The sequence below is a fragment of the Enterobacter sp. UPMP2052 genome (assembly GCF_053709675.1).
In genome coordinates this window covers 114,231-171,901 of the sequence record NZ_JBSKJR010000002.1, presented here as the reverse complement: position 1 = coordinate 171,901, position 57,671 = coordinate 114,231, and the positions used below count along the sequence as shown (strand labels likewise).

The following is a 57,671-nucleotide window of genomic DNA, read 5'->3' as shown; positions in this document are numbered from 1 at the left end:
GCTTTCGGGGTGTGCAGCTGGCTGTCGTTGCGCAGTTGCCCTACTTCGGATGCGAGCTTCGCCTGGTATTTTTTCAGCCAGCCCAGACGCCAGCGAATTAATCCGGCAATCAGCAGCAGCGGCAACCCCGCCAGGAAAGCAATCATCACCGCGGGCCAGGCTTTCTCCCAGTTGACGGTAATTTTCATGCTCTTGATCTGGGTCTTCAGGCTTTCCGGGAAGGATTTAACCCACTCCCAGTCCATCGGTTTGTTGCTGTTCACCCAGAAAATCTGCTGGGTCAAAATCTCCTGCAGGTTTTTCGAAACGCTCACCAGTTGCTGCTGGTTAATTTGCAGGTTGATGGCCATCATCAGCTGATTGCCAAGCTGTTTGTTGAGCTGGTCGAGCAGCTCGCGGCGCATATCCACCACCTGCAACAGCGCATCGTGTACTTCGCCGTTAACTTCTGCGGAGTGCCCTTCTTCCACTTTGGCGACGAACGCGTCGCTCTGGAAAAGCGCGTCGCGCTGCTGGTTCACGTCAAACTGCTCCAGACGTAAATCGGCGATGCGGTTAGTCATGTCCTCCAGCTCGTCGGCGGAGGGCAGCGTCTGCTGTTGCTGGTAAAGAATACGCGAGAGCAGAAGGCTGCCTTTCAGCACCGCGATCTGCTCTTTGATGTTACGTTCGGCCTGCAGGGCGCGATCGAGCCAGTTTTTGACTCGGATATTTTGCTGCACCAGCGTGTTGCCGCTCTCGGTTGCCACAATCAGACGCTGGCTGAGCTGATGGTTAATCTCCAGCTCTTGCTTCACCAGAGGATTTTCCTGAATGCGGGCCGTTTCGTCTGGCGATACCGCCTCCTGCGCCGTTTTTTCCGTCAGCGTCAGGCGCTTGCTGTTCACCGCTTCCTGCAGCAGCTGGAGCTGGTGTTCAAGGCGGTTGATATTGGCCGTGACGTAATCCCGCTGTTTTTGCAGGGTGTCCTGCAGCACCGTGTTCCCTTCCAGGCTTTTACGCTGCTGTTCAATCTCCGCGTTGAGCAAATTCTGCTGGATGAGCAGCAGCGTTTGCTGAGTGGGACGCAGCGCCCCTTCGCCCACGGTGGTGCCGTTCAGACGGTTGCGGATCTCCTGCAACTGTTGTGAGGCGGTGTACATCGCATTTTGCACGCGCTCAGGCTGGGTTTGCAGCGAGACAAGCTGGCTGTTATAGGTCGAGAGATCGGACTGCGCCGTTTGCAGGTCGTCCAACAGCTGCGCCACGCGCGATTCAAGCTGACGCAGTGAGAGCGAGGCGAGCGTTTTGCGGGTTTCGTCATCGTTATCCACGTCGCTCAGCGCACTCAGGGCATCCATCGCTTTGCGCATGTTGTCCGGTGCCTGCGCCACTTTCTGACGCAGCTGGGTCGTTTCGGCTTTGACGCGCTCGATTTTGTCCAGCGTTTCCAGCGTCTCCGTCAGATCGCCCTGAACGAGCTTCTCCTGAGGCGATAACTCTTTTTGTTTGTTGAGGGTTTCCAGCTGCGACTGAATGTCGGCACGCGTCGGAATATCACTGGAATTGTCTGCACGAGCATGCGCGAAAGGCGCAACCGTGAAAAAAATCAGGATAGCAAAAAGTAAAGCAATAACAGCGTTTTGCGAGCGATAGGTGTGCAGCATAGTCATGAATATGATGTCTGAGGATGACCGAAAATAGTCCGGCGTGAAGGATATCACGCCCGTCAGATGCAGAATAGCGCGAACATTCTCACTCCCGCGCAGAATACGGCTGAAGGGTTCAGGCAGACAACGGTACGGAATCGTCGCGAAGCGTTGGGCAGTACTGGCACATTTCAAGCAGGATGGCGACGTAGCTGCGCGCTTCCGCTTTCAGGTCAAAAGACTGGGGCGCGAAAAGCCAGTTTTCCATCAGCCCGGAAATATAGCTGCGCATCAGGATCGCCGCGCGGCGGGTCAGTAAATTGGCGGGCAACAATTTTGCCTGCATGCATTGATTTAACGTGTATTCTATGCGGTCATAGCTCTCCAGACACAGGCTGCGCTGCGCCTGCTGGACAACGGCCATTTCGCCAACAAACTCACATTTGTGAAAAATGATCTCCATCATCAGGCGACGGCGCTCTTCAACTACCGTTGCTTCAAGGATATATACTAATATCTCTCTTAATACTGAGAGTGGATCGTCGGGGAATTTTGCCCGATACTCAGTCTCAAGATCGCTAATGCTGGACTCTGATAGCTCCCAGATTTCACCGAACAGATCTGACTTGTCTTTAAAATGCCAGTAAATCGCTCCCCGCGTGACACCCGCGGCCTGAGCAATCTGCGCCAGCGAGGTTGACGAAACACCCTGCTGTGAAAACAAACGCATTGCCACATCAAGAATGTGTTGTCGGGTTTCCAGCGCTTGTTGTTTGGTTTTTCGTGCCATACGTCAGTGAATTTACAGGAGTCAGATTTACATACATTTGTGAATGTATGTACCATAGCATGACGATAATATAAACGCAGCAATGGGTTTTTAAACTCAGGACCCTTGATCAATTTGAAATCGGACACTCGAGGTTTACATATGAACAAAAACAGAGGGTTAACGCCTCTGGCGGTCGTTCTGATGCTCTCAGGCAGCTTAGCGCTTACAGGATGTGACGACAAACAGGCAGAACAAGGAGCTCAGCAGATGCCAGAAGTGGGTGTCGTGACGCTCAAATCCGAACCTCTGCAGATGACCACCGAATTACCGGGCCGAACCAGCGCTTACCGTATTGCGGAAGTGCGTCCACAGGTAAGCGGCATCATCCTGAAACGTAACTTCACCGAAGGCGGTGACGTGAAAGCAGGTGAGTCTCTGTATCAGATTGATCCAGCAACCTATCAGGCGTCTTATGAGAGCGCAAAAGGCGATCTGGCGAAAGCAGAAGCAGCAGCCAAGATCTCTCAGCTGACGTTGAACCGCTACAAAAAGCTGCTCGGCACGCAGTACATCAGCCAACAGGATTACGACACAGCCCTTGCCGATGCGCAGCAGACGAACGCGGCCGTTGTAGCGGCCAAAGCGGCCGTTGAGACGGCACGTATCAACCTCGCCTATACCAAAGTGACCTCTCCTATCAGCGGTCGCATTGGTAAATCTTCCGTCACGGAAGGGGCGCTGGTGCAGAACGGTCAAACCAATGCGCTCGCAACGGTGCAGCAGCTTGATCCGATCTACGTTGACGTCACGCAGTCCAGCAACGATTTCCTGCGCCTGAAGCAAGAGCTGGCTAACGGCACGCTGAAACAGGAAAACGGCAAAGCCAAAGTGGAGCTGGTGTCCAATGACGGTATCAAGTTCCCGCAGGCAGGCACACTGGAATTTTCTGATGTGACCGTCGACCAGACAACCGGGTCCATCACCTTACGTGCGATTTTCCCGAACCCTGACAAAAATCTGCTGCCAGGTATGTTCGTGCGCGCCCGTCTGGAAGAAGGGACCAATCCTAATGCGCTGCTGGTACCACAGCAGGGTGTGACCCGTACGCCGCGTGGCGATGCGAGCGCGCTGGTTGTCGGTGCTGATGACAAAGTAGAAACACGCAACATCACCGCCACGCAGGCGATTGGCGACAAGTGGCTGGTAACGGATGGCCTGAAAGCGGGTGATCGCGTGATTATTACTGGTTTGCAAAAAGTACGTCCTGGCGCGCAGGTGAAAGCGCAGGAAGTCAAATCTGACGATAAACAGCAAGCCGCAGCCGGTGGCCAGTCAGAACAAACCAAGTCTTAACTTAAACAGGAGCCGTTAAGACATGCCTAATTTCTTTATCGATCGCCCCATATTTGCATGGGTGATCGCCATTATCATCATGCTAGCCGGGGGACTTGCGATCCTGAAGCTGCCTGTCGCGCAATATCCAACGATTGCGCCACCGGCGGTGACGATCTCCGCAACCTACCCAGGGGCTGATGCCAAAACGGTGCAGGACACCGTGACACAGGTTATCGAACAGAACATGAACGGTATCGATAACCTGATGTACATGTCCTCAAACAGTGACTCAACCGGTACGGTTCAGATCACCCTGACCTTCGAGTCAGGCACTGATGCCGATATCGCGCAGGTTCAGGTGCAGAACAAACTGCAGCTGGCGATGCCGCTGCTGCCGCAGGAAGTACAACAGCAGGGTGTGAGCGTCGAGAAATCGTCCAGTAGCTTCCTGATGGTTGTTGGCGTTATCAACACCAACGGCACCATGACACAGGAGGATATTTCCGACTACGTAGGCGCCAACATGAAGGACGTGATCAGCCGTACGTCCGGTGTGGGTGACGTGCAGCTGTTCGGTTCCCAGTACGCGATGCGTATCTGGATGGATCCGAACAAACTGAACAACTTCCAGCTGACGCCGGTTGACGTGATCAGCGCTATTAAAGCGCAGAACGCCCAGGTTGCAGCCGGTCAGTTAGGCGGTACGCCGCCGGTGAAAGGCCAGCAGCTTAACGCCTCGATCATTGCGCAAACGCGTCTGACCTCTGCGGATGAGTTCGGCAAAATTCTGCTGAAAGTGAATCCGGACGGTTCTCAGGTTCGCCTGCGCGACGTGGCGAAAGTGGAACTGGGCGGTGAAAACTACGACGTTATCGCCAAGTTCAACGGCAAACCGGCTTCCGGTCTGGGTATCAAACTGGCAACCGGCGCTAACGCCCTGGACACCGCGGCAGCGATCCGTGCAGAGCTGAAGAAGATGGAACCTTTCTTCCCGTCAGGTCTGAAAATCGTTTACCCGTATGACACCACGCCGTTCGTGCAAATCTCCATTCACGAAGTGGTGAAAACGCTGGTTGAAGCGATCATCCTCGTGTTCCTGGTCATGTATCTGTTCTTGCAGAACTTCCGTGCAACGCTGATCCCAACCATCGCCGTGCCGGTTGTACTGCTCGGGACCTTCGCGATCCTGGCGATATTTGGCTACTCGATAAACACCCTGACGATGTTCGGGATGGTGCTCGCCATCGGCCTGTTGGTGGATGACGCCATCGTGGTGGTCGAGAACGTCGAGCGTGTGATGGCGGAAGAAGGCCTGCCGCCGAAGGAAGCAACCCGTAAGTCGATGGGCCAGATCCAGGGCGCGCTGGTCGGTATCGCGATGGTACTGTCTGCGGTATTTATCCCGATGGCCTTCTTCGGTGGCTCCACCGGGGCGATTTATCGCCAGTTCTCGATCACCATCGTTTCCGCGATGGCCCTGTCGGTGCTGGTGGCGTTGATCCTGACGCCAGCCCTGTGTGCCACCATGCTGAAACCGGTCCAGAAAGGTGGACACGGCGAGCATAAAGGCTTCTTCGGCTGGTTCAACCGCATGTTTGACAAGAGCACGAACCACTACACCGACAGCGTGGGCAGCATCCTGCGCAGCACCGGTCGTTACCTACTGCTCTATATCATCATCGTGGTAGGCATGGCCTTCCTGTTCGTTCGTCTGCCAAGCTCGTTCCTGCCAGACGAAGACCAGGGCGTGTTCCTGAGTATGGCTCAGCTTCCTGCAGGTGCCTCGCAAGAGCGTACCCAGAAGGTGCTGGATGAGATGACCGACTACTTCCTGACCAAGGAAAAAGACAACGTTGAATCCGTGTTTGCGGTTAACGGCTTTGGCTTTGCGGGTCGCGGTCAGAACACCGGTATTGCCTTCGTCTCTCTGAAAGACTGGTCCGAGCGTCCGGGTAAAGAGAACAAGGTAGAAGCGATTACCGGCCGTGCGATGGGCACCTTCTCGCAGATCAAAGATGCGATGGTGTTCGCGTTCAACCTGCCGGCAATCGTTGAGCTGGGTACGGCAACCGGCTTCGACTTCCAGCTGATTGACCAGGGCGGTTTAGGCCATGAGAAACTGACTCAGGCGCGTAACCAGCTGTTTGGGGAAGTTGCGAAACACCCTGACCTGCTGACCGGCGTGCGTCCTAACGGCCTGGAAGATACGCCGCAGTACAAGATCGACGTCGATCAGGAAAAAGCGCAGGCGCTGGGTGTGTCCATCAGCGACATTAATACCACGCTGGGTGCAGCCTGGGGCGGTAGCTACGTCAACGACTTCATCGACCGCGGTCGCGTGAAGAAAGTGTACGTCATGTCGGAAGCGAAATACCGTATGCTGCCGAACGATATCAATAACTGGTACGTTCGTGGTAGCGATGGTCAGATGGTGCCGTTCTCCGCCTTCTCTACCTCGCACTGGGAATACGGTTCACCGCGTCTGGAACGCTATAACGGCCTGCCATCGATGGAAATCCTCGGTCAGGCTGCAGAAGGTAAGAGTACCGGTGAAGCGATGGCGATGATGGAGCAGCTGGCCAGCAAACTGCCAGCGGGGATCGGCTATGACTGGACCGGCATGTCCTATCAGGAACGTCTGTCCGGCAACCAGGCCCCTGCCCTGTACGCCATCTCGCTGATCGTGGTCTTCCTCTGTCTGGCGGCGCTGTATGAGAGCTGGTCGATTCCGTTCTCGGTTATGCTGGTGGTTCCGCTGGGGGTTATCGGTGCGCTGCTGGCCGCTACGTTCCGCGGGTTAACCAACGACGTTTACTTCCAGGTGGGCCTGCTGACAACCATTGGGCTGTCGGCGAAGAACGCGATACTTATCGTGGAATTCGCCAAGGATCTGATGGAGAAAGAGGGCAAAGGCCTGATTGAAGCCACGCTTGACGCCGTACGTATGCGTCTGCGTCCCATCCTGATGACCTCGCTGGCGTTCATCCTCGGGGTGCTGCCGCTGGTTATCAGCTCCGGAGCCGGTTCCGGCGCGCAGAACGCCGTAGGTACGGGTGTAATGGGCGGGATGGTGACCGCGACCGTTCTGGCGATCTTCTTCGTGCCGGTGTTCTTCGTGGTGGTACGCCGCCGCTTCAGCCGCAAGAATGAAGATGTTGAGCATAGTCACCCGGTAGAACGTCACTGATACCGGTTTCACCTGATAAAAAGGCCGCATTTGCGGCCTTTTTTCTTTCTGATTAAAATCATAAATTACGCTTATTGCAGTTCTGTATATTTTCCGCCATCGTGAAAAGGCATATCATAATTAACTGAAAATTTAACAGGCGAATTTAGAATTTTTTTATTTCTATTTCTTCGCATACATTATTAGGAACATTCCTGGTTTTTTGTGCAACAGAGAGAGAAGTCTGAATCTGGACATCTAATGGCGTTAAGCTAACTCAATGAAACATAAGGAAGCCCTGAAAAAATAAGGTTATCGGGATAAAAAAATGCCGGCCTGAACGCACATTTGCGTAGAGGATCGCAGAGGCTGTTTTTAATTGTAATTTTTCGTAATAGCGCGGTGAAATCTTGATCAGAGTGGCTTATAGTTAGAGATATCAGGAACACAGCACCCGCGTGGCTAAGTGAGTTGTATCCATCCCGACAATGTTGTTCGGTGAGTAAGAAATCACTCAAAAGGGGATGCGCTATGGACGAGTACTCGCCAAAAAGGCATGATATCGCGCAGTTGAAATTTCTCTGCGAATCCTTGTACCATGACTGTCTTGCCAATCTTGATGAAAGTAACCATGGGTGGGTTAACGACCCCACCTCGGCCATCAATTTGCAGCTTAATGAGCTGATAGAGCATATCGCCACCTTCGCACTTAATTATAAAATTAAGTACAATGAAGATAATAAGCTGATTGAGCAAATTGATGAATATCTGGATGACACTTTTATGTTGTTCAGCAGTTACGGCATTAACGCACAGGATTTGCAGAAATGGCGTAAATCAGGAAATCGGCTATTCCGTTGTTTCATCAATGCAAGTCGAGCTAATCCTGTTAGCCTTTCCTGTTAAAATTATTACAATGACTAAGGTGAATTTATGTCTGAAAAACCATTAACCAAGATCGATTATTTGATGCGCTTGCGACGTTGTCAGTCACTGGACACACTTGAACGTGTTATCGAAAAAAATAAATATGAGCTTTCTGATAACGAACTGGCTGTATTTTACTCAGCAGCGGATCATCGCCTGGCCGAGTTAACCATGAATAAGCTTTACGACAAAATACCGTCTTCCGTATGGAAATTTGTCCGTTAATTTTTGTACCTGGCTGTAGAGTGTCTACGTCAATGTTAGTGGGATTCCCTTTCGCGTTACGCCCCCCTGTGTGACACACAGGTCCCCGTGTGAAGAATCACTCACAACAATGTTGTGACTATCGTCACACCTGCCTTTTGGGAACGTTCCCTTTATGTTGAATTCCTTTTACCTTTAGGTCATCAACAAATGCTGAGAGGTTCCCATGAGTGAAGAAAAACGAAAGATGATTGCGGGCGAGCTGTATCGCCCTGGCGATGAAACGCTACGGGCCGATCGGTTGCGCGCGCGTCATCTGCTGCATCGTTATAACCACACCGCACCTGATGAGAAAGCAGAACGCACGGCCTTGCTGAAGCAACTGCTGGGGCAAAGCGAAGGCGCATATATAGAGCCGAGCTTTCGGTGTGACTATGGCTACAACATTTTTCTGGGCAACGATTTTTACGCCAACTTTGACTGCGTGATGTTAGACGTCTGCCCTGTCCATATTGGCGATAACTGTATGCTTGCGCCGGGCGTGCATATCTATACGGCCACCCACCCGCTGGATCCGACAGAGCGCAATAGCGGGGCTGAATATGGCAAACCGGTGACCATCGGCAACAACGTCTGGATTGGCGGACGCGCGGTAATCAACCCTGGCGTGACGATCGGCGATAACGCGGTGATCGCCTCCGGCGCAGTCGTGGTTAAAGACGTTCCGGCGAATGCCGTGGTGGGCGGTAACCCGGCGAAGATCATTAAGATGCTGTAAGCCTGCCAGACGTAACTGTTATGGCTTTTCACCCCATAACTGTTACTTTCCTCCCCCCGGCCGCTCCCCTAAAATGAGCAGATCCCCTGTATTTTCACGATTCATGAAGGCAAAAAATGACAGAGATACAGCGCCTGCTCACCGCCACCATCGACGATCTCAACACCCGTGAAAAGCGCGACAATCGCCCGCGCTTTAGCATCAGCTTTATCCGCAAACATCCGGGACTGTTTGTTGCCATGTACGCCGCCTGGCTGGCCACGCTGGTTGTCATGATGACCTCCACAACGCTTGCCGACTCGGTCTGGCTTCTGGTGGTGCTCTTTGTGGTGTTTAACGCGTTCTTCTTTTTTGACGTTAACCCGCGCTATCGCTATGAAGATATCGACGTGCTTGATTTCCGGGTCTGCTATAACGGCGAATGGTATAACACGCGCTATGTGCCGTCGGAGCTGATCGACAACATTCTTCATTCGCCGTCGGTCGATATCAGGCAAAAAGAGCAGCTGCAAAAAATGGTCTCGACCAAGGGACAGCTCTCTTTCTACGACGTGTTCACCCTTTCCCGCCCCGCTGCTGCACAATCAGCTGCTGTAAACGCCTGACTGCGGGTGTGAACTGCGAGGCAGAGGTATTACCGTACCCCAGCACCAGGCCGGTTTGCCCCTGCTTCGTCTCAAGGTAGTATCCGCTCAGCGCCGCCGGTGCCAGCAGGAAGGCTCTCGCCTGCTGGGCTATTTCGCTGTCGTCGATGCCCTCAATCGCCACGGTAAGATGCATGCCCCCCTCACCCGCCAGCACGCGATGTTCAACGTGCAGTTCAGCGCTTAGCGTCTCGCGAAGCTGTCGGTAGCGTTTGCGGTAGAGCCTGCGCATCGCCGCAAGATGCCGCGCATAATGCCCCTCCTCAATAAACAGCGCCAGCGTGCGCTGCTCGGCGCGATGACCGCCGCGCAGCAACGAGCCGATAGCATGTCCCGTGGCCTTTGCCAGCGCAGGCGGGAGAACCATAAAACCGATCCGCAGCGACGGAAAAAGCGTTTTACTGAACGTCCCGAGATAAACCACCGGCGCGTTTTTTATCATCCCGAGCATCGCCGGAACCGGCTCACCGGCGTAACGAAACTCGCTATCGTAATCATCCTCAATGATCCACGCCTTGTGGTGCTGCGCCAGCGCAAGCAGCGCCAGGCGTCGGCGCGCGCTAAGCACGCTCCCGTAGGGAAACTGATGGGAAGGCGAGGTAAAAATCAGCGACGGGGCAGGCGCGGGCTGTGCTTCCCAGCGCATTCCCTCGTCGTCCACCGGCATACCCACCATCCTTAAGCCGGATTTGGCAAACGCGCTTTTTGCTCCGGCATAGCCGGGGTTCTCCACCCAGGCGACGTCGCCTGGCTCGCTGAGCAGTTGGGTGCAGAGGTTAACGCCCTCCAGCGCCCCCTCGGTGATGACTATCTGGCTGGCCTCGCAGTTAATTCCGCGAGAAAGGGCCAGGTGACGGGCGATGGCCTCGCGCAACGCCGGTTCACCCGCCGGGTAGCCATAGCCCAGCAGGGCGCTGCCCTCCTCCCGCAAAACGCGATCGTACAGGCGTCGCCACAAAGGCAGCGGGAAATAATTGATAGCGGGCGTGCCGGGGGTCAGTGCCATAACCGGCGTGTCGCGGGGCGTGGGTGTCGGCAGCAGGGTCACACGTTTTGCAAGCGTGACCGCAGGCTCGGGTAAATCCCTGGCGATAGCGCGGGGAGCCAGCTGCGCCACGCGCGTTCCCTGACGGTTACGCAGCAAATACCCTTCGAGCGTGAGCTGCTCCAGGGCCGCATTGACGGTGTTGCGCGAAAGGTGAAGCTGCTGCGCAACGGTGCGCGAGCCCGGCAGGCGGCTATCGGCGCGCAGCCTGCCGCCCAATATCGCCTCCCGCAGCGTCAGATACAGGGTGCGCTGCAGCGTCTCGTCTTCACGCGTGTCGAGCGCATCCCTTAACAGGGCATGAAATTCATCGCCAGGTATATTCATTTATCTCTCCCGTGGTACCACGAAAATATAACTCAGTGGTGCTTTTTAAGGAACCAGAACTTATCTACTCTGAGGGTCTACTGACGATGACGGGGAAAACAATGAATACAATCAATGCGTTTGGACAACCGATGGGCGATGCACTGGAAGACTGGCAGCCACGCCCCCATCCTGAGCGGGTGGTACTGACGGGCCGCTATTGTCGGCTTGAACCTTTATGCGTCGGGCACGCACAGGCACTGTTTTCCGCCTATCAGCTGGCGGAAGACACGCGCAGCTGGACGTGGCTGCTGCGCGAATCCGATGCCACCGCCGACGCGTTTGCCGGTTGGGTCGAAAGCGTCTGTGCGCTCTCTGATCCCATGCATTTCACGGTGATTGATAATCAGACGCAGTCTCCGGTCGGCACGCTGGCGCTGATGCGTATCGATCCCGTCAACGGGGTTGTCGAAGTGGGTCATGTGCATTTTTCACCGCTGCTCAGCCGCACGGTAATGTCCACCGAAGCGCACGCTCTGCTGATGCGTTATGTCTTTGATACGCTGGGCTATCGACGCTACGAATGGAAGTGCAACAGCCTTAACGAGCCGTCCCGCAAAGCGGCGCTGCGTCTGGGCTTTCAGTATGAAGGACGCTTTCGTCAGGCGCTGGTCACGAAAGGTCATAACCGGGATACGGACTGGTTTTCAATCATTGATAAAGAGTGGCCCGGGCTGGCGGTCGCCTTTGAGAAATGGCTTGCCACCGACAATTTCAGCGCCGATGGCAAGCAGGTAAGATCCCTGGAAAAGTGGCGAGATGCGCGCCTCTAACGCCGTTTTTTGCGTCCCTGTACCGCTTTAAAGCGCGGGTTAGATTTGCAAATAACGTACAGACGTCCCTTGCGTTTGACGATCTGGCAGTCGGGATGGCGCTGTTTGGCGCTGCGCAGCGAGTTAAGTACCTGCATGGTTAACCTCGCTTCGCATTAAGAAAGCCGCCAAAACGCTTGCGGAAGCGTGCTGCGCTGCCGTCCGTCGAGAACGTTTTTTGCTTACCGGTATAAAACGGATGCGATTTTGAAGAGACCTCGATGGTGATATACGGATAGGTTTCACCGTCGAGTTCAATTTCGCGGTCCGTTTTAATGGTCGAACCGACCTTAAAGTATTCGTTGGCACTGGTGTCATGAAACACAACAGTGCGATAGGCAGGATGGATATTTGTTTTCATCGTGGACTCTTCATGTATTGTTATAACATAACAAAATAATATCTGAGCACTGGCGCAAAAACAACCCTCAATCACGCATCACGTTGACAGCGATCTGTCCTGCATCCCCTTTTCTGAGCTAAAATCAATCGCTTTGACGCGCTATACGGTATTATTTGACGATAACGTCTTTCTCTTCTGAAGGGCTTACTCAGCGCCCCGGAGCGGGCATATGAGGAAGGATACAACCGCATGAGAACCCGACATCTGGTCAGTCTGGTAACAGGTATACTGATTTTTTCGGTGCTGGTCCCCATTTGCCTCAGCATCTGGCTGGCGCACCGACAGGCGGAAGAGAAATTTGTGGACGCGCTCGACACTTACGCATCACGCGTCCTGCTGCGCACGGATAAAGTGGTGGACCAGGCTAAAGGCGCGCTCAACCATCTTCAGACCCTGTCCTATCCTCCGTGCAGCCCTTTGCATCTGCGTGAAATGCGGCGCGTCGCCTTCGCTTCACGTTATATTCAGGAAGTGATCTACGCTGAGAATCTGGAGCCACGCTGCTCCTCTCTGGAACAGACCAGCAGCACCGCCCCCTTTCCACCGCCAATGCGCACCACGCATGATGGCTATGACGCCTGGCTAACCACGCAAAACGATTTGGGCTTTAATCACTATATGGCGGTGATGGGAAAGGGAAATTATCTGGTGATGATCGATCCTGACTTGCTGGTCGATGTGATCCCCTTTGGCGCGGTGCGGATGGATGCGGCCCTGATTGGTCACAGTAATCATGTTGTCTTTGCCAGCAGCGACACGCTCGACCCGCAGATTCGCCATCAACTGGAAACGCTAACGCCTGCGTGTCTGCAGTTCAACGGTTCGATGTACGTTGCGAAATCGGTTCCCGACCTGGGCGTTACGGTGGTGACGTGGGCGGCGTTAAAACCGCTGGAAGCGTCCTGGCACCGGCAACTTATTTTCTGGCTTCCCTTCGGTATTCTGGTCAGCCTGCTCGCGGCGCTGTTTGTCCTGCGGATCCTGCGCCGCCTTCAGTCTCCGAAGAACCGTCTGCAGGATGCCCTTAACAGCCGCGATTTTGTGGTTCACTACCAGCCTATTGTGGACCTGGAAAGCGGAAAAGTCGTCGGTGCCGAAGCGCTGAGCCGCTGGCCCCAGCCTGACGGCAGCAGCCTGTCTCCGGATATCTTTGTGCCGCTGGCCGAGCAGACGGGTCTTATTTCACAGCTGACCCAGCAGGTTATCGAAAAGGTGTTCGAGGACATGGGCCACTGGCTTCATCTGCACCCTGATCAGCATATTTCGATTAACCTTGCGCCTGCGGATTTGACCTCAGGCAAGATCCCGCCACTGCTGCACAGCCTGCTGAACAAATGGGAGGTTCATCCCCGACAGATAGCCCTGGAACTGACCGAACGCGGCTTTGCCGACCCGAAGGTCAGCATCCCGGCCCTTGCCGAATTTCGTCATGCGGGACATGCCATCTATATTGATGATTTTGGTACCGGCTACTCCAGCCTGAGTTATTTGCAGGATCTGGACGTCGATACGCTCAAGATCGACAAATCCTTTGTCGATGCGCTGGAGTACAAAAACGTCACACCGCACATCATCGAAATGGCGAAATCGCTCAAGCTGGCGATGGTTGCGGAAGGGATTGAGACAGAAGGCCAGCTTGCGTGGCTGCATCGTCACGGCGTGCAGTATGGACAAGGCTGGTACTACAGCAAGGCGCTGCCAAAGGTGGAGTTTATTCTGTGGGCCGAACGCAATCTCGACCCGCTTCAGCCTGAGTAAGTGCGGCCACGCTGGGTGGCCGCGTCGTGCAGGTTAACGGTCGCGTTGTTGCCAGCTAAAGCTATAGCGCAGCTGGCGGTGTTGCAGGATAAATTCCGGTGACACGCTCGGGCTCCACGAATCATCGCCCCCCACGCCCATATGGAAAGCATCGAGACTCAGCCAGCAGCCCGGCTCATCGCGCAGCAAATGCTGGTGCGTTGTCTCACGAAGCTGCTTCTGGCTATGACGGCTGACGGAGAAGTGGAAACGCCCCCGCAGCGCGTGCGCGCCGAAATCCAGTTCGCGCGTGTCGCAGCGCAGGCCGTTTTCCGTCGGGAAGATGTACGGCGTCTGCATGGCGTGCAGCGGTAACGTCCAGCGCCCCTGCTGTGCCGCCAGCTTACGGTCCGGGTAGTTTTCCAGCGGTCCTGACCCCAGCCACTGTACGGTTTCAGGCGTCTGCGCAAGCTGAATGCTCAGGCCAATCCGCGCCGGCTCGGGAATATCCGCCGCAACCTGCACCTGGACCTCGCCGTGCAGGATGCCTTCATCATCAATCCGCCAGACCTTGTGACTCAGGAATAACGCCTTGCCGCGATGCTCCCAGACATGACGCGTGGTAACGACCGCCTCGCCAGCCCGTTGTTCCGCCTCGCAGTGCAGCAGGCGCGGGGTAACATCGTACATTCCCGCCGCCTTCCAGCGCTCGACCCAGGCATTCGGATCGATGCGCGTGGCTTCGCTGACGCCGATATCGTTATCCAGCGGGGCACGCGTAAAGTTATCCGTCAGCGGCGTGAGCAGCGTTTCCGCGCCACGGTTCCGCCACCCGGACAGGTGCCCTGAGACGCGATCAAACAGCCACTGCTGATGCCGGTGCGTAATTTCAAGTCGATCATCGCGCGTCACCAGAACCGGCGCACTGCCTTTGGGTTTTGACGGCGGGATGTACAGCGGAGCCGCAAGCGGCCACTGATCCCAGGCGCAGCGATGGTTTTCCCGTGACCATGGCGTCGCCCGCGGCTGGACAATCTCAACGTTAAGCCAGACCTCGCCCGGCGACGCGGCTAGCGCAGGCTGGTCGAGCGCCAGACGCTGCGTGCCCTGCGGCGCGATGCACAGCGCTATCTCGCCGGAGGCCAGCACCTCGCCATCACGCGCAATGGACCACCTCAGATGCTCATTATCGGTGTCGCGGAACAGATAATCACTTTGCACCTCAACCACCAGCGGGGAGGTGCTCGCCAGCCTGAACGTGAAGAATTGCTGGGCGCGCTGGGCCTCATACAGCGCCGGATGCGGAGTACGATCCGGAAAAACCAGCCCGTTCAGGCAAAACTGCCGGTCGTTTGGCTTATCGCCGAAATCGCCGCCGTAGGCCCAGAACGCGTTACCGTTTTCGTCTTTTTTGGTCAGCGCCTGGTCAACCCAGTCCCAGACAAACCCGCCCTGCAGGCGCGGATGGTCGCGAAACGCCTGCCAGTATTTGGCGAAGCCACCGAAGCTGTTGCCCATCGCATGGGCGTATTCGCAGAGGATCAGCGGACGCGTTTCATCCGGCATACCGATCCATTTCTTAATCGACCACTTAGGAACCGCCGGGAACGGCTGATCGCAATCAACGCGGGCGTACATCGGGCACACAATATCCGTCGCCGTCGTGTTTGCCCCGCCGCCTTCATACTGCACCGGACGCGTCGGATCGGTGGTTTTGATCCAGCGATACAGCGCATCGTGGTTGGCCCCATGCCCGGACTCATTGCCCAATGACCAGATGATGATCGACGGGTGGTTGCGATCGCGCTGCACCATGCGGGTCACGCGCTCGCTCATGGCGGGAAGCCAGCGCGGATCGTCAGCGAGGCGGCTCATCGGCACCATGCCGTGCGTTTCGATATTGGCCTCGTCGACCACGTACAGCCCATAGCGATCGCACAGGGAGTACCACAGCGGATGGTTCGGGTAGTGCGAGCAGCGTACGGCATTAAAATTGTGCTGCTTCATCAATTCAATGTCGCGGCGCATTGTGGCTTCATCCATCACCTGCCCTCGTTCAGGGTGGTGTTCATGGCGGTTCACGCCGCGGATCAACAGCGGTTTGCCGTTTAGCTTCAGCAGACCGTTGCTGATTTCAACCCGACGAAAGCCGACATCGCAGGCCTCCACCTCCAGCACCTTGCCCTCACTATCCTGGAGCGCAAGCGTCAGACGATACAGCTCGGGGGTTTCCGCGCTCCAGAGGGCGGGAGCATCGACAGGCATCGACACCGTCAGCCGCTCATCCCAGCGGCCACGTTCATCCACAATAGCGGAGCCAGGACGCTTGCAGGCGCTGGCGCACGGTTCGCCGTGGCGCCACAGCGTTAACGCCACGCTGCAATCCGCATAGCGGGCACCGGCCAATGCGACGTCAACCTTCAGCACCGCGCGGTCACACTCGGCGTTCAGATCGGTCGCCACGGTATAATCGGCAATCTGCGTCCCGGGCTTATGCAGCAGCGTCACGTCGCGGAAGATACCGCTCATGCGCCACATATCCTGGTCTTCGAGATAGCTCCCGTCGCACCAGCGTAACACCATCACCGCCAGGCGGTTTTCCCCGGGACGCAGCGCGGTGGAGAGATCAAACTCGGCCGGCAGGCGGCTGTCCTGTGAGTAGCCGATCCACTCCCCGTTGCACCACAGATGAAAAGCCGAATTCACGCCATCGAAGATGATGCGGGTTTGACCGCTTTCCAGCCAGGCGTCATCCGGAGTAAATGTGAGCGAGTAACAACCCGTAGGGTTTTCAGCCGGAACAAAGGGCGGATTGACGGCGATAGGGTAAGTGACGTTGGTGTAGATGGGCGTATCGAACCCCTGCATCTGCCAGTTAGACGGCACGGGCATCGCGACGGCATCAGGCAGTTCGTCCGTCACCCACGCCTCGGGAACCTGCTCAGGGGCCGGAAACAGTGCAAACCGCCATTCGCCGTTCAGTGACCGCCTGCCCGGCGAATGTTCGTCCTCTCTGGCGCACCGCTCATCGCGCCAGCTATGAAGCGGCGCATGGGCCGCCAGACGATTCCACTGCGTAACGCCGGGATTTTCCCAGTCCCGACGCGCCAGAAGTGCGCTGAGGGTCAGCGGCTGTATATTGGACATAATAACCTCGTTGCGAAGCGCTCACAATTTTAGTCAACATGCCCTGGCAACATGCGGGGGTAAAGCACCTGACGGCAAGGAAGCGGGCCAGATCACAAAAGATCTACCCGCGCGCGATTTTCTCGGCCAGCACGGCCAGGCTTCTTAGCTGCCGGGCCAGATCTTCACGTTCAGCCTGCAAAGGCGCGCGCGGGGCGCTGGACTGTCGGATAATCAGGGTGACGGGAAGCTGCTTCTGCCAGCGCGTTTCGCCCTGCGTCGGGGCCAGCAGCCACTCCACGCTTTGCTCGCCCGCCTCGCGGAAGGCCTGACGTATGGTGGTGAGCGGGGGCGTGAACCAGGCGCTGTCGGCCGTGTCATCAAACCCCACGATCGCGACCTGCCCGGGGACGGCAACCCCCTTTTCTGTGCAGGCGCGTATCACGCCCAGCGCCATCTGATCGTTTGCCACAAGGATGGCCTCGGGCAATTCCGCGCCCGATAACAGCTGATGGCCTTTTTCGTATCCCGAAGCAGCACTCCAGTCGCCGCAGGCTTCGCCAGCAGGCTGAAGATCCGCCTGCGCCAGCACGTCGCGCCAGCCCGCGAGACGCGCCTTCGCCGAGACGGCATCGTTGGGCCCGCTGAGCAGCGCAATCCGCCGGTGTCCGAGGGCGAGAAGATGCTCAGCCCCGAGTCGCGCCCCCTGCCCGGCATCAAAGACCAGACTGTTAACCTCTGCAGAAGGGGCAACATCAAGGAACAGAATCGGCACAGGCGAGGCTATCGACTGCAACCGTTCCGCGTACGGATCGTCGAGCGGAACGTTGACCAGCAGCGCATCCACGCGCTGCGCCAGCAACTCCTGCAGGGCGCCCTGACACTGCTCAGGGCGTTCAACCATCGAAATCAGTACGCTCGCCCCCTGCTCGCCCGCGCGGGTTTTTACCGCCGAGGCAATTTGTGACGGGGCGTGGAGGGCAAGGTCGGTGGTTATCAGCCCCAGCGTGCGGGTGCGCTTTCCGGCCAGTTGCTGCGCCCCACGGTTCGGGACGTAATGCAGCTCCGCCATGGCCCGCAGGACCTTTTCCCGCGTCCGGGCAGAGACATGCTCTGCCTCGTTAATGACGCGGGACACCGTCTGATAAGAAACCCCCGCAAGGCGGGCTACGTCATAAAGGGTGATCGCTTTCATGCACTCTGACACCGTTAAAATAGATGCCGCTATTCTGGCACATCGGCCTTATGAATACCTATGAGCGCTTCGCATTATTACACCACCCGCGCAGGCTTACCCACTCGCGGCTTCTGGCGAAACCACGGCATACAGAGCTGAATGAGCGGGCCAATGGACAATGCATATAGCACCGTGCCGATGCCAAAGGTTCCGCCCAGCGCGATGCCAATCACCAGCACCGAGACTTCAATCACCGTGCGCACCACCCGGATTGACCAGCCAAACCGCGCATGCATACCGGTCATCAGCCCGTCACGCGGGCCTGCGCCAAAGCCCGCGCCGATATACATCCCGGTTGCAAGGGCATTCACCACGATGCCAGACACCAGCAGGGCGATACGGATCGGCAGCGAGGTCAGTTCCGGGATCAGCGCCATTGAAGCATCCGCCGCCAGGCCAATACAGATCACGTTGCTGATCGTCCCAAGCCCGGGAAGCTGGCGAAGCGGGATCCACAGCAGCAAGACCGCCGCCCCGGTCAGGATAATCACCGTACCGATGGTCATTCCCAGCTGAAGCGCGACCCCGAGGTGAAACACATCCCACGGATCGACACCCAGATCCGAACGGATAAACATCGCGGTCGACAGGCCATACAGCCCCAGCCCGATATAAAGTTGAACCAGACGACGTACCATTATTTACTCTCTACAATGAATCAGGCGTTCATCATGGCGGAAAATGGCACTATGATTAATGTCCAGTTTTCAAATAGTGGACTGCATATGTCATCACGCCGCTTCGGCAGCCAGTCTTTAGTGCGCCTGTTAGGCCACTGGCAGCAACCCTCCTCACGCACCCCGCTCTGGCGACAGCTGGCTGATGCGTTACGTCTGCTCATTCTTGACGGCAGGCTGGCGCTCAATACGCGTCTGCCGGGGGAGCGCGAACTGGCGACCTCGCTTAACGTCAGCCGGACAACCATCAGCAGCGCGCTGGCGCATCTGCGGGAAGAAGGCTACCTGGAAAGCCGCCACGGCAGCGGCTCGCGCGCGATCCTGCCGGACACCCGCGCCGTTCCGACGCTTTCCACCGCAAGCGTCGCGCTCGATCTGTCAACGGCCGCCCTCAGCGCCGGGCCTGAACTTCACCAGGCCTACACCCATGCGCTGACGGCCATCGCCCAGCACCTGACCTTAACCGGATACGATCAGCTGGGGTTACCTGCCCTGCGCGAAGCTATCGCGGCACGTTACACCGCGCGGGGGCTACCCACCCGCGCGGATGAGGTGATGGTGGTCAACGGTGCGGTTAGCGGCTTTGCCCTGGTATTGCGCATGATGACCGGCCCCGGCGACCGCGTGGTGGTGGACCATCCGACGTACCCGCTGGCAATAGCCGCCATTCAGGGCGCGCTGTGCAGGCCGGTCGGCGTCTCGCTGCCTGAAACCGGCTGGGACACCGACGGTTTTGCCGCCACGCTTGCGCAAACCGCGCCGCGTCTGGCGTACCTGATGCCGGACTTCCATAACCCGACCGGACGCTGCATGGATAACGTAACGCGCCAGGCGATAGCCGATATTGCCGCCAAAACCCGCACTCCGCTGGTGGTGGACGAAACGATGGTCGATCTGTGGTTCGATGCCCCGCCGCCACCGCCGCTGGCCGCGTTCAACCCCGAGGCCACGGTCATTACGCTCGGTTCGGCAGGAAAAAGTTTCTGGGGAGGATTGCGGCTCGGGTGGATCCGCGCGTCGTCGCGAACAATTGCCACCCTCGTTCAGACCCGCGACACGCTGGATTTGGGCTCTCCCCTGCTGGAACAGCTGGCCACGGTGTGGCTTATCGAAAACAGCGAGACTTTTCTGCCCGCACGCCGGGCCATGCTGGCGAAACGCCGCGACCGCTGCGGCGAGCTGTTGCGTGATCATTTTCCGCAGTGGACCTTCAACGAAGCGGAGGGCGGGCTTTCCTACTGGGTTGAGTTGCCCGGTATGCTGGCAACACAGCTTGCCGCCCGGGCGGAGGCGCTGGGCATTAATCTGGGAACAGGTACGCGATTCGGGCTTTCAGGGGCCTTCGACCGCTATCTTCGTATGCCCTTTTCACTCGATTCGGCGGAGCTTGAGCAGGCGCTGCTGAGAATTAAGCCGCTGTGGCTGGCGCTAAACGGCACCACGCCGCCCGTGAAGCAAAGCCCGGTATAATTGATTAAGCGAAGCGGATAATAAAAACTGCTGACTGTCATGCAACAGTCAGCAGTTTTCACAGGTCAGGATTTAGTGCTGAGGAGGAATAGGGAAACCTTTCAGTGAAATAACGAAACTTTCACCTTCTTTCTTTATTTTTGCGCCGGTGTCGCACCAGTCAGACGCAATACGAAAGAACTCATCACTTTCCACATTCCAGCCAAGACGAACATGTTTTACATAGCCTGAACGCAACAGATCGCAGGCCTCTTTGTAGTCACTGGCAGTCGACGGTTGTTGTTTCATTTTCTCTTCTTCAGAAGTTTACGTAGAGCTTTGATTTCTTTAGGAGTAAAAGGAGAAACGCTCTCTTCTTCCGTATGCTGATTATCAATATCCTCTTCCGATACTCCCGCCTCTTCTACCGCTTCGAATGCCAGCAGTAGCAGTTTCTCTGTGGTCACGCTCAGGTTCTCATTATTCACTTCGGCATAGTGGCGAAGTCTTTCTTTTAGCGCTTCATCAATTTTAACGTTTAATACCGCAGTAGCCATAATGGTTACATCCCTTCGCAATAAGTTATTTATTTAATACACGAAGTTGTAAGTCTTATCCAGATATATATTTTTTGCTTATGACAGAAAAAAGACACCCGATAATAAAATGCCAGTCTATTATTACAGGTTTATGACAATATTATTTCAGGAGAATGAAAGATATATTACACGGAGAAATATAGACTTAATAATTGTGGGGATTAATTTCGTTTCCAGGGTCAACGCGACAGGGAGGAAAGAGTGAGAATGTCTGGAGAGCAGAAATGGGTGGGGGCCCTGCCAGCTACATCCCGGCACACACGTCGTCTGCCCTGGCTGCTTCCTTCCGGACCTGACCTGGTGAACAGAGTAGCGTTGCGGGAGAACCAACAGAGCCCCCATTGAGAGCGTTGATAACCAACGCGCTGGCGCATTATCCCCATGCAGCACCCTAATTGCAAGCCGCCCGCAACTGGATGGTGGTTTATTGCGCAAACTTCCCTTTAATATCAGGTATTATCTCCTTTTCAGGCCTCTGAACGCCAGAATCGCAATTCCGACAGGAGCAGTAATGGACGAACACGACTCTTTCCCGCAGCGCGTGTGGCAGATTGTGGCCTCCATCCCGGAGGGGTTTGTCACCACCTATGGCGATGTCGCCAGGCTGGCGGGATCACCGCGTGCGGCGCGACAGGTAGGCGGCGTGCTTAAACGCCTGCCGGAAGGCAGCACGCTTCCGTGGCACCGGGTAGTGAACCGCCACGGCGCCATCTCGCTAACGGGGCCGGATTTACAGCGTCAGCGTCAGGCGCTGCTCGCAGAAGGGGTACAGGTGTCAGGAAAAGGGCAGATTGATATACAGAAATATCGCTGGCGCTATTAGCGCCCTCTCCCGAAAGAGAGGGCGAACGGCCGATTAAAGCTGAGTCGGAGGGTTTGTTGGCATCGCGGGCTGATTTGCCTGCGGCGCGACCGGCACGGCGGTCTGCTGGACAGGCACCAGCGTCAGGTCGGCTTTGGTGCCGCCTTTGTTGATCACTTCCTGAACCGTATCGGTGATAAAGACCAGCTTATCGTTGATCGTCACCGCAGCACTCAGAAGGATACGCGCGTTAGGCTGAACCTCTGACGGGTTAAACGGCAGCACGAAGCTGAACGGCGCCTGTTTACCCTCGGTACGTACCGCACGCTGCGCCAGCACCTTAGACGGGGCATCGGCCATAGACGCGTCGGAAAGCGTAACCGTCAGGACGGCATCAGGCGGTAAAGCCACTTTCTGACGGATCCATACCGTACCAGAAACATTCGGCTGCTTAATGGTTTGCTGCGAAAGTGTACTTACTCCACCCGGGGTAGCGGTTGGAACGGCTACATCGGCGCTCTTATCGGCACAGGCTGACAGCGCAACCGCCATCGCAATACCACTTAGCATAGGCACGAGTTTCATTGAAGTCTCCTTATCATCAATGCACCAGCGGGATCGATCCCATCCGATGTCGTTTACATTCACATAACGTTTTTAAGTGTGGCACAAATCACTGATTAATGCCTAATTTTGACCAGATATTCAGACTAATCTACCCATCGGACCACTTAGATTTCTGCGTTATACTCAGCGTATCTTTCGCCACGGCGTTATATTGAGGACAATTATGAGTCAAGCACTGAACAATTTGCTGACGTTACTGAACCTGGAAAAAATTGAGGAAGGGCTCTATTGCGGTCAGAGCGAAGATTTAGGTTTACGCCAGGTCTTCGGGGGGCAAGTGGTTGGCCAGGCGCTGTACGCCGCAAAGGAAACCGTCCCGACGGACCGTCTGGTGCACTCCTTTCACAGCTACTTCCTGCGCCCGGGCGATAGCGCAAAACCCATTGTTTATGATGTTGAAGTCCTGCGTGATGGCAACAGTTTTAGCGCCCGCCGCGTGGCGGCGATCCAGCACGGCAAGCCGATCTTCTACATGACCGCCTCATTCCAGGCACCCGAACCGGGCTACGAGCATCAGAAGACCATGCCGCCAGCGCCTGCACCGGATGATTTGAAATCTGAGACGGACATCGCCCGCTCGCTGGCGCACCTGCTGCCGCCTCAGGCGAAAGAGAAGTTTCTCTGCGATAAGCCGCTCGAGATCCGCCCCGTCGAATTCCATAACCCGATGAAGGGCCACGTCGCCGAGCCAAAACGCCAGGTATGGATCCGCGCCAACGGCAGTGTGCCGGAAGATTTCCGCGTGCATCAGTATTTGCTGGGCTATGCCTCTGATTTTAATTTCCTGCCAGTCGCGTTGCAGCCGCACGGTGTTGGCTTCCTGGAAAAAGGGATGCAGGTAGCAACCATTGACCACTCCATGTGGTTCCATCGTCCGTTCGACATGAACGACTGGCTGCTTTACAGCGTGGAGAGTACGTCGGCATCCAGCGCCCGCGGGTTTGTGCGGGGCGAGTTCTATACCCAGGATGGCGTGCTGGTGGCCTCAACGGTGCAGGAAGGGGTAATGCGTAATCGCGGTTGACGTAAAAAAGCCGGGTGGCGGCTTCGCCTGACCCGGCCTACAAAAGCACAATCACAGGCCCGGTAAGCGCAGCGCCACCAGGCAATGGACTCTGGTTACGCGTTATAGGCGTTCTCGCCGTGGCTGTTGACGTCCAGCCCTTCGCGCTCCTGCTCTTCCGGTACGCGCAGGCCCACGGTCATGTCCGCCAGCTTGTAGCCGATAAAGGCCACTACGCCAGACCACACCACGGTGATGGCAATACTTTCCAGCTGGACCAGCACCTGATGCATCATGGTCACGCCTTCCGCGTAGCCCACGCCACCGAGCGACGTTGAGGCGAAGATACCCGTCATGATACAGCCGATAATGCCGCAGACGCCGTGCACACCAAACACGTCGCAAGGATCGTCCACGCGCAGTACGCGCTTCAGGGCCGTGACGCCCCAAAGACCGGCCAGACCCGCCACGATGCCGATCAGCAGCGCGCCGCCAACGCCCACGTACCCACAGGCCGGGGTAATACCAACCAGACCGGCAATCGCACCTGAACAGGCACCCAGCAGGGAAGGTTTACCGCGCACCGCCCACTCACCAAACACCCAGGAGAGGATTGCGCCCGCGGTAGCCACCACGGTGTTCACAAAGGCCAGCGCCGCGATTTCGTTAGCCGCACTTGCTGAACCGGCGTTGAAGCCGAACCAGCCAAAATAGAGAATTGCCGTACCGGTAAACACCATCGGCAGGTTATGCGGCTTGAATGCTTCTTTGCCAAAGCCCACACGTTTGCCGATCAGGTATGCGCCGACCAGGCCCGCCACCGCAGCGTTAATGTGCACAACGGTACCGCCCGCAAAGTCCAGCGCGCCGTGGGAGGCCAGCAGACCGCCGCCCCAGACCATGTGCGCAATTGGCACGTAGGAGAGCGTCAGCCAGACCACCACAAAAATCAGCACCGCCGAGAAACGAATGCGCTCGGCCAGCGCGCCGACAATCAGCCCGACGGTGATACAGGCGAACGATCCCTGGAAAGCGACGTGAATATACTGGTAGAAGCTGCCCATTAAGGCGGTCAGCTCGATATTTTTCAGCATCGCCCAGTTGAAGTTACCAAAGAAGGCGTTGCCTTCCCCGAAGGCCAGCGAGTAGCCGTACACTACCCACAGCACGCAGACCAGCGCGAACGTCACGGCCACCTGCGTCAGCATAGAGAGGACGTTTTTGCCGCGGATCAGGCCGCCGTAAAACAGCGCAATGCCCGGGATAGTCATGAACAGCACCAGCGCGGTGCAGATCATCATAAAGGCATTATCCGCTTTGTCTGCCACAGCAGGGGCAGCCATGGCGAGGCCCGGCAGCAGCGCCAGCGACCCCAGACCCGTTTTAATCGTTGCTATCTTCATTTTCTCGATCCCTATCACTGTATGCAGGCGTTAATTAAAGAGCCGCTTCGTCGTTTTCGCCGGTACGGATGCGAATGACGCGCTCCAGTTCAGCAACAAAAATTTTGCCGTCGCCAATTTTGCCGGTATAGGCAGCTTTGCTAATAATATCAATCACTTCATCAAGCTGATCGTCTGCGATTGCGACATCAATCTTCACTTTTGGCAGGAAGTTAACGCTGTACTCCGCGCCGCGATAAAGCTCGGCATGCCCTTTCTGACGCCCAAAGCCTTTCACTTCGGTGACCGTCAGCCCCTGAATACCCATGGAAGACAGGGCTTCACGCACGTCCTCAAGTTTGAATGGTTTAATAATCACCGTAACGAGCTTCATAAATCCCCTCCAGTCAGAATTCGGTATTGGCCGTAGCTGCACGAAGAGGCTATTGCAAGCGGTATGCCAGAATTGAAAAAGCGAGAAAAAAGCGGCGCGGTGAACGCAGGACGGGGATTGTCATTTAACAGGTGAAAAAAAACGCACCATGGCAGTGCACGGTGCGTTTCATTTTTGCACCAACGGATATGCCCGTCGGCGCAATGCCTGATTATGGTGCATCAGGCGTTCAGGGACGCTTCCTCACGGGTGCTGGCGGCCAGCTCTTCACCGGCCAGCTGCAGCTGATACATCTGCCAGTAGCGCCCTTTCGCTTCGAGCAGCTCTCTGTGCGTGCCGCGCTCCACAACCTGTCCACGGTGCAGCACCAGAATAATGTCAGCATCCACAATCGTTGAAAGACGGTGGGCGATCGCCACCAGCGTCGTACGATCGCGTACGGCCGCCAGCGCCTGCTGGATCGCCTGTTCGGTGCCGGAATCAATGCTCGCCGTGGCTTCATCCAGAATCAGCACCTGCGGCGTGTCGATTAACACCCGCGCCAGCGCCAGAAGCTGCTTTTGCCCAACGGACAGATTGTTGCCCTGCTCGCCCAGTTTGGTGTTGATCCCGTCGCTAAACCCCCGCGCCAGGTCTGCCAGCTGCACCTTTTCCAGCACGTCCCAGACCTGTTCCTGAGTAAAGGGCCGGCCGAGCGTCACGTTGGCGAAGAAGGTATCGGCCAGCACGACCGGATCCTGCTGCACCATTGCGACGCCCTTACGCAGCGTGTTGTGACTTAATGATGCGAGAGGACGCCCGTCGAGACGAATTTCTCCCTGCGTTAAGGGGTAGTAGCCCATCAGCAGGCTGGCAAGCGTGCTTTTGCCGCTGCCGGTATGCCCCACTAAGGCCACAAAGCCGCGCGACGGGATATCCAGGGTGATGTCCTGCAGCACCAGCCGGTCATCGCGATAGGCAAAGGAGACGTTATCAAAGGCAATGCTGCCGCTTTGCAGCGGGCGGTCATCATCACCGTAGGTCTGACGCGGTCTGTCCATCAGTTCAAAAACGCGTTCCCCGGCGACGACCGCCTGCTGGAGCATCGACTGCTGCGTGGTCAGCTCAATCAGCGGTTCGTTGAGGCGGCCAAGGTAGCTGATAAAGGCGTACAGCACCCCAACCTCAATGGTCCCCTGGGTTGTCAGGCCAAACAGCATCAGCAGACCACACAGCACCAGCGCCGAGAATAGGCTCAGCAGCGGGCGTAACAGAAAACCGTCGAGGCGCAGCGTCTGCATTCTCGCCATATAGTGCGAACGGCTGGCTTCCCCCATCCGCTCGCCAAAGCGCGCCTGCTGGCGGAACTGCTGAATAACGCTCATGCCGTTGATCACTTCGTTAAAGCCATCGTTGATGTCCGCCAGATAGGCGCGCACCCGGCGAACAATAGGCGTGCTGTAACGCTGGTAGATAACCATCACCGTCAGGACGGCCGGGAAGATGGTTATCGCCACCAGCGCCATCCGCCAGTCGAGGCTAAACATCGCCACCAGCATCGCGCCAATCAGCGCCGCGCTTCGCAAGACGGTTGCGACCACGGTGACGTAAAGATCGCGGATCACCTCGGTATCGTTAGTCACGCGCGAGATCACCTGCCCGACCGGCTGGGTATCAAATTCGCTTAGCGGCTGGCGCAGCGCCGCGTCCATAACATCCGTACGCAGCTGCTGCACGACGCCAACGGCCGCGCGGTTAAACAGCAGCGACTGGGCATAGTGCAGCCCGGCCGCCGTTAACTGAAGCCCGATATAGGCCACGCCCAGTCCCGCCACCAGCCCCAGCGGCAGGTCGCGTTTCGCCACCATATTATCGATGAAGTAGCTGATGAGTAGCGGACCGCTCACTTCGGCAATGGCCGCAATCCACAACAGCCCCACGGCAATGGACAGCGGTTTTCGCCACGGCGAACCGTAGGCCAGCAGGCGTTTTAGCGTCGGCCACTGGGCGGTAAATTTACGCATCAGACGCCTCCTTTTCCGGTTCCGGCGCATCGTCCAGCGCCGCCTCAAGCTGCTGATAGCGGTACATATCGCGATACCAGCCGGGCGATTCAACCAGCTGCTCGTGCTGCCCGCGCTGAGCAATGTGCCCGTGCTGCAGCACCAGAATTTCACTGGCCTCCGTCAGCGCCGACAAACGGTGCGCGCTGATGATCACCGTGCGTCCTTCCCCCCACTCGCGCAGGTTGTGCAGGATCTGATGTTCGGTTCGGCCATCAACGGCGGAGAGAGCATCATCAAGGATCAGGATCTCCGCGTTCAGGAGCAGCGCGCGGGCAATGGAGATACGTTGTTTTTGCCCGCCAGACAGCATAACGCCACGCTCGCCCACTTCCGTTTCGTAACCCTGCGGCAGGCGCAGAATATCCTCGTGAACGCTGGCTAAGCGCGCCACATGCTCAATGTCTTCCTGCGTCGCCGAAGGGCAGCCGAGGGCGATGTTATTGGCGATGGTGTCAGAGAATAAAAACGGCGTCTGGCTGACCACCGCCAGGCGACTGCGCCACTCGTCCAGCAGCAGGTTACTCAGCGGAAGAGAGTGGAAACGAATGTCCCCCTTTGTCACATCGAAATGGCGCTGGAGCAGCGACAGAAGCGTGCTTTTGCCGGACCCGGTCGGGCCGCAAATCCCCAGCATCTGACCCGGCTCAAGCGTAAAGGTGACGTTCTCAAGCACCGGATGTTCCGTCTGCGGATAGCGAAACTCGCGGATGTCCGCCTGCACGATGCCACGCCCCTGCGGAACCGCTTCGCTGCCGTCATTGACGACCGGCGCTTCAGCCAGCATGGCGCGGATACGGCTATAGGCCGCGCTGCCACGCTCCACGATGTTAAACATCCATGCCAGAGCCAGCATCGGCCAGATCATCAGCCCCAGATACATGGCAAAGCTGGTGAGTTGCCCGAGGGTCATCGTTCCCTGCACCACCATCCAGCTGCCGCCGCCAATGGCCAGCAGGTTCGCCATGCCGATCGCGATATAAATTGTGGGATCAAACCGGGCGTCAATCCGCGCCACGCGCATGTTTTTCGCCCCGGTATCGGCGGCATCGGCGGCAAACAGGGCTGACTGACGGTCTTCCAGACCAAAGGCTTTGATCATCCTGATGCTGGTCATGCTCTCCTGCGTGCGGTCGTTCAGGGAGGAAAACGCCGCCTGCGCCAGCTTGAAGCGCTCATGCAGCTTTTCGCCGTAGCGGTTGATGGCGAGCGCCATCAGCGGCATCGGCAGTAGCGCAAGCAGGGTGAGCTGCCAGCTTATCTGGGTCGACATGACGATCAGAACCGCGCAGCCCATCACCAGGGAATCGACCAGGGTCAACACCCCTTCCCCGGCGGCGAAGACCACGCGGTCGACGTCGTTGGTCGCGCGGGCAATCAGATCGCCGGTGCGATGGCGCAGGTAAAATTCAGGATGCTGGCGGCTCAGTTGGCGGTAAAAATCTTCGCGCAGCTCAACGGCCAGCTGATAGGACGCCCCGAACAGCAGCACGCGCCACACGTAGCGCAGCAGGTAGACAATAACCGCGGTCAGCACCAGCGTCCCCACCCACATCATCACCCGTGCGGCGGTGTAATGCTGCTCGGTCACGCCGTCCACGACGTATCCCACCACTTTCGGCGGGAGCAATTGCAGAATGGCAATAATAATAAGCAGGCAGACTGCACCGAGGTAGCGTTGCCACTCCCGACGAAAGTACCAGCTCAATTGGGCAAATAATCGCACGCGGTTTGTTCCTGAAGGTATTGTATGAAGTTATTCAATAGGTAACGCTGTGGTGTATTTAATCTGTTCCATCGCGAAGCTGGAGGTGACGTCCGACAAGCCCGGCACGCTGTTGACCAGCCGCTTGTAGAAGTCGTCATAACGTTTCATGTCGGCCACCTGAACGCGCATAAGGTAATCGTACTCACCGGCCATGCGCCAGAAACCGAGCACCTCAGGCATATCTGAAACCTGGTTAACGAAACGGCAATACCATTCACTACTGTGATGCTGCGTTTTTATCAGGACAAAGGCGGTCAGCCCCAGCCCCAGTTTTTCGGGATCCAGTAGCGCCACGCGTCCCAGCAGGACGCCGTCATCTTCCAGCTTTTTCAGGCGCTTCCAGCAGGGTGTGGTGGTCAGATTAACGGCATCTGCCAGCGCCTGCAAAGAGAGGGTGCAGTCGTTTTGCAGCAGGCAAAGCAGCTTGCGGTCAATTTTATCTAGCATACCCACCTCACAGAGAAAATTTTTCTCCTTACATTCTATTTTAAAGGCCAGATAGCAACAATTTTTTCTGTGCTTTTCGCTATGCTGGGCACAAAATGACAAACGGATAAATACGATGAATAGCAACTGGGTTAAACATGCCATCAGCGAAATCAATGCCGACTACCAGCGTTCGGCTGATACCCATCTGATCCGCCTTTCGCTGCCCGGCTTTGCGGGCATTCAGCTCTATCTGAAAGATGAAAGCACCCATCCTACCGGTAGCCTGAAGCACCGCCTGGCGCGTTCGCTATTTTTATACGGGTTATGTAACGGCTGGATTAAAGAAGGCACCACCATCATTGAATCCTCATCCGGTTCAACGGCGGTTTCAGAGGCCTATTTTGCCCGCCTGCTTGGCCTGCCGTTTATCGCCGTGATGCCCTCATGCACCGCCAAACGCAAAATCGAGCAGATCGAATTTTACGGCGGTCGCTGCCACTTTGTGGAAAGCGCCTGCGAAATCTACGCCGCATCGGAGATGCTGGCCCGCGAGCTGAACGGCCATTACATGGATCAGTTCACCTTTGCCGAGCGTGCGACCGACTGGCGGGGCAATAACAATATTGCCGACAGTATTTTCCGCCAGATGGCCCACGAGCCTCATCCGGTACCCTCCTGGGTTGTGATGAGCGCAGGCACCGGCGGCACCTCGGCGACAATCGGACGCTATATCCGCTGTCAGGGCTACGATACGCAGCTGATGGTGGTTGACCCGCAAAACTCGGTGTTCCTCGACTACTGGCAGAGCCGTGATGCCGGGCTGCGCAGCCCGGTGGGGAGCAAAATTGAGGGGATTGGTCGCCCGCGCGTAGAGCCGTCGTTTATTCCTGACGTGGTGGACGAGATGCTCCGCGTACCGGATGCGGCCAGCGTGGCGACGGCCCACTGGCTGGAGACACAGCTTGGCCGTAAGGTCGGTGCCTCCACCGGGACCAACATGTGGGGCGCGCTACAGCTGGCGGTGCGCATGCGCGAGGCCGGGAAAACAGGCTCTATCGTGACGCTGCTGTGCGACAGCGGTGAGCGCTATCTGGATACCTATTACAACACCGGGTGGGTGCAGGCCAATATCGGTGACATTGCGCCATGGAAAGCGCAAATTGCCGGGATGCTGAAATAAAAAAAAGCCAGACCGTAGTCTGGCTTGCTGGAAGGGTCTCACTATTCGGGGGAATACGGGAGGTTGTTGTTGTCCAGCCAATGAGTCAAAAAATGGGACACGGCTTCGTTACGGCAGTGTCCGATAACCGGCAGATGAGGTAGCTCAGCAATCAGCTGCGGCATCGCGTTCCCCATAATCACACCGCGACCGACGCTGCCCAGCATCTCGCGGTCGTTCATGGCGTCGCCGAACGCCATACAATCCTGCATCGTTAAGCCCAGGTGGTCGCTCAGCACCGCCAGGGCCGAACCTTTGTTACAGCCCACCGGCAGCACTTCCAGACAGTCCACCGCCGAGAAGGTCAAATGCGCGCGGTTCCCTAACGCTTCGTTAAGCTGCACGCGCAGGCGGCGGAGATCGTCGTGATCGCCGCAGAAACAGATCTTGGTCACCGCATGCGCGGGGAGGCGGCGCAGATCGACGATCTGATAGCTGAACCCGCTATAAACGTGAGCGTGCAGCAGATCGGGGATCGCCTGTCCGGTAAACCAGCCGTTATCATTGAAGACATGTACGCTGGCCTGGGTATCCCAGGTACTGTGCAGCACAATGTCCGCCACTTCCGGGTTGAGATCCTGACGGTGCAGCACATCGCCTTCGACGGAGTGGATCCGCGTCCCGTTACCGGTTATCAAAAACGCGTCCAGGGAAAACGCGCCCATCAGATGGCGCATCTCCAGCACATGACGACCGGTGGCAAATGTCAGAGTGATATCACGCTCGTGCAGACGCTTCAGCGTGTTCAGGGTGATTTCCCCTAAACGGTGATCCGGCATTAACAAGGTGCCGTCCATATCGAATGCTGCGAGCCGAGCCATGAGTACTCCTGAAAAAAGATGCAATTAACTTGTGCATCAGTATTGCGTGAGATATACGGAAGTAATAGTGAATAGATGATAATTATTGTTCCGGGTTTCGTATGCGCCTGCTTAACCGTCTCAATCAGTATCAACGCCTGTGGCAGCCCTCCGGTGGTGCGCCACAGCAGGTCACCGTCAACGAGCTTGCTGGCCGCTGTTTTTGCAGCGAGCGGCACGTGCGTACGCTGCTGCGCCAGGCGCAGGAGGCGGGCTGGCTAAGGTGGCGTGCGCAGTCCGGCCGCGGCAAGCGCGGTGAACTGACGTTCCACGTCACCCCGGAGTCCCTGCGTAATACGATGATGGAAGAGGCGCTGAAAAGCGGGCAGCAGCATAATGCGCTCGAACTGGCGCAGCTTGCGCCTGAGGATTTGCGCGCCCTGCTGCATCCGTTTATGGGTGGCCTTTGGCAGAACGATACGCCCGTGTTGCGCATCCCCTACTACCGCTCACTGGACCCGCTAACGCCCGGCTTTTTGCCCGGCCGGGCGGAGCAGCATCTGGCAAGCCAGGTCTTTTGTGGATTAACCCGCTTTCACGACAGCAGCAATGAACCGGCGGGCGATCTGGCGCACCACTGGGAGGTCTCTCCCGACGGGCTGCGCTGGCATTTTTATATCCGCTCCACGCTACACTGGCACAACGGCGATAAAGTCGACACCGCCCAGTTGCAGCAAAGCCTGCTGGGGCTGCTGGCCATGCCCGCCCTGCAAAAGCTGTTTCAGAGCGTTTTGCGCGTTGAAGTGACGCATCCTCAGTGCCTGACGTTTATGCTGCATCGCCCGGATTACTGGCTGGCGCACCGGCTGGCAACCTACTGCAGCCGGCTTGCGCACCCTGACCAGCCGATGACGGGCTGCGGTCCGTTCAGGCTTACCTTGTATGATGCGGAGCTGGTCCGTCTTGAAAGCCATGAGCAGTACCACTTGAGCCACCCGCTGCTGAAAGCGATCGAGTTCTGGATCACCCCGCAGCTTTTCGATTCCGGGCTGGGAACAAGCTGCCGTCACCCGGTTCAAATCGCCATTGGCGAGCCGGACGAGCTGGCCAGCCTGCGGCTGGTGAGTAACAGCACCAGCCTCGGCTTTTGCTATCTCACGCTTAAACAGGGCGGCCGTCTCAGCGAACGCCAGGCGAAACGGCTGGTCAACATCATCCACCTTTCCACGCTCCTGCACACCCTTCCGCTGGACGAGGGGTTAATCACCCCTACAGAGGAGTTGCTTCCCGGGTGGCACATTCCCGAGTGGCCGGACCTCACCGACGTGCCGCTGCCGCAAACGCTGACGCTGGTTTACCATCTTCCCGTTGAGCTACACACCATGGCGAACCAGTTGAAAGCGTATCTTTCCCGGCAAGGCTGTGAGCTGACCCTGATTTTTCATGACGCCAAAAACTGGGATGGATGCCCGGCCCTGGCGCAGGCCGACATCATGATGGGCGATCGTTTGATTGGCGAAGCGCCGGAATATACGCTCGAACAGTGGTTACGCTGCGACCCGCTGTGGCCGCATCTGTTAAGCGCGCCGCAGTATTCGCACCTGCAGGCGACGCTGGACGCGGTGCAAACGCAGGTGGATGAGCAGGCACGGCACGCCGGGCTTAAAGCGATATTCAGCCAGCTGATGGAAAATGCGGTGCTGACGCCGCTGTTTAACTATCAGTACCGGATCAGCGCCCCGCCGGGCGTCAACGGGATACGTTTGAATACCCGGGGCTGGTTTGACTTCACCGAAGCCTGGCTTCCGGCTCTCAAATCGTGAAGGGGCTGGTCGCCGCCAGAGCCAGGCGGTAACATAACGTTTTTACCGTAACTGTCGAGATGATTTATGAAACGTGCCGTCGTCGTGTTCAGCGGAGGACAAGATTCCACTACCTGCCTGATTCAGGCCCTTCATCAGTACGATGAAGTTCACTGTGTCACTTTCGATTATGGTCAACGCCATCGCGCAGAAATCGACGTTGCGCGCGAACTGGCCTTGAAACTGGGCGCACGTGCGCACAAGGTGCTGGACGTTAACCTGTTAAACGAACTGGCCGTGAGCAGCCTCACCCGTGACAGTATTCCGGTACCTGATTACGAACCCGACGCCAGCGGCATCCCGAACACCTTTGTGCCGGGCCGTAATATCCTCTTTCTGACCTTAACCGCGATCTATGCATACCAGGTTAAAGCCGAAGCGGTGATCACCGGCGTGTGTGAAACCGACTTTTCGGGCTATCCGGATTGCCGCGATGAGTTCGTCAAAGCATTGAACCACGCGGTAAACCTTGGCATGGCGAAAGAGACGCGCTTCGAAACGCCGCTGATGTGGCTCGACAAAGCCGAAACCTGGGCGCTGGCAGACTACTGGGGCAAACTGGACCTGGTGCGCAGCGAAACCCTGACCTGCTACAACGGCATCAAAGGCGACGGATGCGGCCAGTGTGCGGCCTGTAACCTGCGTGCTAATGGCCTGAACCACTACCTGGCCGATAAACCCGGCGTGATGGCCGCCATGAAGCAAAAGACCGGCCTGAAATAACCGGGCATTTCACCGTGCTGCCGCCACGTTAGCGCCGACAGCACGGTGATATCTATCTCACCTTACACGATCATCAATTCCAGCTTGTCACGTAACTCCCCTTCCAGCGGCAGCGCTTTTTGCGTTTTGAGATCGATGCACACAAAGGTGATCAGGGCATCCGCTACCACCTGCCCTTCTGGATCCAGCGTCACCACCTGGCTTAGTACACCACTTTTTCCGTTAAGCTGCTGGACCTGACTGGTCACGGTCAGGACATCGCCCAGCACGGCCGGACGTCGGTAGTTGATATTAATATTGACGACCACAAACGCGATGTTGTGTGCGGTCAGCCACTGAAAACTGTCGCTGTTTTCCAGGCCATCCCAGCGAGCCTCTTCCAGAAATTCGAGATAGCGAGCGTTATTGACGTGCTGGTACACATCAAGATGGAAACCGCGTACTTTGATTTTTGTCTGCATAGCGCAAAAGCCTTTACTGTAGTTATAGGTTCAGAGGTCATAACTGGTATGACCTCTTTATCCTGGCAAATTTTTGCCGCCGTGCAAGTTATTGTGTGATTACAACGTCAGGTGTGAGAGGTTGCGCTCAACCAGCGAGCTCCCCATGCCCGGGACCTGTTTCAGATCGTCGAGCGTTTTAAATGGACCGTACTCTTCCCGGTAGCTGACGATCGCCTGGGCTTTTTTCAGGCCGACGCCGTTCATCGCGCGGGCAAGATCCTCTGCCGATGCCGAATTGATGCTCACTCGCGTGCCGTCATCCTCCGCGCTTTTACCCGCGTCAGTGGCTTTCATTTGCCCCTGCGCCTGTGCGGTTGAATCAGATTTGCTCTGGGCGGCCTGCGTTTTAGCTGCGGGCGTTGACGCCAGCGCGCCTGCGCTCATCCCAGTGGTGGCAATAGCCAGGGTAATAAGCAGTGCTTTGATTCCACGTTTCATGCTGTTTTCTCCTTGTTTGTTGACAGCCACATCACGATAGCGACAAGGGAAAACAGGCACAAACAGCAGATAACAGAAATGGAAAAGGCCGCGAAAGCGGCCTTTAGGTTTTGCAGAGCGTTACGAAAATCTGCGAGCAGCGACGTAATTATTGCTGCTGCGTGATGACGTCGCCGAGCTTAATTTTGGCTTCTTTACGCAGGTTGCTCATCATCGCTTCAAACGTGATCTGAGCGTTGTTCTGGGTGATACCCTGAACCATCGCTTTTTTCTGTGCGTCCGGCAGCGTTCCCGCTTTCACTTCATCCAGCGCCAGCAGAACCACGTTACCCTGCATATCGGTTGCAGTGCCGTAGCCTGGCTTGCCTTTCGCTGGCTGGCTCAGGCTGAACGCCGCCTGGCTGACAGGGTCCTGACCGGTACGGCTCAGCGTTTTCGCTTCACCGAAGCTCAGACCCGCCGCTTTCAGCGCCTCATCACCTTTGCCCGCTTTCAGAGCGGCCAGCAGTTTTTCAGCGTCCAGCTTCGCCTGCTGCTCGGCTTTGCTGTGTTTAACCTGGGCAATCACCTGGTCTTTCACCTCAGCCAGCGGTTTCACCGCTTCAGCTTTATGATCGGTCACGCGCAGCACGAAGGCACGGTCACCGTCGACGGTAATGATGTCTGAGTTGCTACCCGGCGCACCGTTTTCGCCCACCAGACCACCGTTGAAGATGGCATCAGAAACCGGCTTGAAGTTCAGCTCTTCCGGCAGGTTGTCGTGGCCGAACCAGCCCGTCTCAACGGCTTTCACACCTGCGGCCTGCTCTGCACCCGCCAGAGATTCGTTGTCGTTGCTCGCGGCATCGCTCACTTTCTGCTGCAGGGCGTAGAAGGCATCCAGCGCTTTTTCCTGCTTCACTTTCGCCGCGATCTCATCGCGTACCTCAGCCAGCGGCTTGGTTTTAGCGGCCTGAACATCGTCCAGACGCGCCACGAGGAAACCAACGGAGGATTTAATCACGCCAGACAGCTGGCCTTTGTCTTTCAGACCGGCGTTTTTCAGTTCGTCCGGGGTCGTTGCCGCTTCCAGCCAGCCCATATCGCCACCATTTTTGGCAGAGATGATGTCGGTGGATTTAGCTTTCGCCAGCGTCGCGAAATCGGCACCTTTGTTCAGTTCGTCGAGAACGGCTTTGGCATCGGCTTCGGTTTTGGTCTGGATCACGCTGTAGCGGTTACGCTGCGGCTGGGTGAACTGATCCTGGTGCTGGTCGTAGTAAGACTGAATGTCCGCATCTGAGGCATTCCCCTGCAGAGCGGCAGCATCCAGCTTGATGTAGCTTACGCGGAACTGCTCAGGCGCAACGAAGGAATTCTTGTTCTGCTCGTACCAGGCGTTCACTTCGGCGTCGCTCACCTGCTGCTTCGCAGCCAGGGCGTTGACGTCGATAGTCGCTTCACGCACAACGCGTTGTTGCGCCACCAGCGCAGCCAGTTCGTCCGTTTCACCTTTGAGCATGAAATCCGTGCCCACAACGGCATTGATGAGCTGCTGGGTGGTCAGTTGGTTACGCAGCGCCTGCGCGTACTGGTCTGCCGTCATCCCCATCTGATTAACGATGCTGTTATAACGGGCGTTATCAAATTTACCGTTAGACTGGAATGCCTGCGTCGCGAAGATCGCTTTTTTAACCTGCTCGTCGCTGATCCCCAGTCCCAGATTTTTGGCATACTGGTCAAGCAGTGCTTCATCGATAAGACGGTTCAGCGTCTGCTGGCGCAGGTTATTCATGTAGCCTTCGTTTGCAGCCAGTTCAGAGAATTGATCGCCCAGCTGTTGCTGCATACGGTTACGTTCACCGGCGAAAGCATTCTCAAACTGCCCACGGCTAATTTCCTGGCCATTCACTTTTGCGGCATAGTTGGCGCCACCGCCGATGAGGTAGCTACTCACGCCGGTCAATATGAACGACACGATAATGATACCGAATATAATCTTGAGCACGAGACTGTTAGCAGCCGTGCGTAAGCTGTCCATCATGGTGTAACAACACTCCGCTGTATGTGACTGGTTACCTGACGCTAACGGAAAATCCTGACCGCTGCGCGTAAAGGCGTATTGTGACAAGAAACCAGTGCGATTGTCAGCCCACAACTCGCATAAACTCGCACAAATCAGGCCTGGACAAACAAAAAAGGCACATCGAATGATGCGCCCTTATACTTTTCGGCTTCCCTTAAGCGGGAAAGCAATCAGTTTACTGCGTCTTTCAGCGCTTTACCTGCACGGAAGCCCGGCACTTTAGCGGCAGCAATAGTGATCTCTTTACCGGTTTGAGGGTTGCGGCCAGTACGGGCAGCACGCTCTTTAACAGCAAAAGTACCGAAACCAACCAGTGCAACGTCGTCCCCAGCCTGCAGAGATTCAGTAACAGAAGCAATTAAAGCATCTAACGCACGTCCAGCTGCAGCTTTAGAAATATCAGCACCAGCAGCAATTTTGTCAATCAGTTGAGATTTATTCACTGTTCTCTTCCTCTCTTTATAATTTATATCGCGCCTGAATCCTTCACAACGCGACCGCGCAGCAGTTATATCAGGCCTGCCATGACCTTACAACACCCGTTGTTGATGGCTGGCCCGATCAGCAATCTAAATTAGCTATACAAAAAAAGGCTGGCAAGTACGAAATGACTTACCAGCCTTGTTTTTATTGACGCTCTTTGCGCGAGGTCACTATTTTGCGGTTACAACCTGCATTCCGGAGGGTTCATTCTGCAGTGCGAGAGTCAGAACTTCCTCAATGCGTTTCACCGGATGGATCTGCAGATCGGCAATAACGTTGTCCGGAATCTCTTCCAGGTCACGTTTATTTTCGTCCGGAATTAATACGGTTTTGATCCCACCACGGTGCGCCGCCAGCAGTTTTTCTTTCAATCCACCGATTGGCAGAACCTGGCCGCGCAGGGTGATTTCACCGGTCATCGCCACATCGGCACGCACCGGGTTACCCGTCAGGCAAGAGACCAGCGCGGTACACATCGCGATACCGGCGCTTGGGCCGTCTTTCGGCGTTGCCCCTTCCGGAACGTGAACGTGGATGTCGCGTTTTTCGTAGAAATCAGGGTTGATACCCAGTTTCTCCGCACGCGCACGCACCACGGTCAGCGCTGCCTGAATGGATTCCTGCATCACTTCACCCAGCGAGCCGGTGTAGGTCAGCTTGCCTTTGCCCGGTACACAGGCGGTTTCGATGGTCAGCAGATCGCCGCCCACTTCCGTCCATGCCAGACCAGTGACCTGGCCCACGCGGTTCTCGTTGTCGGCACGACCGTAGTCGAAGCGCTGAACGCCAAGGTACGCATGCAGGTTGTCGCCGTTAATCTCAATGTGTTTCAGGCTCTTATCCAGCAGCAGCTGTTTCACCGCTTTACGGCACAGCTTAGAGATTTCACGCTCAAGGCTACGCACGCCCGCTTCACGGGTGTAGTAACGAATGATGCCAATAATCGCGCTGTCATCAACGGTCAGCTCGTTGGCTTTCAGGGCGTTACGCTCAATCTGCTTCGGCAGCAGGTGCTGCTTAGCGATGTTCAGCTTTTCGTCTTCGGTATAACCGGACAGACGGATCACTTCCATACGATCCAGCAGCGGAGCCGGAATATTCATGGAGTTGGAGGTCGCCACGAACATCACATCGCTCAGGTCGTAGTCCACTTCCAGATAGTGATCGCTGAACGCCACGTTCTGTTCTGGATCAAGCACTTCAAGCAGTGCAGACGCCGGATCGCCACGCATGTCCGAGGACATTTTGTCGATCTCATCGAGCAGGAACAGCGGGTTTTTAACCCCCACTTTCGCCATCTTCTGGATCAGTTTACCCGGCATGGAGCCGATATAGGTCCGACGGTGACCGCGGATTTCCGCTTCATCACGTACGCCGCCCAACGCCATGCGGATGTACTTACGTCCGGTCGCTTTCGCGATGGACTGGCCCAGAGAGGTTTTACCTACCCCTGGCGGCCCAACCAGACACAGGATTGGCCCTTTGATTTTGTTAACACGGCTCTGTACCGCGAGGTACTCAAGAATGCGGTCTTTCACGCGTTCCAGGCCGTAGTGGTCGGTATCAAGGATTTCCTGCGCCTGACGCAGGTCTTTTTTGACCTTGCTGCGGGCGTTCCACGGAACCTGTACCATCCACTCAATGTAGCCACGCACAACGGTCGCTTCAGCCGACATTGGAGACATCATTTTCAGCTTCTGCAGTTCTGCTTCGGCTTTCTCTTTCGCCTCTTTCGGCATCTTCGCCGCGTCGATTTTACGCTTCAGCGCTTCGTTTTCGTCCGGCGCGTCGTCCATCTCGCCCAGTTCTTTCTGAATGGCTTTCATTTGCTCATTCAGATAGTACTCACGCTGAGATTTCTCCATCTGCTTTTTCACGCGGTTGCGAATGCGCTTCTCAACCTGCAGCAGATCGATTTCAGACTCCATCATCGCCATCAGATATTCCAGACGTTCATTAACGTCGGACATCTCCAGCACGGACTGTTTGTCCGTCAGCTTCAGCGGCATATGCGCTGCGATGGTGTCAGCCAGACGTGCAGGATCGTCAATGCTGTTCAGCGACGTCAGCACTTCTGGTGGGATTTTCTTGTTCAGCTTGATATAGCCTTCAAACTGGCTAATCGCGGTGCGCACCAGCACTTCCTGCTCGCGCTCATCAAGCTGTGGCGAATCAAGGTACTCTGCCTTCGCAGAGAAATGCTCGCCATTGTCAGACAGAGTGGTAATACGCGCACGCTGCAGCCCTTCTACCAGCACCTTAACGGTGCCGTCAGGCAGCTTCAGCATCTGCAAAATAGAGGCCACGGTCCCGACGGTGAAAAGATCGTTTACACCCGGCTCATCCGTTGATGCTTCTTTCTGGGCAACCAACATGATTTTTTTATCATGATCCATGGCGGCTTCGAGGCAACGGATAGATTTTTCCCGCCCTACAAATAAGGGTATGACCATGTGCGGATAAACCACCACATCGCGCAACGGCAATACGGGGATTTCAATGCGTTCAGAACGCTCAGGATTCATAGAGCTCTCTCTTAGTTTAGTGTCCGCCAGGTAAACTGGTCATGTAACTGTGCTTCACACAACCATTAACATGTAATCCAGTATATGGGGATGTATTCCATACATTCAACGCCATGAATAAGGAAAAAATAAAGGGGAGATAAAATCCCCCCTTTTTGATTAACTGCTTGTATGAATTGGCGAATTATTCGCCAGATGCCTGCTGCGCTTCCGGCTTACCGTAAATCAGTAACGGTTTGCTTTGACCGCCGATAACTGACTCATCAATCACCACTTTCTCGACATCTTCCATGGACGGTAAATCGTACATGGTATCGAGCAGCGCCGCTTCGACGATAGAGCGAAGACCACGGGCACCGGTTTTACGGATCATGGCTTTCTTCGCAATCGCGTCCAGCGCTTCGTCACGGAACTCCAGCTCAACGCCTTCCAGATTAAACAGCGCCTGATACTGCTTGGTCAGGGCGTTTTTCGGCTCTTTCAGGATCTGGATCAGCGCGTCTTCGCTCAGCTCGTTCAGCGTGGCGACAACCGGCAGACGACCAATAAACTCAGGGATCAGACCAAATTTGATCAAATCTTCTGGTTCAACCTGTGAGAGCAGCTCGCCTTCGTTCGGTTTTTCGGACGTGGATTTCACCGTCGCGCCAAAACCAATGCCGGAGCCGGTTTCAACACGGTGAGAGATCACTTTATCCAGACCGGCGAACGCACCACCACAGATGAACAGGATCTTGGAGGTATCAACCTGCAGGAACTCCTGCTGCGGATGTTTACGTCCACCCTGCGGTGGAACCGCGGCAACGGTGCCTTCGATCAGCTTCAGCAGAGCCTGCTGTACGCCTTCACCCGATACGTCACGGGTGATAGACGGGTTATCTGACTTACGGGAGATCTTGTCGATCTCATCGATGTAGACAATCCCGCGCTGTGCTTTCTGCACGTCGTAATCGCACTTCTGCAGCAGTTTCTGAATGATATTTTCAACGTCTTCACCCACGTAACCGGCTTCGGTCAGCGTGGTAGCATCGGCCATGGTGAAAGGAACATCCAGCAGGCGTGCCAGCGTTTCAGCCAGCAGCGTTTTACCGGAACCCGTCGGCCCGATCAGCAAAATGTTACTTTTACCCAGTTCAACACCATTACTGGTGTCGCCGTTACGCAGACGTTTATAGTGGTTGTACACCGCAACGGCCAGCACTTTCTTAGCCTGCTCCTGACCGATGACATAGTCGTCAAGATGATGACGAATCTCATGCGGTGTTGGCAGTGCGCTGCGTTCACGGTGAGGTGCTACTTCTTTAATCTCTTCGCGAATGATGTCGTTACATAAGTCGACACATTCGTCGCAGATATACACGGACGGCCCGGCAATCAGTTTACGCACTTCATGCTGGCTTTTGCCGCAAAAAGAGCAGTACAGCAGTTTGCCCGAACCATCTTTGCGTTTATCTGTCATGAGTCCAAACCTCTTTTTAAGTTCTTTGTGCCGCACATGACGACGCAAATGCCATTCTCAGACGCAAGCTGTTTACAGCAGCGTGCCGCCCTACCTTAGTATAGCGGCACACTCGCGTCGCAGGCATCAATTACGATGGGTCAAAACGGAGTCGACTAAGCCGTACTCAACTGCCTCTGGTGCAGAGAGGAAGCGATCGCGCTCGGTATCGCGCTCGATCTGCTCAAGAGATTGACCCGTATGCTGCGCCATAAGTTCATTCATGCGCGCTTTTACTTTCAGAATTTCGCGGGCGTGGATTTCAATATCCGTTGCCTGACCCTGGTAGCCGCCCAGCGGCTGGTGGATCATCACGCGGGAATTTGGCAGGCAGAAACGCTTACCTTTGGCACCCGCGGTGAGCAGGAATGCCCCCATGGATGCTGCCTGACCCATACAAATGGTGCTTACATCCGGCTTGATAAATTGCATGGTGTCATAAATGGACATCCCCGCCGTAATAACCCCGCCAGGCGAGTTAATGTACAGGTAGATGTCTTTTTCCGGGTTTTCCGCTTCCAGAAACAGCATCTGCGCCACGATCAGGTTAGCCATATGGTCTTCGACCTGGCCGGTCAGAAAGATAACGCGTTCCTTGAGCAGACGGGAATAGATATCAAAAGAACGCTCACCACGTGAGGTCTGTTCAATAACCATTGGCACCAGAGCCATATGGGGTGCAAAGTTATCTCGTTCGCCACTGTATGACATGTCCGTCTCCTGGATCTAAATTGAAAACACCTGCTGTACTGATTGTAACCTCATGGACGGATTATCAGCCAGTCTCATTGATCGTGATTACATACTTATGGGGTTCGCAGTGCTCTATTTCAAGCATAACAACCTTTTGTTGATACGCTATCACTGAAAGGGCGTTTTCGCACTCTTCCTGGCCTATCGCTGCGATAAAAAAAACCCGCCGCCGTGAGGCAACGGGTTTTTTGTTCAAACTTTAAACGTTGAGGCGAAATTACGCCTGCTGGTTCATCAGTTCGGTGAAAGAGGTCTCTTTTTCGGTTACTTTCGCTTTCGCCAGTACCGCTTCAACAGCCTGCTCTTCCAGTGCGACGTTGCGCATGTTGTCCATCAGCTCTTTGTTCTTACCGTAGAACTCAACAACTTCTGATGGATCTTCGTACGCGGAAGCCATCTCTTCGATCAGGCCTTTCACACGCTCTTCGTCAGCTTTCAGCTCGTGGGTACGAATCACTTCGCCCAGCAGCAGGCCAACAACAACGCGGCGTTTCGCTTGCTCTTCGAACAGTTCGCGAGGCAGTTCCATCGCTTGCTGCTGGTTGCCACCGAAGCGCTGTGCAGCCTGACGGCGCAGAACGTCGATTTCGCCGTCGATCAGGGCAGCAGGAACGTCGATTTCGTTCGCTTTCACCAGGCCTTCGATAGCCTGAGATTTCACACGGTTACGTACAGCACCGTTCAGCTCGCGTTCCATGTTTTTACGCACTTCGGCACGCAGACCCGCGATAGAACCATCTTCCACGCCGAAACGTTTGATGAATTCTTCGGTCAGTTCTGGCAGCTCGCGCTCTTCAACTTTCTTCAGGTTGATCACGAACTTCGCTGCTTTCCCTTTCAGGTTTTCAGCGTGGTATTCTTCCGGGAAGGTCACGTCGATGGTGAACTCTTCGCCCGCTTTGTGGCCTTTGATACCGTCTTCGAAGCCTGGGATCATACGACCCTGGCCCATTGCCAGTACGAAGTCAGAGGCTTTGCCGCCTTCAAACTCTTCGCCATCTACGGAACCGGTGAAGTCGATGGTTACGCGGTCTTCAGCGTCAACTGCGCCTTCTTTGTCTTTCCAGTTCGCCTGCTGCTTGCGCAGGGTATCCAGCATGCCGTCAACGTCTTCGTCAGTCACGGAAACGATCGGTTTTTCAACTTCGATGGATTCCAGACCTTTCAGCTCAACTTCCGGGTACACTTCGAACTCTACGGAGTAGGTGAAGTCTTCGCCCATTTTGTATTCGCCTGGCACGTAGTTTGGCGCACCGGCTGGATTAATTTTTTCTTTGATGATGGCATCAATAAAGTTGCGGCTCATCAGTTCACCCAGCACATCCTGACGCACGGAAGCGCCATAACGCTGAGCAACAACATTCATTGGTACTTTGCCCTTACGGAAGCCGTCAATACGTACTTTTTTTGCTACGTTGACCAGCTCGCTTTTCACAGCAGTTTCGATGCTGTCAGCAGCGATAGTAATCGTTACACGGCGGCCAAGGCCTTGAGTGGTTTCAACTGAAACTTGCATCTTGTTACCTCAAAAAAATCACAGTGCTCGGTCAACTCTGAATCTGTCTGTTTTACCGGGATGCTCTCTCAATGTGCAGATTTACATTCCCTGTCGCCAGAATCATCCCGAAGACATTCAATAAGACGCGGCATTATAGCGGCATCACTTAGGTGAGTCGAGAACGGTTGGGGCATGTTGCTGCGGCTTTTTTCACACTTTAAGGCTATTTTTAGCCTTAAAAATGCGCCATGCGCTCAAAACTCAGACAAAACAAAACGGCCCGAAGGCCGTTTTGACGAAATCTTTAAGCAACATACTGGAAAAACTCCAGCGGTTGCAAATCCGATTTATTAGGCTATGCTGCCCGCACCGCGACAGGGAGGTGAGGCAAAGACCGTATCCTGCAGGCCTTCCCATTCCTTAATGGTATAGGTGTGCAATGCCAGCGCATGTACGGTTGTGGAGAGTTCATCCGTCAGGGTACTGTAGATTAAGCGATGACGATTCAGGAAGCGCTCTCCCGTGAAACGATCGCTCACCAACACCACTTTGAAGTGGCTTTCAGAACCTGCCGGTACGTTATGACGATAGCTTTCGTCGACGACTTCGAGGAACACAGGGTTAAACGCTGCCCTTAGTTTTTCTTCTATCTGTTCACGTATCATCATGAAATTACTCCTCCGACAACGCTAAGATGTCACCCATCCCTTTAAATATTAGCCGCTTTTACCGTTTCCATTACACCTTGACAACAAATATTTAGCTTTCATCCGATTTTCTCAGTCAAACGAATGAAGTTAACGATGAGACTCATGCGATTTGCCCATAACGGGCGGAGAAAAGCGGTGGGCCGGTTAGTTTTCGGACAAGGCGATGAATTTACATGCGTTGACCACTTCCCCTCGCCGTTGGCAATGTTATGATGGCGACAAATTTTCTCTCTAAATGCTTACGATTCGTTGAGAACCTCAAAATGTTAAAAAAAATCTTCTTTCCGTTGGTAGCACTTTTCATGCTGGCAGGCTGCGCAACCCCGCCAACGACCATTGATGTGACGCCAAAAATTACCCTTCCTCAGCAAGACCCGAGCCTGATGGGCGTGACGATCAGCATTAACGGTGCCGACCAGCGTCAGGATCAAGCCCTGGCGAAAGTGACCCGTGATAACCAGCAGGTTACGCTGACCGCCTCCCGCGACCTGCGCTTCCTGCTGCAGGAAGTGCTTGAGAAGCAGATGACCGCACGCGGTTACATGGTTGGCCCAAGCGGCGCGGTGGATCTGCAGATCATCGTGAACAACCTGTACGCTGACGTTTCCCAGGGGAACGTGCGCTACAACATTGCCACCAAAGCTGACATCGCGATCATCGCAACGGCGAAGAATGGCAACAAGCTGAACAAAAACTACCGTGCCAGCTACTCCGTTGAAGGCGCTTTCCAGGCCTCCAACAAAAACATTGCTGACGCGGTTAACAGCGTGCTGACTGACACCATTGCCGATATGGCTCAGGACACCAGCATCCACGAGTTTATCAAGCAGAACGCACGTTAATCCTGCCCACTGACCCGGCGGTTAGCCGGGTCAGACTTAGAAGAACATGTCGAGTCACTACTTACGCATTTTCCAGCAGCCTAAATCAGCTATCTTGCTGATCCTCGGTTTCGCCTCCGGTTTACCGCTCGCGCTCACGTCAGGCACGCTGCAAGCCTGGATGACCGTTGAGAACATCGATCTTAAAACCATTGGTTTCTTCTCGCTCGTGGGCCAGGCCTACGTGTTTAAATTCCTGTGGTCGCCGGTCATGGACCGCTATACACCGCCGTTCCTGGGGCGTCGTCGCGGCTGGTTGGTCATCACTCAGATTCTGCTGCTACTGGCCATCGCCGGTATGGGCTTCCTGGAGCCGACAACGCAGCTGCGCTGGATGGCCGCGCTGGCGGTGGTTATCGCCTTCTGCTCCGCGTCGCAGGATATCGTTTTTGATGCCTGGAAAACGGACGTCTTACCTGCCGAAGAACGTGGGGCGGGAGCCGCCATCAGCGTGTTGGGTTATCGGCTGGGGATGCTCGTGTCCGGTGGGCTGGCGCTCTGGCTGGCCGACCGCTACCTTGGCTGGCAGGGCATGTACTGGCTGATGGCCGCCCTGCTGATCCCCTGCATTATCGCGACCCTGCTTGCGCCCGAACCGAGCGATGTGATCCCGGTTCCACGCTCGCTGGAACAGGCCGTTGCCGAACCGCTGCGTGATTTCTTTGGCCGTAACAATGCCTGGCTCATCCTTCTGCTGATTGTCCTTTATAAGCTGGGCGATGCGTTCGCTATGAGCCTGACGACCACCTTCCTGATCCGCGGCGTTGGCTTTGATGCCGGTGAAGTTGGCGTGGTGAATAAAACGCTGGGGCTGTTTGCGACCATCCTCGGCGCGCTGTATGGCGGCGTCCTGATGCAGCGCCTGAGCCTGTTCCGCGCCCTGCTGATCTTCGGCATCCTGCAAGGGGCATCGAACGCGGGTTACTGGCTGCTTTCCATCACTGACAAACATATGATCAGCATGGCGACCGCGGTGTTCTTTGAAAACCTCTGCGGCGGAATGGGAACCGCGGCCTTTGTCGCTCTGCTCATGACCCTGTGCAACAAGTCGTTTTCCGCCACGCAGTTCGCCCTGCTCTCGGCGCTCTCCGCCGTGGGCCGCGTTTATGTCGGGCCCATTGCGGGCTGGTTTGTTGAAGCGCACGGCTGGCCGACGTTTTATCTCTTCTCCGTGATTGCTGCCGTACCCGGAATACTACTGCTGCTGGTGTGTCGCCGGACGCTGGAATATACCCAGCGGACAGACCACTTTATGCCGCGCACCGAATACCATCGCGTCTACCGTTTTGCATTGCGTCTGTTAATGGTGGGCTGCCTTGCGCTGGTGCTGTGGCTTGCAGTACTGATTATCAACGCCACAACCGCGTTGTCACTTCCCTTTGATACCCTTCTGTTGGACGTGGGTGCGCTGCTGGCCGTTGCCGGGATCCTTCTCGGCGGCATGCTTGATTTCCTGGCATTGCGTAAAACGCAGATGACCTGAAGAAAAAAGCGAAAGGTTATTTCCCGTTGTAATCACGAGGCGAAATTATAACGGCGAAATAACCGACGGCGGCTAAAAAAAATATTTGTTGTTTTGTGCGGGATAGTTTTCGGAAATTATTGGAGCCGAATCCGAAACGCTATTTTCCGTTAACCGATTCAGCATTTGAAAGATTGATTTTTCGTTTTTTAATTGTCTTTATATTGATAATTAATTGTTAATTTTTTGTGTATTTTTGACAATGGTTATACCAATTGCCCCTTTTGAGCTATGCTTGGGGATCCTTTCGTAATAAAGCCCGTGGCACGCGGCTTCTGTCTTTAAAATCTACACAATCTGCAACACTTGTGACATGCACGGCAGAACCCGGTAACACCTTCCTGACACAGCCCTAATGATGTTTACAGTAATGTAACCTTCCCGTAAAATGCCCCCACACTTTAAACGCCACCAGACTCCCGTGGAATTGAGGTCGTTAAATGAGACTCAGGAAATACAATAAAAGTTTGGGATGGTTGTCATTATTTGCAGGCACTGTATTACTCAGCGGCTGCGATTCTGCACTACTAGACCCCAAAGGACAGATTGGACTGGAACAACGTTCACTGATTCTGACGGCATTTGGCCTGATGATGATTGTGGTTATCCCGGCCATCTTGATGGCTGTTGGTTTCGCCTGGAAGTACCGTGCGAGCAATAAAGATGCGAAGTATAGCCCTAACTGGTCACACTCCAATAAAGTGGAAGCTGTGGTCTGGACGGTGCCTATTCTGATCATCCTGTTCCTTGCCGTACTGACCTGGAAAACCACTCACGCGCTTGAGCCAAGCAAACCGCTTGTTCACGATGAGAAACCTATTACCATTGAAGTGGTCTCCATGGACTGGAAATGGTTCTTCATCTATCCGGAACAAGGCATTGCTACCGTGAATGAAATCGCCTTCCCGGCGAACACTCCGGTTCAGTTCAAAGTGACCTCCAACTCCGTAATGAACTCCTTCTTCATCCCGCGTCTGGGTAGCCAGATCTACGCGATGGCCGGTATGCAGACCAACCTGCACCTGATCGCTAATGAAGCAGGCACCTACGACGGTATCTCCGCCAGCTATAGTGGCCCGGGCTTCTCGGGTATGAAGTTTAAAGCTATCGCTACGCCAGACCGCGCCGCGTTCGACCAGTGGGTTGAAAAAGCGAAGCAGTCACCAAACACCATGTCTGACATGGCGGCGTTCGAAAAAGTGGCTATTCCAAGCGAATACAACAAGGTGGAGTACTTCTCTAACGTGAAGCCTGATTTGTTCAAAGACGTTATTGGCAAATTTATGGACCACGGTAAGAGCATGGACGTGACCCAACCTGAAGGTGAGCATAACGCACACCAGGGGATGGAAGGCATGGACATGAGCCACGCGGAAACCGCTCACTAAGGGGCCGAGGAAGAAAATGTTCGGAAAATTGACACTGGATGCAGTGCCCTACCATGAACCCATTATCATGGTTACGGTGGCTGCCATTATCATCGGTGGTGCGGCCTTAGTTGGCCTGATCACTTACTTCGGTAAGTGGAGCTACCTGTGGAAAGAGTGGCTGACTTCGGTTGACCACAAAAAACTCGGTATCATGTACTGCATCGTCGGTATCGTCATGTTAATTCGTGGCTTTGCGGATGCGATCATGATGCGTAGCCAGCAGGCACTTGCTTCTGCGGGTGAAGCTGGCTTCCTGCCGCCGCACCACTACGACCAGATCTTTACCGCCCACGGCGTTATCATGATCTTCTTCGTAGCGATGCCGCTGGTTATCGGTCTGATGAACGTGGTCGTTCCGCTGCAAATCGGCGCGCGCGACGTAGCGTTCCCGTTCCTGAACAACCTGAGCTTCTGGTTCACGGTTGTCGGCGTTATTCTGGTAAACCTGTCACTGGGTGTGGGCGAATTCGCACAGACCGGCTGGCTGGCCTACCCGCCGCTTTCGGGAATTGAGTACAGTCCTGGCGTAGGTGTCGACTACTGGATTTGGGCGCTTCAGCTCTCCGGTGTTGGTACAACCCTGACCGGTATCAACTTCTTCGTGACCATTATCAAGATGCGTGCCCCTGGCATGACCATGTTCAAGATGCCGGTATTTACCTGGGCATCTCTGTGCGCCAACATCCTGATTATTGCGTCGTTCCCAATTCTGACCGTCACCATCGCGCTGCTGACCCTGGATCGCTATCTGGGCACCCATTTCTTCACGAATGACATGGGTGGCAACATGATGATGTACATCAACCTGATTTGGGCATGGGGTCACCCGGAAGTGTACATTCTGGTTCTGCCAGTGTTCGGTGTCTTCTCCGAAATCGCAGCAACCTTCTCGCGTAAACGCCTGTTTGGCTACACCTCGCTGGTGTGGGCAACCGTGTGTATTACCGTACTGTCGTTCATCGTTTGGCTGCACCACTTCTTCACCATGGGTGCGGGCGCGAACGTAAACGCCTTCTTCGGTATCACCACGATGATTATCGCAATCCCTACCGGGGTTAAGATCTTCAACTGGCTGTTCACCATGTACCAGGGTCGTATCGTATTCCACTCAGCGATGCTGTGGACCATCGGCTTCATCGTCACCTTCTCTGTAGGGGGTATGACCGGTGTACTGCTGGCGGTACCAGGTGCGGACTTTGTACTGCACAACAGCCTGTTCCTGATTGCGCACTTCCATAACGTTATCATCGGTGGCGTGGTCTTCGGCTGCTTCGCTGGCGTAACCTACTGGTGGCCAAAAGCGTTCGGTTTCACCCTGAACGAAAAATGGGGTAAACGCGCGTTCTGGTTCTGGATCATCGGCTTCTTCGTTGCCTTTATGCCGCTGTACGTGCTGGGCTTCATGGGTATGACCCGTCGCCTGAGCCAGCAGATCGATCCGCAGTTCCACCCAATGCTGATGATTGCAGCAGGCGGTGCGGTGCTGATTGCCTGTGGTATTGCGTCTCAACTGATTCAGTTCTACGTCTCTATTCGCGACCGCGAGCAGAACCGTGACCTGACCGGTGACCCATGGGGTGGCCGTACGCTGGAGTGGGCAACCTCTTCCCCACCTCCTTTCTATAACTTCGCCATTGTGCCGCAGATCCACGAGCGCGACGCATTCTGGGAAATGAAAGAAAAAGGTGAAGCGTACAAGCAACCTGCTCATTACGAAGAGATCCACATGCCGAAAAACAGCGGTGCGGGCATTGTGATTGCCGCCTTCGCAACGGTATTTGGTTTCGCAATGATCTGGCACATCTGGTGGCTTGCGATTGTTGGCTTTGCTGGCATCGTCATCAGCTGGATTGTGAAGAGCTTTGACGAGGACGTGGACTACTACGTACCAGTCCGTGAAGTTGAAACGCTGGAAAAACAGCATTTCGACGAGATTTCTAAAGCGGGGCTGAAACATGGCAACTGATACTCTGGCGCACTCAACTGCCCACGCGCATGAACATGCGCACCACGATACAGGACCGATGAAAGTCTTCGGTTTCTGGATCTACCTGATGAGCGACTGCATTCTGTTCTGCTGTCTGTTCGCGACCTATGCCGTTCTGGTGAACGGCACAGCGGGTGGCCCGACCGGCAAGGATATTTTTGAACTGCCGTTCGTGCTGGTAGAAACCGCACTGCTGTTATTCAGCTCCATCACCTACGGCATGGCGGCGATCGCCATGTACAAAAACAACAAGAGCCAGGTTGTCTCCTGGCTGGCGTTGACCTGGTTGTTTGGTGCTGGGTTCATCGGGATGGAAATCTATGAATTCCATCACCTGATCATGGAAGGTTTCGGTCCGGATCGTAGCGGCTTCCTGTCAGCGTTCTTCGCGCTGGTGGGTACCCACGGTCTGCACGTCACCTCGGGTCTTATCTGGATGGCTGTACTGATGTTCCAGGTATCCCGTCGCGGCCTGACCAGCACAAACCGCACGCGTATCATGTGCCTGAGTCTGTTCTGGCACTTCCTGGACGTGGTGTGGATCTGTGTGTTCTCTGTAGTGTATCTGATGGGGGCGATGTAATGAGTCATTCAAACGATCATGGCGCTTCCCACGGTAGCGTAAAAACCTACATGACAGGTTTCATCCTGTCGATCATCCTCACGGTGATCCCGTTCTGGATGGTGATGAGCGGTTCTGCGTCTAAGCCGGTTATTCTGGGTGCAATCCTGGTGACCGCGGTGATTCAGATTCTGGTGCATCTGGTTTGCTTCCTGCACATGAACACCAAGTCCGATGAAGGCTGGAATATGACCGCCTTTATCTTTACCGTGATTATCATCGCTATCCTGGTAGTCGGTTCCATCTGGATTATGTGGAACCTCAACTACAACATGATGGTTCACTAAGAGCGGCGAGTATGTTTAAGCAATACCTGCAAGTAACGAAACCAGGCATCATCTTTGGCAACCTGATCTCCGTGATCGGAGGGTTCCTGCTGGCCTCCAAAGGCAGCATCGATTACACCCTCTTTGCTTCCACGCTGGTGGGTGTGTCACTGGTTGTTGCGTCCGGTTGTGTATTTAACAATTACATCGACATGGATATCGACAAGAAGATGGAGAGGACAAAAAATCGGGTGCTGGTGAAAGGCCTGATCGCCCCTTCCGTCTCGCTGGTGTACGCCACCTTGCTGGGTATTGCTGGCTTTATGCTGCTGTGGTTTGGTGCTAACCCGCTGGCCTGCTGGCTGGGGGTGATGGGGTTCGTGGTATATGTGGGCGTTTATAGCCTGTATATGAAACGTCACTCCGTCTACGGCACGCTGATTGGTTCACTCTCCGGCGCTGCGCCGCCGGTGATTGGCTACTGCGCCGTCACAAACGAGTTCGACAGCGGTGCGCTCATCCTGCTGGCTATCTTTAGCCTGTGGCAGATGCCGCACTCCTATGCCATCGCGATTTTCCGCTTTAAGGATTATCAGGCAGCGAACATCCCGGTTCTGCCGGTTGTGAAAGGCATTTCAGTGGCCAAGAACCATATCACGCTCTACATCATCGCTTTTGCCGTGGCAACGCTGATGCTCTCTCTGGGCGGTTACGCTGGATACAAATATCTGGTGGTGGCCGCTGCGGTGAGCGTCTGGTGGCTCGGCATGGCGCTGCGTGGTTACAAAGTGGAAGATGATAAAGTCTGGGCGCGCAAGCTGTTCGGCTTCTCCATCATCGCCATTACCGCACTCAGCGTGATGATGTCCGTGGACTTCATGGTACCGGATTCACACAGCCTGCTGACATACGTCTGGTAAGTGTGCTGAATTGAAAAAGCCGGGTTGAACCCGGCTTTTTTTATGCCTGCGGCGTCACGCCTTTCTTCAGTAAAATATTGCCGTACTTCGCCGTCTCGCCCGTCACGACGATGGCAAATGCCTGCTGCGCCCGTTGGTAAAACGCGTAACGGTCGATGCGCACGATCCCCTCCCCTTCTTCGTTGCCGAATAATGCCTGACGGTACCGCGCCTCTACCGCACCATCAAGCGTATCCCCTTCCACGGGTGCCATCATCACCAGCGGTGGCGCATAGCTGTCGAGTTCAAAAAGCGGGATGACGGCAGCCAGTAACTCGCTCACCTGCAGGCCGTCGGCGCGAATAACCTCTGGCCCGAGGCTGTGCGCGGGAAAATGGGCGTCAGCAAAAATAATCTCATCTCCGTGCCCCATTTCCGCCAGGGTTTTAAGCAGCGCGGGTGAGATCAGCGGTGATATCATTTTAAGCATGGTTTTTTCCCTCTGGATAAAAATAGCGGTAGCGATACTCCACGCAGGCGCGAGCCGCAACGGCACTGGCGGCCTCTCCAGTGCCCCACCAGCCGTACAAGGCCGCACCAAGCACCGTCGTTTCACCCTCATCAAGCACTTTAACCGGGATCCCGAGGGCATCGGCTTTAAGCTGATTCCACAGCGCATTGCGGCTGCCGCCGCCCGCCAGCAGAAGCTCGCGCGCCGTAAACTGCGCGATGTTCTCCAGCGCGCCAAGGTTATCTTTCAGTCGCGCCGTCAGCCCCTCCAGCGCCGCGCGGTAAAAGTGGGCAGGCGTGGTGTTGAGCGTCACGCCCTGCCAGCCGGCGAGCGGGGAATCGAGCAGTTGCGTATTCATCGTCACCCCGTCCGCCCCCCTCGGCAGCTGCGCCACCTGAGAAAGGATGGTGTCCCAGCTCGTATCAGGAGACCAGAACAGGCTGCGGATCCACTCCAGCACGCCGGATGCCATGTATTGCGTGCCCGGATTAAACAGCCCCGGCTGGCTGTCCAGCTCACAGGTCGCCCCGGGATAGTGAATGAGCGACGCGGTGTTTACACGCGACGTGCGCGCCATCAGGATCTCCCAGGTCCCCGAAGAAAGAACCGCTTCATCAATCCCCGCCCCCGCGCCAAACAGCGCAAACTGCGTGTCATGCCCGGCGGAGATCACCGGCACGCCGGGAGGCAACCCGAGCCGAGCCGCCGCGACGGGCTGCAGCTCGCCAATAACGTCACCGGGGTACACCAGCGCCGGGAAAAGCGAAGGCGATATCCCCGCCTTCGCGAGAATCGCTTCGCTGAACCGCTGCTGAGCGAGATCGAACATCTGGCTGGTGCCCGCCATGGTGAAATCGGTGGTCATTTTGCCCGTCAGGCGATGGTTGATCAGCGAGGAGATAAAGAGCCAGGCATGGGCGCGCTGCAGCAGGTCGGGACGGTTGTCCCGCAGCCACAGCACTTTGTATAACGTGTTAAAACTAAACTGCCCTACCCCGGTTATTCGCTGCAGCTCTGCCGGGGAGAAGCGTCGGGACGCATTTTCCATTACCGCGACCGTGCGCGGACATTTCCAGCTGATCACCGGGTAAAGCAACTCTCCCGTCTCATCCACCAGCGCGCCATCCACCCCGAAGGTGGTGACGCTTATGCCGCACAGCCGGTACGTACTCAGGACCGCGCCGATCGCCTGACAGCATTGGGCAAATCGCTGCATGATGGCGTCCAGCGACCACTGGTGCCATGCCGGATTTTCAGCCGCGCTTTCGCTGGCGTTTGCGACAGCCGCACGCGCCACAATCTTCCCGTCAGGATCGAGCGCAATGGCGCGCACGTTTGTCGCACCGCAGTCGAGAACCAGAAAGCATTTTTTCATTATGGCCCCCACAGGTTGCCCGCCCGGACAGGCGGGCAGTCAGGGTTAACGTTTGTACAGCGGTCCGTAGTTTTCGCAGGCGCGGTAGTCCTGCCCTTCGACGTCCATTCCGTGCGCACCCCAGGCCGTCGGGCGGTAAATCTGCGCGTCCGGCACGTTATGCATGCACACCGGAATACGCAGCATGGATGCCAGGGTGATGAAGTCGGCCCCGACGTGTCCCACGGTCAACACCCCGTGGTTCGCCCCCCAGTTTGCCATCACCGAATAGACATCGCTGAACGGGCCTTTCCCGGTAAGACGTGGCGCAAACCAGGTCGTCGGCCAGGTGGAGTCCGTACGCTTGTTCAGTACGTCGTGCACCGCGTCGGGCAGATCGACGCTCCAGCCTTCTGCGATTTGCAGTACCGGGCCAATGCCCTTAATGATATTCACCCGGGTCATGGTAAATGGCACGCCACCGCGGGTGAGGAAATGAGACGAGAAGCCACCGCCGCGGAAATATTCATGCACCGCCGGACACCAGCGGGTCGCCGCGAGGCAGGCATCGGCCTCCTGCTGGGTCATCTCCCAGTGCGGCTTGAGGGTGGGTTTCCCGTTAGCATCTTTCTGCTCGGCCGTACCGTCGAGCGCAGCCGAACCGGAGTTAATCAGGTGGATAATACCGTGCTCAGCAAGCCCGGTAAGCTTCTGGCCGGTCACACGCGCCACCGACTCCGGGGACCAGAAGGTGCGCACGTCGGCAAAAATTTGTGCCGTCCCCGTCATCAAATGGCCAAACAGCATCGCCACGCCGTTCAGGCTGTCGTTTTCGGTTGCCACCAGGCAGGGCTGGCGAATGCCGTTCCAGTCGAAGGAGCTGTTGAGCAGCGCTTCTGCGGTATCGCCGTTCGGGTAGTGATCCGTCCAGTGGCGCTGCCCCTGGAAGCCGGAGACGATGGCGTTATAGCCCAGCGACTCCTCCACGCGTCCAGCATCGGCCAGCTTCGCGTTGCCCTGCATCATGTCGCGGATGCACATCGCCATTAGCAGGCTTTCGCGCAGTATCGCCGCGTTTTGCTGCTCGTCGCGCCGATACTGCTGCGCATTTTTGTCCTCGCCAAAGCGGAAATGCGCGTTCGCCCAGCCCAGCGCCAGCTCAAGCTCCTGCTCATCATAGATCTTATGATCGATGCGGCGACGCAGTTCAGTCATGTCCACGGCCTGAACCTTCATGCCAAGCCAGGATTCAAAGAAGTTATGATCGACAATCGAGCCGGCTATCCCCATCGAGACGCCGCCGATGGAGAGATAGCTTTTACCCTTCATGCTGGCAACCGCCAGGCCCGCCCGGGCGAAGCGCAGCAGTTTTTCTTCTACGTCAGCGGGAATACTCTCGTCCCCTGCGTCCTGCACGTTGTGACCATAGATCGAAAACGCCGGGATGCCCTTCTGGTTGTGCGCCGCCAGCGCCGCCGCCAGATACACCGCGCCGGGGCGCTCGGTGCCGTTAAAGCCCCAGATGGCTTTCGGACGCAGGGGATCCATATCAATGGTTTCGCTGCCATAACACCAGCAGGGCGTCACGGTTATCGTCAGGCCAACGTGCGAAGTGCTGAACTTCTCCTCACAGGCCGCCGACTCGGCCATACCGGCGATGCAGGTATCGGCAATCACGCATTCCACAGGCTTTCCGCAGGGATGGCGGAGTTTTTCGCTCAACAGCGCCGCCGTTGCCTTCGCCATGTTCATGGTCTGCGCTTCCAGAGATTCGCGTACACCCAGCCGACGGCCATCGATAACGGGTCGAATGCCAATACGGGGTAACGCTGTTTTTGTTTTCATAGCCCTTCCTCACGTTGGTTAACCTCTCCGTTTCATGGAGCGTAGCCGTACAAAACGCGCATCGACAGCGCCGTTGACCGAGAGATGTGAAATTTGCTAACTCGAATTAGCTTAGGTTTTGCACTGAAAACGAGACAAGAGAATTGTGCAGGATCTGTGAGCAGTTTCACGATGAGCGGTCAAAATTCGATCGGCGTCAGGTATTACGATTCAGCGAAAATAGCCTTATCGGATATTTATCAATAAGTTAATAAATTACCTTTGCACAGCGTCACAATTTGAATACAAATGATTTGGCTAAATTCTGACCCTAAAATAGCTTTTAAAGACGCAAGCTAAGTCGAGTTAGCTTACTTATAAAACCGTTATGCCAGTGATTCATTGCCTTTCCAACACAGGAATCTTGCAATGTCAGAAACTCTTATACAGATGAAGCGGATAACGAAACGCTTTCCCGGCGTCCTTGCGCTGAGCCAGGTTGATTTTGATTTACGTCGCGGCGAGGTGCATGCCCTGCTGGGCGAAAACGGCGCCGGTAAATCGACGCTGATGAAAATTCTGTCCGGCGTGTATCAACCTGATGCGGGAGAGATCCTGTTTGAAGGCCAGCCGGTTTCATTCAGCGATCCGCTCAGCGCCCAGCTGGCGGGTATTACCATCATCCATCAGGAATTCAATCTCTTTCCCGATTTAACCGTCGAAGAGAATATCTTTATTGGCCGTGAGTTTTGCAAAAACAGCCGCTGGCAGCTCGATAAACGAGCGCAGCGCCAGGCGGTTGAGAAAATACTGCAAACCCTGAATTTAAAGATTGCCCCGGATGCCCGGGTCAGTGATTTAACCGTGGCTCAGCAGCAGATGGTGGAAATTGCCAAAGCCATTTCCGTTAACGCAAAAGTGCTGATTATGGATGAGCCCACCGCCGCGCTGACCGAGAGCGAAATAGAGAGCCTGTTCGAGGTGACGCATATGCTCAAGGCCCAGGGAACAGGTATCGTCTACATCTCGCACCGCCTGGAGGAGCTGGCGCTGATTGCCGACCGCGCCACGGTAATGCGCGACGGGCAGTACATCGCCACCGTCGATTACGACAGGGTGCAGATTAGCGAGCTGATCGCCATGATGGTGGGCCGCCATCTCGACAATATCTATCCCAAACGCCCACCGCATCAGCGCACCGAGAAAGTGCTTGAGGTAACTGGCCTGACGCGCAACGGCGTGCTGAAGGATATCGATTTTACCCTCTGGCGCGGGGAGATCCTCGGCCTGGCCGGTCTGATGGGCGCGGGCCGGACGGAGCTTGGCAGAGCGCTGTTTGGGGCCGATCCAATCGACGCCGGCACCCTGACGCTGAACGGCACGCCAACCCGCATCAAAGACGTGGCGGACGCCATTGGCAAAGGCATCAGCTATTTAACCGAAGACCGCAAAAAAGAGGGGCTTGCCCTCGGCCTCTCCGTTGAAATGAACATCATGCTCGGCAATTACCCGGACTATTCCGGCGTGGCGGGCAACGTTGATGAAAAACGCTGCCGGGCGTCCAGCCAAAAACTGGTGGATGCGTTGCGAATTAAAACGCCGCATCTGGAACAGGCGGCCCTCAACCTCAGCGGCGGCAATCAGCAAAAGATCATCATCGCCCGCTGGGTCTGTAAAGACACCGACATTTTAATTTTTGATGAGCCAACCCGGGGAATAGACGTCGGCGCCAAGCTGGAAATTTATGAATTAATGAACCGCCTTGTCGCTAAAGGTAAATCGATCATCATGATTTCATCCGAACTGCCGGAAGTGTTGGGCATGTGCGACCGCATCCTGGTGATGCGCAGCGGTCGTATTGCCGGCGAAATAGAGGCTGAGCACGCCACTCAGGAAAAAATCATGCAATACGCCACGCTGGAGGATTAATCATGTCCGTTACCGTC

52 protein-coding genes and 1 other RNA gene (2 of these 53 cut by a window edge) are annotated in these 57,671 nt (G+C 55.7%); 23 read left to right on the top strand and 30 right to left on the bottom strand.

The genetic code is table 11. The features are described from left to right. Together mscK and acrR are read right to left on the bottom strand one after the other, a co-directional pair. On the bottom strand, window positions 1-1,646 hold the beginning of the coding sequence (gene mscK, locus ACWKX3_RS10955) for a mechanosensitive channel MscK (protein WP_454541861.1). 1,702 nt of this gene lie to the left of the window's left edge; the window shows 1,646 of its 3,348 coding nt (coding positions 1-1,646); its start codon is at window positions 1,644-1,646; its stop codon lies off the left edge, out of view. 118 nt (window positions 1,647-1,764) lie between these two features. Beyond that, window positions 1,765-2,418: a multidrug efflux transporter transcriptional repressor AcrR gene (acrR, locus tag ACWKX3_RS10950; RefSeq protein WP_006176942.1), complete on the bottom strand. Its 654-nt coding sequence runs from the start codon at window positions 2,416-2,418 to the stop codon at window positions 1,765-1,767. A gap of 141 nt (window positions 2,419-2,559) precedes the next feature. Between acrR and acrA the strand changes: the two genes are divergently transcribed. From acrA to ACWKX3_RS10920, 6 genes are all read left to right on the top strand, one after another. Continuing rightward, window positions 2,560-3,753: a multidrug efflux RND transporter periplasmic adaptor subunit AcrA gene (gene acrA, locus ACWKX3_RS10945; RefSeq protein WP_006176941.1), complete on the top strand. Its 1,194-nt coding sequence runs from the start codon at window positions 2,560-2,562 to the stop codon at window positions 3,751-3,753. A gap of 22 nt (window positions 3,754-3,775) precedes the next feature. Next, window positions 3,776-6,922, top strand: a complete 3,147-nt coding sequence (acrB, locus tag ACWKX3_RS10940) for a multidrug efflux RND transporter permease subunit AcrB (RefSeq protein WP_058609279.1) — start codon at window positions 3,776-3,778, stop codon at window positions 6,920-6,922. A gap of 510 nt (window positions 6,923-7,432) precedes the next feature. Further along, window positions 7,433-7,807: an Hha toxicity modulator TomB gene (gene tomB / locus ACWKX3_RS10935; protein WP_006176939.1), complete on the top strand. Its 375-nt coding sequence runs from the start codon at window positions 7,433-7,435 to the stop codon at window positions 7,805-7,807. A 27-nt stretch (window positions 7,808-7,834) separates the two neighbouring features. Beyond that, window positions 7,835-8,053 (top strand): HHA domain-containing protein, encoded by a 219-nt coding sequence (locus tag ACWKX3_RS10930; RefSeq protein WP_006176938.1) that lies wholly within the window; start codon window positions 7,835-7,837, stop codon window positions 8,051-8,053. Between the two features lie 205 nt (window positions 8,054-8,258). Continuing rightward, window positions 8,259-8,810 (top strand): maltose O-acetyltransferase, encoded by a 552-nt coding sequence (gene maa / locus ACWKX3_RS10925; protein ID WP_088207831.1) that lies wholly within the window; start codon window positions 8,259-8,261, stop codon window positions 8,808-8,810. Between the two features lie 116 nt (window positions 8,811-8,926). After that, on the top strand, window positions 8,927-9,415 hold the full coding sequence (locus ACWKX3_RS10920; RefSeq protein ID WP_454541736.1) for a YlaC family protein: 489 nt from the start codon (window positions 8,927-8,929) through the stop codon (window positions 9,413-9,415). Here ACWKX3_RS10920 and pdxR read toward each other — a convergent pair. After that, window positions 9,366-10,826 carry a MocR-like pyridoxine biosynthesis transcription factor PdxR gene (gene pdxR, locus ACWKX3_RS10915; protein ID WP_454541735.1) on the bottom strand — a complete coding sequence of 487 codons (1,461 nt, stop codon included), beginning with the start codon at window positions 10,824-10,826 and terminating at the stop codon, window positions 9,366-9,368. The two genes, ACWKX3_RS10920 and pdxR, sit on opposite strands and share 50 nt — an antisense overlap. 101 nt (window positions 10,827-10,927) lie before the next feature. On the opposite strand from pdxR, the gene ACWKX3_RS10910 reads away from it, so the two are divergent. Then, complete coding sequence (locus tag ACWKX3_RS10910; protein ID WP_454541734.1) at window positions 10,928-11,638, top strand: GNAT family N-acetyltransferase; 711 nt, start codon at window positions 10,928-10,930, stop codon at window positions 11,636-11,638. Here the strand turns inward: ACWKX3_RS10910 and ykgO are convergent. Next, a complete protein-coding gene (ykgO, locus tag ACWKX3_RS10905; protein WP_003859006.1) occupies window positions 11,635-11,775 on the bottom strand; it encodes a type B 50S ribosomal protein L36 in 141 nt (46 codons plus the stop codon). The two genes, ACWKX3_RS10910 and ykgO, sit on opposite strands and share 4 nt — an antisense overlap. Before the next feature lie 2 nt (window positions 11,776-11,777). After that, the gene (locus ACWKX3_RS10900) at window positions 11,778-12,038 is read right to left on the bottom strand and encodes a type B 50S ribosomal protein L31 (protein WP_454541733.1); all 261 of its coding nucleotides are present in this window, start codon (window positions 12,036-12,038) and stop codon (window positions 11,778-11,780) included. Between the two features lie 231 nt (window positions 12,039-12,269). Between ACWKX3_RS10900 and ACWKX3_RS10895 the strand changes: the two genes are divergently transcribed. After that, window positions 12,270-13,838 (top strand): EAL domain-containing protein, encoded by a 1,569-nt coding sequence (locus ACWKX3_RS10895; protein ID WP_454541732.1) that lies wholly within the window; start codon window positions 12,270-12,272, stop codon window positions 13,836-13,838. Window positions 13,839-13,871: 33 nt separating this feature from the next. On the opposite strand, the gene ACWKX3_RS10890 is transcribed toward ACWKX3_RS10895, so the two are convergent. From ACWKX3_RS10890 to yczE, 3 genes are all read right to left on the bottom strand, one after another. Then, window positions 13,872-16,964: a beta-galactosidase gene (locus ACWKX3_RS10890; protein ID WP_454541731.1), complete on the bottom strand. Its 3,093-nt coding sequence runs from the start codon at window positions 16,962-16,964 to the stop codon at window positions 13,872-13,874. Between the two features lie 103 nt (window positions 16,965-17,067). Further along, complete coding sequence (locus ACWKX3_RS10885; protein ID WP_454541730.1) at window positions 17,068-18,138, bottom strand: LacI family DNA-binding transcriptional regulator; 1,071 nt, start codon at window positions 18,136-18,138, stop codon at window positions 17,068-17,070. 77 nt (window positions 18,139-18,215) lie between these two features. Continuing rightward, on the bottom strand, window positions 18,216-18,818 hold the full coding sequence (yczE, locus tag ACWKX3_RS10880; RefSeq protein ID WP_454541729.1) for a membrane protein YczE: 603 nt from the start codon (window positions 18,816-18,818) through the stop codon (window positions 18,216-18,218). Between the two features lie 87 nt (window positions 18,819-18,905). Between yczE and yczR the strand changes: the two genes are divergently transcribed. Further along, window positions 18,906-20,327, top strand: a complete 1,422-nt coding sequence (gene yczR / locus ACWKX3_RS10875; protein WP_448891006.1) for a MocR-like transcription factor YczR — start codon at window positions 18,906-18,908, stop codon at window positions 20,325-20,327. Window positions 20,328-20,399: 72 nt separating this feature from the next. On the opposite strand, the gene ACWKX3_RS10870 is transcribed toward yczR, so the two are convergent. From ACWKX3_RS10870 to ffs, 3 genes are all read right to left on the bottom strand, one after another. Next, the gene (locus ACWKX3_RS10870) at window positions 20,400-20,615 is read right to left on the bottom strand and encodes a hypothetical protein (protein WP_006176927.1); all 216 of its coding nucleotides are present in this window, start codon (window positions 20,613-20,615) and stop codon (window positions 20,400-20,402) included. After that, entirely contained in the window at window positions 20,612-20,863 is a 252-nt protein-coding gene (locus ACWKX3_RS10865; protein ID WP_006176926.1) for a hypothetical protein, read from the bottom strand. The genes ACWKX3_RS10870 and ACWKX3_RS10865 overlap by 4 nt, the downstream gene beginning before the upstream one ends. 277 nt (window positions 20,864-21,140) lie before the next feature. Beyond that, an RNA gene (gene ffs, locus ACWKX3_RS10860) (signal recognition particle sRNA small type) lies at window positions 21,141-21,237 on the bottom strand. Between the two features lie 179 nt (window positions 21,238-21,416). Here ffs and ACWKX3_RS10855 point away from each other — a divergent pair. Next, the gene (locus ACWKX3_RS10855; RefSeq protein ID WP_006176925.1) at window positions 21,417-21,728 is read left to right on the top strand and encodes an MGMT family protein; all 312 of its coding nucleotides are present in this window, start codon (window positions 21,417-21,419) and stop codon (window positions 21,726-21,728) included. A 33-nt stretch (window positions 21,729-21,761) separates the two neighbouring features. On the opposite strand, the gene ACWKX3_RS10850 is transcribed toward ACWKX3_RS10855, so the two are convergent. After that, entirely contained in the window at window positions 21,762-22,292 is a 531-nt protein-coding gene (locus ACWKX3_RS10850; RefSeq protein ID WP_058609284.1) for a YbaY family lipoprotein, read from the bottom strand. Between the two features lie 205 nt (window positions 22,293-22,497). Between ACWKX3_RS10850 and tesB the strand changes: the two genes are divergently transcribed. Continuing rightward, window positions 22,498-23,358 (top strand): acyl-CoA thioesterase II, encoded by an 861-nt coding sequence (gene tesB, locus ACWKX3_RS10845; RefSeq protein WP_454541728.1) that lies wholly within the window; start codon window positions 22,498-22,500, stop codon window positions 23,356-23,358. 95 nt (window positions 23,359-23,453) lie between these two features. Here the strand turns inward: tesB and amtB are convergent, their stop codons facing one another. The 5 genes from amtB to ACWKX3_RS10820 form a co-directional block, all read right to left on the bottom strand. Further along, a complete protein-coding gene (amtB, locus tag ACWKX3_RS10840) occupies window positions 23,454-24,740 on the bottom strand; it encodes an ammonium transporter AmtB (protein WP_042320831.1) in 1,287 nt (428 codons plus the stop codon). 34 nt (window positions 24,741-24,774) lie between these two features. Continuing rightward, window positions 24,775-25,113: a P-II family nitrogen regulator gene (glnK, locus tag ACWKX3_RS10835; protein ID WP_006176921.1), complete on the bottom strand. Its 339-nt coding sequence runs from the start codon at window positions 25,111-25,113 to the stop codon at window positions 24,775-24,777. Between the two features lie 221 nt (window positions 25,114-25,334). Next, window positions 25,335-27,116, bottom strand: coding sequence for a SmdB family multidrug efflux ABC transporter permease/ATP-binding protein (locus ACWKX3_RS10830; RefSeq protein WP_006176920.1), 1,782 nt, complete (start codon window positions 27,114-27,116; stop codon window positions 25,335-25,337). Beyond that, window positions 27,109-28,881 (bottom strand): SmdA family multidrug ABC transporter permease/ATP-binding protein, encoded by a 1,773-nt coding sequence (locus ACWKX3_RS10825; RefSeq protein ID WP_101738146.1) that lies wholly within the window; start codon window positions 28,879-28,881, stop codon window positions 27,109-27,111. Before ACWKX3_RS10825 ends, ACWKX3_RS10830 begins: the two co-directional genes overlap by 8 nt. Window positions 28,882-28,911: 30 nt before the next feature. Beyond that, window positions 28,912-29,370 carry an Lrp/AsnC family transcriptional regulator gene (locus ACWKX3_RS10820; protein WP_006176918.1) on the bottom strand — a complete coding sequence of 153 codons (459 nt, stop codon included), beginning with the start codon at window positions 29,368-29,370 and terminating at the stop codon, window positions 28,912-28,914. A gap of 115 nt (window positions 29,371-29,485) precedes the next feature. On the opposite strand from ACWKX3_RS10820, the gene ACWKX3_RS10815 reads away from it, so the two are divergent. Beyond that, window positions 29,486-30,532 carry a PLP-dependent cysteine synthase family protein gene (locus ACWKX3_RS10815; protein ID WP_088207839.1) on the top strand — a complete coding sequence of 349 codons (1,047 nt, stop codon included), beginning with the start codon at window positions 29,486-29,488 and terminating at the stop codon, window positions 30,530-30,532. A 41-nt stretch (window positions 30,533-30,573) separates the two neighbouring features. Here the strand turns inward: ACWKX3_RS10815 and cof are convergent, their stop codons facing one another. Further along, complete coding sequence (cof, locus tag ACWKX3_RS10810; protein WP_088207840.1) at window positions 30,574-31,392, bottom strand: HMP-PP phosphatase; 819 nt, start codon at window positions 31,390-31,392, stop codon at window positions 30,574-30,576. 101 nt (window positions 31,393-31,493) lie between these two features. Between cof and ACWKX3_RS10805 the strand changes: the two genes are divergently transcribed. Together ACWKX3_RS10805 and queC are read left to right on the top strand one after the other, a co-directional pair. After that, the gene (locus ACWKX3_RS10805) at window positions 31,494-33,194 is read left to right on the top strand and encodes an SgrR family transcriptional regulator (protein WP_454541727.1); all 1,701 of its coding nucleotides are present in this window, start codon (window positions 31,494-31,496) and stop codon (window positions 33,192-33,194) included. 66 nt (window positions 33,195-33,260) lie between these two features. Then, entirely contained in the window at window positions 33,261-33,956 is a 696-nt protein-coding gene (gene queC, locus ACWKX3_RS10800; protein ID WP_058609290.1) for a 7-cyano-7-deazaguanine synthase QueC, read from the top strand. A gap of 62 nt (window positions 33,957-34,018) precedes the next feature. On the opposite strand, the gene ACWKX3_RS10795 is transcribed toward queC, so the two are convergent. The 9 genes from ACWKX3_RS10795 to bolA form a co-directional block, all read right to left on the bottom strand. Then, entirely contained in the window at window positions 34,019-34,417 is a 399-nt protein-coding gene (locus tag ACWKX3_RS10795; protein WP_236347274.1) for a YbgC/FadM family acyl-CoA thioesterase, read from the bottom strand. A gap of 99 nt (window positions 34,418-34,516) precedes the next feature. Next, the gene (locus tag ACWKX3_RS10790; protein WP_337284708.1) at window positions 34,517-34,897 is read right to left on the bottom strand and encodes a helix-hairpin-helix domain-containing protein; all 381 of its coding nucleotides are present in this window, start codon (window positions 34,895-34,897) and stop codon (window positions 34,517-34,519) included. Window positions 34,898-35,045: 148 nt separating this feature from the next. Continuing rightward, window positions 35,046-36,920: a peptidylprolyl isomerase gene (gene ppiD, locus ACWKX3_RS10785; protein WP_101738152.1), complete on the bottom strand. Its 1,875-nt coding sequence runs from the start codon at window positions 36,918-36,920 to the stop codon at window positions 35,046-35,048. Between the two features lie 212 nt (window positions 36,921-37,132). After that, entirely contained in the window at window positions 37,133-37,405 is a 273-nt protein-coding gene (hupB, locus tag ACWKX3_RS10780) for a nucleoid-associated protein HU-beta (RefSeq protein ID WP_002444653.1), read from the bottom strand. Window positions 37,406-37,615: 210 nt separating this feature from the next. Beyond that, entirely contained in the window at window positions 37,616-39,970 is a 2,355-nt protein-coding gene (gene lon / locus ACWKX3_RS10775; RefSeq protein ID WP_006176909.1) for an endopeptidase La, read from the bottom strand. A 184-nt stretch (window positions 39,971-40,154) separates the two neighbouring features. Continuing rightward, on the bottom strand, window positions 40,155-41,429 hold the full coding sequence (gene clpX, locus ACWKX3_RS10770; protein WP_006176908.1) for an ATP-dependent protease ATP-binding subunit ClpX: 1,275 nt from the start codon (window positions 41,427-41,429) through the stop codon (window positions 40,155-40,157). A gap of 126 nt (window positions 41,430-41,555) precedes the next feature. Continuing rightward, a complete protein-coding gene (gene clpP / locus ACWKX3_RS10765; RefSeq protein ID WP_014069126.1) occupies window positions 41,556-42,179 on the bottom strand; it encodes an ATP-dependent Clp endopeptidase proteolytic subunit ClpP in 624 nt (207 codons plus the stop codon). Window positions 42,180-42,438: 259 nt separating this feature from the next. Next, a complete protein-coding gene (gene tig, locus ACWKX3_RS10760; protein WP_006176906.1) occupies window positions 42,439-43,737 on the bottom strand; it encodes a trigger factor in 1,299 nt (432 codons plus the stop codon). Between the two features lie 332 nt (window positions 43,738-44,069). Further along, window positions 44,070-44,387, bottom strand: coding sequence for a transcriptional regulator BolA (gene bolA, locus ACWKX3_RS10755; RefSeq protein ID WP_006176905.1), 318 nt, complete (start codon window positions 44,385-44,387; stop codon window positions 44,070-44,072). 305 nt (window positions 44,388-44,692) lie between these two features. Between bolA and ACWKX3_RS10750 the strand changes: the two genes are divergently transcribed. From ACWKX3_RS10750 to cyoE, 7 genes are all read left to right on the top strand, one after another. Then, window positions 44,693-45,271, top strand: coding sequence for a lipoprotein (locus ACWKX3_RS10750; protein ID WP_042320819.1), 579 nt, complete (start codon window positions 44,693-44,695; stop codon window positions 45,269-45,271). A gap of 46 nt (window positions 45,272-45,317) precedes the next feature. Then, on the top strand, window positions 45,318-46,793 hold the full coding sequence (gene ampG, locus ACWKX3_RS10745; protein ID WP_137849203.1) for a muropeptide MFS transporter AmpG: 1,476 nt from the start codon (window positions 45,318-45,320) through the stop codon (window positions 46,791-46,793). Between the two features lie 479 nt (window positions 46,794-47,272). Next, window positions 47,273-48,220, top strand: coding sequence for a cytochrome o ubiquinol oxidase subunit II (cyoA, locus tag ACWKX3_RS10740; protein ID WP_006176902.1), 948 nt, complete (start codon window positions 47,273-47,275; stop codon window positions 48,218-48,220). A 16-nt stretch (window positions 48,221-48,236) separates the two neighbouring features. Further along, window positions 48,237-50,228, top strand: a complete 1,992-nt coding sequence (gene cyoB, locus ACWKX3_RS10735; RefSeq protein WP_006176901.1) for a cytochrome o ubiquinol oxidase subunit I — start codon at window positions 48,237-48,239, stop codon at window positions 50,226-50,228. Continuing rightward, window positions 50,218-50,832, top strand: coding sequence for a cytochrome o ubiquinol oxidase subunit III (locus ACWKX3_RS10730; protein ID WP_006176900.1), 615 nt, complete (start codon window positions 50,218-50,220; stop codon window positions 50,830-50,832). Before cyoB ends, ACWKX3_RS10730 begins: the two co-directional genes overlap by 11 nt. Then, window positions 50,832-51,158: a cytochrome o ubiquinol oxidase subunit IV gene (locus ACWKX3_RS10725; protein WP_006176899.1), complete on the top strand. Its 327-nt coding sequence runs from the start codon at window positions 50,832-50,834 to the stop codon at window positions 51,156-51,158. Before ACWKX3_RS10730 ends, ACWKX3_RS10725 begins: the two co-directional genes overlap by 1 nt. An 11-nt stretch (window positions 51,159-51,169) precedes the next feature. After that, window positions 51,170-52,057, top strand: a complete 888-nt coding sequence (cyoE, locus tag ACWKX3_RS10720; protein ID WP_006176898.1) for a heme o synthase — start codon at window positions 51,170-51,172, stop codon at window positions 52,055-52,057. 40 nt (window positions 52,058-52,097) lie between these two features. On the opposite strand, the gene fucU is transcribed toward cyoE, so the two are convergent. Genes fucU through ACWKX3_RS10705 form a run of 3 tightly spaced genes read right to left on the bottom strand, consistent with a single transcriptional unit; the run spans window position 52,098 to window position 55,746 of the window. Continuing rightward, complete coding sequence (gene fucU, locus ACWKX3_RS10715; RefSeq protein ID WP_102891345.1) at window positions 52,098-52,526, bottom strand: L-fucose mutarotase; 429 nt, start codon at window positions 52,524-52,526, stop codon at window positions 52,098-52,100. Then, window positions 52,519-53,925: an L-fuculokinase gene (gene fucK, locus ACWKX3_RS10710; RefSeq protein ID WP_454541860.1), complete on the bottom strand. Its 1,407-nt coding sequence runs from the start codon at window positions 53,923-53,925 to the stop codon at window positions 52,519-52,521. Before fucK ends, fucU begins: the two co-directional genes overlap by 8 nt. 42 nt (window positions 53,926-53,967) lie before the next feature. Continuing rightward, window positions 53,968-55,746: an L-fucose isomerase gene (locus ACWKX3_RS10705; RefSeq protein WP_454541726.1), complete on the bottom strand. Its 1,779-nt coding sequence runs from the start codon at window positions 55,744-55,746 to the stop codon at window positions 53,968-53,970. Between the two features lie 408 nt (window positions 55,747-56,154). Between ACWKX3_RS10705 and ACWKX3_RS10700 the strand changes: the two genes are divergently transcribed. Continuing rightward, window positions 56,155-57,654, top strand: coding sequence for a sugar ABC transporter ATP-binding protein (locus tag ACWKX3_RS10700; protein ID WP_454541725.1), 1,500 nt, complete (start codon window positions 56,155-56,157; stop codon window positions 57,652-57,654). A gap of 2 nt (window positions 57,655-57,656) precedes the next feature. Continuing rightward, a protein-coding gene (locus tag ACWKX3_RS10695; protein WP_101738159.1) for an ABC transporter permease crosses the window boundary here: on the top strand, window positions 57,657-57,671 show its start. 969 nt of this gene lie beyond the right edge of the window; 15 of the gene's 984 nt are visible here — the first part of the coding sequence; its start codon is at window positions 57,657-57,659; its stop codon lies off the right edge, out of view.

Bases quoted from the DNA above. Each gene is read 5' to 3' on its own strand.
- ACWKX3_RS10790 (WP_337284708.1), bottom strand. From the start codon at position 34,897: ATGAAACGTGGAATCAAAGCACTGCTTATTACCCTGGCTATTGCCACC.
- glnK (WP_006176921.1), bottom strand. From the start codon at position 25,113: ATGAAGCTCGTTACGGTGATTATTAAACCATTCAAACTTGAGGACGTG.
- cyoE (WP_006176898.1), top strand. From the start codon at position 51,170: ATGTTTAAGCAATACCTGCAAGTAACGAAACCAGGCATCATCTTTGGC.
- lon (WP_006176909.1), bottom strand. From the start codon at position 39,970: ATGAATCCTGAGCGTTCTGAACGCATTGAAATCCCCGTATTGCCGTTG.
- ACWKX3_RS10910 (WP_454541734.1), top strand. From the start codon at position 10,928: ATGAATACAATCAATGCGTTTGGACAACCGATGGGCGATGCACTGGAA.
- ACWKX3_RS10895 (WP_454541732.1), top strand. From the start codon at position 12,270: ATGAGAACCCGACATCTGGTCAGTCTGGTAACAGGTATACTGATTTTT.
- tesB (WP_454541728.1), top strand. From the start codon at position 22,498: ATGAGTCAAGCACTGAACAATTTGCTGACGTTACTGAACCTGGAAAAA.
- ACWKX3_RS10795 (WP_236347274.1), bottom strand. From the start codon at position 34,417: ATGCAGACAAAAATCAAAGTACGCGGTTTCCATCTTGATGTGTACCAG.
- ACWKX3_RS10805 (WP_454541727.1), top strand. From the start codon at position 31,494: ATGCGCCTGCTTAACCGTCTCAATCAGTATCAACGCCTGTGGCAGCCC.
- ACWKX3_RS10750 (WP_042320819.1), top strand. From the start codon at position 44,693: ATGTTAAAAAAAATCTTCTTTCCGTTGGTAGCACTTTTCATGCTGGCA.
- yczR (WP_448891006.1), top strand. From the start codon at position 18,906: ATGTCATCACGCCGCTTCGGCAGCCAGTCTTTAGTGCGCCTGTTAGGC.
- bolA (WP_006176905.1), bottom strand. From the start codon at position 44,387: ATGATGATACGTGAACAGATAGAAGAAAAACTAAGGGCAGCGTTTAAC.
- ACWKX3_RS10815 (WP_088207839.1), top strand. From the start codon at position 29,486: ATGAATAGCAACTGGGTTAAACATGCCATCAGCGAAATCAATGCCGAC.
- ACWKX3_RS10830 (WP_006176920.1), bottom strand. From the start codon at position 27,116: ATGCGTAAATTTACCGCCCAGTGGCCGACGCTAAAACGCCTGCTGGCC.
- ACWKX3_RS10705 (WP_454541726.1), bottom strand. From the start codon at position 55,746: ATGAAAACAAAAACAGCGTTACCCCGTATTGGCATTCGACCCGTTATC.
- ACWKX3_RS10865 (WP_006176926.1), bottom strand. From the start codon at position 20,863: ATGGCTACTGCGGTATTAAACGTTAAAATTGATGAAGCGCTAAAAGAA.
- ACWKX3_RS10820 (WP_006176918.1), bottom strand. From the start codon at position 29,370: ATGCTAGATAAAATTGACCGCAAGCTGCTTTGCCTGCTGCAAAACGAC.
- ACWKX3_RS10850 (WP_058609284.1), bottom strand. From the start codon at position 22,292: ATGAAACTCGTGCCTATGCTAAGTGGTATTGCGATGGCGGTTGCGCTG.
- cof (WP_088207840.1), bottom strand. From the start codon at position 31,392: ATGGCTCGGCTCGCAGCATTCGATATGGACGGCACCTTGTTAATGCCG.
- clpX (WP_006176908.1), bottom strand. From the start codon at position 41,429: ATGACAGATAAACGCAAAGATGGTTCGGGCAAACTGCTGTACTGCTCT.
- acrR (WP_006176942.1), bottom strand. From the start codon at position 2,418: ATGGCACGAAAAACCAAACAACAAGCGCTGGAAACCCGACAACACATT.
- ykgO (WP_003859006.1), bottom strand. From the start codon at position 11,775: ATGCAGGTACTTAACTCGCTGCGCAGCGCCAAACAGCGCCATCCCGAC.
- ACWKX3_RS10890 (WP_454541731.1), bottom strand. From the start codon at position 16,964: ATGTCCAATATACAGCCGCTGACCCTCAGCGCACTTCTGGCGCGTCGG.
- acrB (WP_058609279.1), top strand. From the start codon at position 3,776: ATGCCTAATTTCTTTATCGATCGCCCCATATTTGCATGGGTGATCGCC.
- ACWKX3_RS10730 (WP_006176900.1), top strand. From the start codon at position 50,218: ATGGCAACTGATACTCTGGCGCACTCAACTGCCCACGCGCATGAACAT.
- amtB (WP_042320831.1), bottom strand. From the start codon at position 24,740: ATGAAGATAGCAACGATTAAAACGGGTCTGGGGTCGCTGGCGCTGCTG.
- maa (WP_088207831.1), top strand. From the start codon at position 8,259: ATGAGTGAAGAAAAACGAAAGATGATTGCGGGCGAGCTGTATCGCCCT.
- fucU (WP_102891345.1), bottom strand. From the start codon at position 52,526: ATGCTTAAAATGATATCACCGCTGATCTCACCCGCGCTGCTTAAAACC.
- ACWKX3_RS10725 (WP_006176899.1), top strand. From the start codon at position 50,832: ATGAGTCATTCAAACGATCATGGCGCTTCCCACGGTAGCGTAAAAACC.
- ACWKX3_RS10870 (WP_006176927.1), bottom strand. From the start codon at position 20,615: ATGAAACAACAACCGTCGACTGCCAGTGACTACAAAGAGGCCTGCGAT.
- ampG (WP_137849203.1), top strand. From the start codon at position 45,318: ATGTCGAGTCACTACTTACGCATTTTCCAGCAGCCTAAATCAGCTATC.
- tomB (WP_006176939.1), top strand. From the start codon at position 7,433: ATGGACGAGTACTCGCCAAAAAGGCATGATATCGCGCAGTTGAAATTT.
- yczE (WP_454541729.1), bottom strand. From the start codon at position 18,818: ATGGTACGTCGTCTGGTTCAACTTTATATCGGGCTGGGGCTGTATGGC.
- ACWKX3_RS10885 (WP_454541730.1), bottom strand. From the start codon at position 18,138: ATGAAAGCGATCACCCTTTATGACGTAGCCCGCCTTGCGGGGGTTTCT.
- ACWKX3_RS10930 (WP_006176938.1), top strand. From the start codon at position 7,835: ATGTCTGAAAAACCATTAACCAAGATCGATTATTTGATGCGCTTGCGA.
- ACWKX3_RS10855 (WP_006176925.1), top strand. From the start codon at position 21,417: ATGGACGAACACGACTCTTTCCCGCAGCGCGTGTGGCAGATTGTGGCC.
- ACWKX3_RS10920 (WP_454541736.1), top strand. From the start codon at position 8,927: ATGACAGAGATACAGCGCCTGCTCACCGCCACCATCGACGATCTCAAC.
- acrA (WP_006176941.1), top strand. From the start codon at position 2,560: ATGAACAAAAACAGAGGGTTAACGCCTCTGGCGGTCGTTCTGATGCTC.
- clpP (WP_014069126.1), bottom strand. From the start codon at position 42,179: ATGTCATACAGTGGCGAACGAGATAACTTTGCACCCCATATGGCTCTG.
- cyoA (WP_006176902.1), top strand. From the start codon at position 47,273: ATGAGACTCAGGAAATACAATAAAAGTTTGGGATGGTTGTCATTATTT.
- pdxR (WP_454541735.1), bottom strand. From the start codon at position 10,826: ATGAATATACCTGGCGATGAATTTCATGCCCTGTTAAGGGATGCGCTC.
- ppiD (WP_101738152.1), bottom strand. From the start codon at position 36,920: ATGATGGACAGCTTACGCACGGCTGCTAACAGTCTCGTGCTCAAGATT.
- tig (WP_006176906.1), bottom strand. From the start codon at position 43,737: ATGCAAGTTTCAGTTGAAACCACTCAAGGCCTTGGCCGCCGTGTAACG.
- ACWKX3_RS10900 (WP_454541733.1), bottom strand. From the start codon at position 12,038: ATGAAAACAAATATCCATCCTGCCTATCGCACTGTTGTGTTTCATGAC.
- cyoB (WP_006176901.1), top strand. From the start codon at position 48,237: ATGTTCGGAAAATTGACACTGGATGCAGTGCCCTACCATGAACCCATT.
- ACWKX3_RS10700 (WP_454541725.1), top strand. From the start codon at position 56,155: ATGTCAGAAACTCTTATACAGATGAAGCGGATAACGAAACGCTTTCCC.
- queC (WP_058609290.1), top strand. From the start codon at position 33,261: ATGAAACGTGCCGTCGTCGTGTTCAGCGGAGGACAAGATTCCACTACC.